Here is a 56,111-nt window from a genome sequence, read left to right as displayed (position 1 = left end):
CAATAGTTTCTTTAACTCCCTCTCTCGGCGGGTCTTCAAAGCTTATAAGTCCCGCAAAATCCATTTCCTTTTCGATGTCAGTAAAATCAAGGCTCATCTCCCGGGGTGTTAATTTCTTATAAGCAATAGCGATTACCCTTCTGCCTTTTTCCGCTTCTCTTGCTAATGCATTTTTTATATCATCGCTTATACCAGAACAACTTCCAAAAATTTCCTCTGGCGCACCGCTCAAAAACAATTCGTAATCCAGCTCATTTTTCCTTATAACTGCTTTTGTTTTCCTGCCCTCGCCAAGATTTCTTCCGCGAACCACCCGTGGCAGCATCGTACCTATCTCCAACTCACCCGCTTTATTTTTAATCTCCTGCTCCAGAGGGGATAAAGAATATTCTGTTAGAGAACCAAGGGCTTTTTCAAGAATTTCTTTCTCTTTATTCTCAGGATAAAATGAAACAATTTTCATCAGACTTTCAGTGATGGTCCCGGTTTTGTCGGTAACGATAACGGTGGCATTGCCTAAAGTCTCAGCGGCTTTTATTCTTTTAACTAAAAATTTATTTTTAGAGAGAGTATAAGCCCCCAGCCCCAAAACCATCGTAATAATAATCGGAAGTTCCTCGGGAATAGTAGCAAAAGAAAGAGACAGACCCGTTAAAATCATCGTTTTTATATCCTGCCCTTTTAAAATTCCTATAACGGGAATAATGACGGAAAAAAACAGAGCCACAAAAACCAGTTTGCCCGCTAAAGACTTCATCGCCAGTTGCAGCGGGGTTTTGGGCGGTTTAATTTCCTTGGAAGTGGCAGCAATTTTACCAAGTCTGGTATTCTTGCCCGTGGCAAAAACCCAAGCTAATCCTTCGCCTGAGAGGACTACTGTGCCGGCATAAATCCCATCCCCAATATTTTTGTCCTGAGGAAAAGACTCGCCTGTCAAGGCGGATTCATCAAGCTGCACGCCTGCAGAGCGTTCTATTTTTGCATCAGCGGCAATTTTAGTTCCTGGAGTTAAAATTAAAATGTCATCGGGTACGACATTCTCTGAGTCAATTTCAGTGACCTTTCCATCCCTTAACACTCTTGTTCTGGGCGCTGCTATTTTTTCTAAAGAAGCAATTGCTTTTTTGGCGCGGAATTCGTTATAAACTTCGGCTAAAACTAATAAAACAATTACAACAAAGATGGTAACCGCGTCTTCAAGTTTTCCCCATACGCTATAAAAAAAGCCTACGACCAGTAAAAGAAGAATCATGGGCTCTGTAACTTCATGCCTGGCAATCCCGAAGAAACTGACTCTGGCTGGTTTAAAAATCTGGTTGGGACCGAATTTTAAAAGTTTATCCTGAGCTTCGCCTGAACTCAGCCCTGTGCTTGCCTTTTCAATCGCCATCATCGGTCTGCGTGATATTCGCCCAGAGACTTGATCGTGATCTCGCCGTTCTTCATGGCTTCAATCGCATCGGCAGCAGCAAGCGCAGCCTGTATCGTGGTGATGTAGGGAACGCTGAAGTCAACTGCAGCCCTTCGTATGTGATAACCGTCCTTCACCGTCTGCTTGCTTATTGGGGTATTTATTATCAGGTCCACTTCCTTTTTATGGATAAGGTCTACCACGTTAGGTTTGCCCTCGCTCACCTTGTTTATTACCTCCATCCTGATCCCGTTTCGAGATAAAAACGCTGCAGTGCCCCGCGTACCCAGAAGGCGAAGACCGGCAGCAGCCATTTTTTTAGCCACCTTTACGATGAGCGCTTTGTCTTCATCGCGTATTGACATGAAAACCGTGCCGCAAAGAGGAAGCTTATTATCGCCAGCCCACTCTGCCTTGAAAAAGGCCCTTCCGAAATCGTAATCTATACCCATCACTTCGCCAGTGCTTTTCATCTCAGGTCCGAGCACGGGGTCGGCGCCCGGGAGTTTATCAAAAGGCAGCAGTACTTCCTTGACAGAAACATGCTTCGTTACAGGATCGCTCGTGTACCCGAGCTCCTTCAACGTATGCCCTGCCATAACCCTGGCAGCTATTTTGGCAAGCGGAAGCCCGACAGCTTTACTGACAAACGGAATGGTGCGGCTTGACCTTGGGTTAGCCTCAAGCACGTAAACCAACCCGTTCTTGGTTGCCATCTGTATGTTGATTACGCCGACCACGCGAAGAGCCAGGGCTATCTTTTTTACATAATCGCGAACCGCAGCAAGTATCTCCGGCTTCAGGGACTGCGGGGGAATGACGCAGGCTGAATCTCCTGAGTGTATTCCAGCCTCCTCTATGTGCTCCATTATTGCCCCGATGAACACATCCCTGCCGTCGCATATGGCATCCACATCGATCTCCACTGCATTATCCAGGAAATCATCGATGAGCACCGGATGCTCGTTGGAGACCTTCACAGCCTCTTTCAGGTATCGCTCAAGGTCCCTTTCATCGTACACGATCTCCATCGCCCTTCCCCCCAGCACATAGGAGGGACGGACAAGCACAGGGTATCCTATTCTTCTTGCCTCGTTGAACGCTTCGCTGTAATTGGTGGCGCACCCTGCCTCTGGCTGAAGTATGCCAAGCTTTTTCATCATGCTGTTAAAGCGTCCCCTGTCCTCGGCAATATCCATGTCGTCAGGCGTTGTTCCCAGGATAACGGTATTCAGGTCGGCTCTTCTATCAAGTTCCTTTTTGAGCGGAATTGCAAGGTTCACGGAGGTCTGCCCTCCGAACTGCACCATCACGCCATAAGGGCGTTCCCTGTCTATCACGTTCATGACATCCTCAAGCGTCAGGGGCTCAAAAAAGAGTTTGTCCGAGGTATCGTAGTCAGTGGAAACGGTCTCAGGGTTATTATTTATTATATGGGTCTCGATGCCTTCTTCACGAAGCGCTGTAACCGCATGGACGGTGCAGTAATCAAACTCGATGCCCTGCCCTATGCGGATAGGACCTGAGCCTATGATGAGCACTTTTTTCTTGTTGGTAGGTGAAGCCTCGCACTGGTCCTCGTACGTGGAATAATAGTAAGGTGTGGCAGCAGCAAATTCAGCCGCGCATGTATCCACCATCTTATAGGTGGGAATGATGCCGTGCAGTCTTCGCATGTCGTTTATCTCTTCCCTCGTTTTCCCGCACAAAAACGCTATTCTATCATCGCTCAACCCCATGCGTTTTGCCCTCCGCAGGTTCTCGATGGAAAGCTCTTCTTTTACCGTATCCTCGATATCGATGATATTCCTGATTTTCCTTATGAAGAAAGGGTCGATATCTGTGAGCCCTGAAATCTCATCGATCGTCATGCCGTTTTGCAGTGCCTGGTATATGACGAAGAGGCGCTCATGCGTTGGGTTGCGCAGGATGTCCAATATTTCCTCGCTGCTCCACTCCTTGTATCCGAAGTGCATGTCCACTTCAAGCGACCTGACCGCTTTCTGCAGGGCTTCCTCAATTGTCCTGCCGATGGCCATCACTTCGCCTGTGCTCTTCATCGCAGTGGTGAGATGCTTATCTGCGGTGACGAATTTATCAAAAGGCCAGCGCGGGATTTTGACGACCGTGTAATCGATGGTGGGTTCAAAAGAGGCAGGGGTTTTCTTGGTGATATCATTGGTGATCTCATCAAGCGTCATGCCGATTGCGATTTTTGCAGTGACTCTTGCTATGGGATAACCTGTGGCTTTTGACGCCAGTGCTGAGGAGCGGGAAACCCTGGGGTTAACCTCAACAATCCGGACTTCGTCTTCGAGAACGGCAAACTGGATATTGCACCCCCCTTCGATTCCGAGCGCCCTTATTATCTTTATGGATGTGCTGCGCAGCCTCTGGTGGTCTGCATCGGACAGGGTCTGTGAAGGCGTTATGACAATAGACTCGCCAGTGTGTATGCCCATTGGGTCGAAGTTCTCCATATTGCATATAACGATGCAGGTGTCGTTCTTGTCTCGCATCACCTCGTACTCGAATTCCTTCCACCCGATAATGCTCTCTTCTACGAGTACCTGGTGAATCCTTGAGCGTTCAAGCCCGAGCTCTGTGATTTCAAGGAGCTCTTCCCGCGTATGGGCTATGCCGCCGCCTGCGCCGCCGAGGGTGTATGCGGGGCGTATGATGAGCGGAAGCCCGAGCTCTTCGATCAGCGCCTCAGCTTCCTCAAGTGATTTCACAGCCTTTGAACGCGGCACCTTTTCTCCGATGCTTAACATTTTCTTCTTGAATAAATCCCGGTCTTCAGAATCCTTGATTGCCTGCAATGATGTGCCAAGAAGCTCAACCCCGAATTTGTCCAGCACCCCCATCTCTGCAAGTTCGGTTGTGATATTAAGACCGGTCTGACCTCCAAGCCCTGCAATAATGCCGTCTGGGCGCTCTTTTTCTATGATTTTAGCCACAATCTCAGGCTCAAGCGGCTCGATGTAGATGGCATCCGCCATGTCGGTGTCTGTCATTATAGTTGCTGGGTTGCTGTTGACAAGCACGACTTTGATGCCCTCCTCTCGCAGTGAGCGGCATGCCTGGCTGCCTGAAAAATCAAACTCTGCTGCCTGACCTATCATTATGGGACCAGAGCCTATCAGCAGCACTTTCTTGATGTCGGGTCTTTTTGGCATATTTTTAGGCTAAGATGGCATCGGGATGTTATAAATTCTATCCATTAAGAAGGAAATCATCGGAACTTTTTGGGCTGTAGAAAAAATACTCTCTTACAAGCTTTGGTCTTGCATTGGTTTTATTTGGCTTGCAAGAGTATATTTTTTTGTGCAATGGCATCTTATTTTGATGAAAAAGCATTTATATAAATATCACGAAACTCAAGCGGAACTTCCGTTGGTAATGTTTGGTGAATTGCATTCAAAATTTTCTCCGGTGGAGCTGAAAGGCTCACAATATTATCGTGTGAAATACTAATATAGTTCGGAACAAGTCTTTCAATACTTTGCACTAAGGATTTTAAGCTTTCAAAAGAATGTTTCATTAACTCTGGATTACTTTTTCTTAAAGCATAAAGATTTGATGGTTCTGTATCGGTTTTATTTGATTTAAATGCTTCTTCTAATAGCTCTTTAATAGGCCCTCTTGCTACTTCTTTCGTTCTCAGTTCTTGAATCCATTTTGTTGTTTCAATTACTGTATGACAATTTTCAAAAAAGTTTCTTAATTGTTTTGGTCCGATTTGCTTCGGACTGGATATTAATACAAGTACCATTAGATCTTTTGCTCTGATAAGATTTATCTTATGTTTTTTTGCTTCAGTATTAACTGCTGAATTAGGTTCGTCTGCTCCTTCATAATCAATTGCAACAACACACGCATAATTAGATTTGTAATTATCTCTGTGTCTATCAACTCCAGTTATATGAGTAGTAGTTGCCTTAATCTTATTTTTTAAAGTGCTTTTTGCATCAAATGTTATGGAGTAATTCTCCAGTGAGTTTAATGGTCCCAAATAAGCAACCGCTTTGCCATCAGGTTTACCAGGTCCGCCTATATGTGTAGTTTCATAGCCTAACGAGTTGAAAGCATAGGTAACTCCTTTTTCCAGTCCTGTTGAATCTCCTAATGATGCTTGTAATAGCGAAGCAACAAATGGTGCATTGGGTTTGTCGCTAAAAGTGAGTTCCCTTAAAATTGAATCCCGCTTAAACATTATCTCTCTTACTTCGTCTTGATTAATGCCACTATCAAGTAAAAGGCATTCCGTAAGAATTTCAGTTAGCGCAATCAATTCAAAAGGTAAAGTCGATTTCACCTCCTCTAAAAAGTTGGCGAAAAAAGGATGCATCAAATTAATTTTAGCAAAACCACTTACAAGTTCAAGTTTTGCAATTGGATCTTCCGGATTCAGATTCACCCATTGTACATTCTGTATTATACCTTTATCAGTTGTTAGATCTGCTTCAAGTTTTGTAATAAAATTTGTCTTTTCTTGTATTGATAAATTATTAGGAATTTCAGTTAAAACTAAATCTCCTATTTCACCGTCAAGAAATTTTTTAGCAACTACTATTAAAGGTCTTCTTGATAAACTTGCAGAAGCATAAGAAATTTTATATGCTGCTCTATTCTTTTTTTCTTCATCTTCCATTGAAGCAAAATACCAGTCTTTTGCTTGAGTGAATTTTCTTTGTATGTATTCTCTTAGGTTCTCAAGTGCTGCTGATGATTTTATTGATTCCCTTGTTGAAGTAATATAATCATCTAACTCATCAGCGTTAACTATTATTCTCGCACGATTAAATACACCATGAGAAAGCGCTGGCATTCCTATTAATGGGTCGTCAATATTTACAAGCCTTCCTCTAACATTGAGAAAAATTCCATTGCTCCGTCCTGTATCTGCTGATTTTCCTGTTAAAAGCGAATCTCTATATAAATCTATTTGTCCTGTTACATTATTTAAATTAGGTAAATGAACACATGGTTTTTCTTTATAACTGCCGACACTATATTGAAACTTAGTCGCCACTTCATCATCTTTTCCGAATACCCATGTTTTCCATGGCTCAATACCACCTTTGCTTGACTGAATTGCCGCACCATTAAAACTTAAATTAAAACCCGGATTGAGTGGTAACGCTGTGCTAAGAATCCATTTCAATCTTCCCTCTTTAATTTCTGTTGCTTTCGTTTTTAATTCTGATAGTATTGCGAAAGTCCATGTTGTTGCGGCATCGTCTCCCCAAAGTTTAAATTTAAGTAAATCTTGCTGTCCTTTTTTTATCAATGGAGATAAAATGCTTTTCACTTCTTCTAATGTTAATTGTTTTTCATCGAGAGAAATAGTTTCACTTGAATCTTTGTTAATGTTTGAATAATTCATTGTTGTCGCGTAATACTTGCCATCATTTGCTTTGCAAAGCAAAGTCAATTTGTGTGTAAGAACATATGTAGCAAGTTTTCCGATACCGAATTTTCCAATTGGCATTCTGTCTTGATTTTCATTTATTCTTTTATCTGATTCTCCAATTTTCCAAAATTGTTTTAATTCCGCTTTATTCATTGAAGAACCGTTATCAGCAACCCAAATAATTGATTCAGGTAAACTCTTGTCAAGCGGAACATAAACCGACACTTGTGAAGCTCCGGCATCATACGAGTTACTGACTAATTCTTCAAATGCTTTATTTGGACTGGAATAGAGTCCAGCAGAAAAAAGTTCTATTATTTTATAGCTTATTGTTACGGGTATGCTGTCTATTACAGTTCCTACATTATCTATGTTCATATTCTACCTTTTTTGCGATTAAAATATATTCTTCCGGATAAACCAATTTGCTGTTCTTGTTTTCAAGTTTTGAAAATTTTCCTGTCTGTTTGTCTCTGATGGTTGGAATCAACTTAGAGGGAATGCTTCTCTTAATTATGTCAACGAAATTGAAACCTAACGATTCTAAAATTTCGGCAAATACTTCCGCTGATTTTACTTTCACCCCTAAAAAAGTTGTGTTGCCGATTACTAAACAAACATGTCCGCCTACTTTTAAAACACGGTGCATTTCTCTTGCTACATCTTGCATATCATTAAAATAGTTGGCAACTTCTTTTGCCTTGCGTTTATCTTTTTTTAAAAGCTGATTAACGATTTTTTGTCCAACTTCAGAATCGACTTTTGTTTCTTGATTTAATGAATAAAATGTTCCAATGAAATTTTTTCTGAAACTTTGTAGGTCTGTGATATAATTATACCAATATGCTGTGAGTTGATGTATGTCTGCATACTCGTATGATGTTACATATGGTGGAGATGTAATAATTGCTCCAACAGAGTTAGATTGCAAAGAAGTTTTTCGTGCATCTTCCAGACGAATTTCACAAGATGTTTGCAAATATTTATCTTTTTCGAGTTGATTAAAAAAGTCATTATTCTTTTTTATCATCTTTTTTGTATGTGTTTTAAAAGCAATGAAAGGGTCTGTTGGATTTTTGTCTGGATCAATTTGTGGTTTGGTGCTCGACTGTAACCATTTAGAGCAATTCTTCATTATGTGTGATAGTGAAACCAAGAAAAATTCTTTTGCAGTTTTATCATGCACTGATAAAATTTTCTCGTAGAGAAAAGCAATTTTGTATTTGTGTTTTGGAGAAAACCAATAATCTATTCTGTTATGTAAGCTAATTTTAGAATAGTCATTCGGTTCAAAGTCATCAAACGTTTTAACGAGGTTTTCAAACTCAGTTTCAAGTTTCGTTGAGTCAATCGGATTTATTTTTGCTTTTGTAATTAACTCTGCAACAGGATTTATGTCAACTCCTATTGATTGTCTGCCGTGAACTTTCGCTTCAACTAAAGTCGTTCCGCAACCGGCAAAGAAGTCCACCACCAAATCAGTTGGCTGAGTGTAATCTTCAATAATTTTTTTTACAAGGTTTGGTAAAAACTTAGCAGGATACCTGTGATAACCGTGTGTCCATTGTTCTGTTGAACGGATATTTTTAAAACACCACTCCGGACTTACAGGAATTTTTTCAAACTCATATTTGCTCACCTTTTTGTAATGGGGCATATTTCGCCTAACTCGTTCATATCTGAACTTGGTTCGTATATCCTCCCAATTTGTCGATATATCCGAACAGGGTTCGCATATACATCCCTCTGGTCGAACATCTTCCCTCATTATCTCCTCCTTTTAACTAACTTCTATATTAATCTTACACTCTCTCTTTTGGGTTCTCTCTTTTTGCAGAAATACATAACTACCAAACTATCAATTTAAGCAGAGAGGTACGATAAGATGTTTTTAGTAGGCGAGGCTTTAATCGGCGAGGAACCGGAACTGGCTCATATTGATTTGATTATTGAAGAGAAAACAGGACCTGTCGGACAGGCATTTGCGAACGGTTTCACGCAGCTTTCCATGGGGCACACCCCTCTTCTCTCGGTCATAAGACCAAACCTGCTCACCAAACCCGCCACGCTCATCGTGCCAAAGGTAACGGTCAAAAACATGGCGCAGGCGGCGCAGATATTCGGACCTGCGCAAACAGCGGTGGCATGAGGCATCCGGGTTGAGACTGCCAAGGAAGCGCTAAATCAGGCGCTGGCGTAATCGTAGTGGGGAGGTTATCTTGCTTGTGGACTATCTTATTTTTGAACTTTCGATTACGTATAATTATCAAAAACGATAATTTTAAATAAACAAAAGTTTCATTAAAGCATATGAAACTCCTGGACTTTATCAGAACCCTTGAAGCATACGAAAAGCCTGTCTTCACAGTCAACGATGTATCAAAGGTTATCGATGCCGATAAAAAATACACCCGCGTTTACCTCAACAGGTTAAAGGCTAAGGGTGTGGTGGAGGCGGTGGAGCGTGACAAATACGTCCTCGCAGGTACCCATCCTTATGTTGCAGCCACCAATCTTGTGTTTCCATCGTACATGTCTTTTTTAACGGCTCTTTATTATTACGGAGCAACAACCCAGATACCTGGAATTATTTACATCGCTTCCACCAGGTCAAAAAAGAGCCTTACCCTGAAGGGATACTCGCTGGAGTTTATCAAATTAAAGAAGGAAAGATTTTTCGGATACACCAGAGAAAGATTTCAGGGCAAATTCATATTTGTGGCAGAAAAAGAAAAACTCATCGTAGATTCCTTATTTCTTCCCAGGTATTGTCCTGTTGATGAGATTTACAATGCCATGGAAGATGAAAAGCTAAGTACAGATATCCTCGTGGAGTATGGTCTTAGAATGGATTCGGTTGTGACAATTAAGAGGCTTGGCTATCTTCTTGAAAAAAGAGGGATAGATGTCTATGAGCAATTGAAACATCGACTTAACAGGAAATACGACCTTCTTAATCCCCTTCTTCCGAAAAAAGGAGAGAAAAACATTAAATGGAGACTTATCATAAACGAGGTGTTTTCCGATGCTCAGTAGAAAAAATCTTGAATCAATGAAATCAATTCTGGGCTATAACCTGGGTCAGGTAGAAAGCGACTACCTCCAGCACATTTTGCTTCTCTTCCTGTCAAGGCGCGCAGGCAACTGGCTGGTTCTTAAAGGGGGCACTGCCCTGCAAAAAGCATACGGGCTTAACAGGTTCAGCGACGACCTGGATTTTACATCCAAAAAAGAGGATATTGAAGATATAGCCTATGGGATCAGGACTGATTTAGCCACATTCGGACTTGAAAATGAATTGAAAATAAACAGGATGGAGAATGTAAGCGAAGTAATCGTTTACAGTATAAAAGGTCCTCTTTACGATGGAACTCCAAGAAGCATGGCTGTGCAAAGGGTGGAAGTGAGTCAGAGGGAGAAAGTTATCCTGAAAGAAGAAATCCATGAGGTGGTTCCTGTTTACCCGGATCTCCAGCCGTACCTTCTTACTATGATGAATCTTGAAGAGATTTTATCTGAAAAGGTCAGGGCTATCATGACAAGGAATAAAGCCAGAGATGTCTATGATACGTGGTTTTTGATTAAAAAGAAAATCCCTTTTAATCCCGAACTCATAAATAAAAAGCTTGAGTATTACGATATGGTTTTTGATTTGGTTGCGTTTACAACAAGTCTAATGGATAAAAATAGAATATGGGAGAGAGAGCTTAAACCTCTGGTCAGTTTTATTCCCGATTTTGAAAAGACTGCTAAGGAAATTTTGGAGGCGTTCTCTTAATTCGGAGGTAGTTGAGAGGCAAGGAGACGGAGAACCATCTTGCAGAAATACATAAATACCAAACTACCAATTTAAGCCCTGAGGTACGATAAGATGTTTTTAGTAGGCGAGGCTTTAATCGGCGAGGAACCGGAACTGGCTCATATTGATTTGATTATCGGAGAGAAAACAGGACCTGTCGGACTGGCATTTGCGAACGGTTTCACGCAGTTGTCAGTGGGGCACACCCCTCTTCTCTCCGTCATAAGACCAAACCTGCTCACCAAACCCGCCACGCTCATCGTGCCAAAGGTAACGGTCAAAAACATGGCTCAGGCAGCCCAGATATTCGGACCTGCGCAGACAGCGGTGGCAAGGGCGGTGGCGGATTCCGTGCAGGAAGGCGTCATCCCTGAAGAACAACTGGAAGACATCGCCATCGTGGTGAGCGTATTTATCCATCCCCAGGCAAAGGATTACAATAAGATATACCGATACAACTACGGCGCCACGAAACTTGCGATCGAGAGGGCGATGCAGGGCTTCCCCGACAGCAAGACCCTCATGTACGAGAAGGACAGAACCATGCACCCCATAATGGGATTCAAGGTTGTGAGGTTATGGAATCCGCCCTATCTGCAGGTTGCCATCGACATACCCGATATCGAGGCGGTCAAGAACATAATAAAACAGGTTCCGCAGAGCGACCACCTGATTTTCGAGGCTGGAACCCCGCTAATTAAAAGATACGGCGTGGATGTGGTTCACTCCATAAGAGAGGTACGCCCCAATGCCTTTGTGGTTGCGGATTTAAAGACGCTTGATACAGGCAACCTCGAGGCGCGCATGGTGGCAGATGCAACCGCAGACGCTATCGTGATATCAGGGCTTGCGCCTGTTTCCACTATCGAGAAAGCTATAAAGGAAGCCAAAAAGACCGGCATCTATGCTGTGATCGACATGCTCAATGTTGAAAAACCGATTTCGGTGCTGAAGGCTCTGACGGTGAAACCCGATGTGGTGGAGCTTCACAGGGCAATTGACGTGGAAAACAAAACAGAATATGCCTGGGGCGACATACCAGCCATGAAGAAGCTGTCGGAAAGAATGCTGGTGGCTGTCGCAGGCGGCATTCGCGTGGAGACGGTCAAGGAAGCGCTCAAATCGGGTGCCGACATCATAGTTGTAGGACGGGCAATCACCAAAGCCAAGGATGTGCGCTCCATGACAGAGCAATTCCTGGAAGAAATCAAGCAGCCTGAGATAGACCAGTACAGGATAATGACCGATTTCTAGGAAACCAGTTTTTCATGATTTGGAGTAAATTTGGATATAATTCTGGAAAAATACTATTATATAGTGAAACATGAAGACATTCTGTAGAGGATAAATAACAATTATCAAGATTCACTTCCTATCCTATCCACAAATCTATCCATGAAATCTTGAAAATCCTCTACCTTTTTTTATTAATTCTGAAAGTTTCACAGATATTACAAACCTTTACATATCTTTGCCAGAATAATACGAGCAAATGAAACCGCATGCAGTCCTTGAGGAAAAAGTAAAGAAATACGAAGAGCTTTTGCACAAAGCGCTCAAGGCCTTTGAGGTTGCGCCCCAGGAAAATTCTCATTTAAGAAAAGTTGCGGATGATTTTTCCAATATGGCAGGCTCATATTACGATGACGGCGTGCAATTCCTTGAAGAACGGGATATGGTGAACGCGCTTGTGTGCTTCAGCTACGGGCATGCGTGGCTGGATGCTGGCGTTAAACTGGGCGTATTTAAAGTGAGTGATGAAGACCTGTTTACGATTTGAAAGAGGAATAATAAATGGCAAATTATATTGTTACACTTGAAGCCGCATGGCTTGTGAAGAGTGTGGAAAGCGTAGAAGATGCGATGAATATAGCGATCTCAGAGGTCGGAAAACTGCTCAATCCTGATTTGAACTTCGTGGAAATCGAGGTGGGAACCACAAGCTGTCCCGCATGCGGCGAGGCTTTTGACAGCGTTTTCATGGCGGCAGGCACTGCGCTTGTTGGTATCCTGCTTGAAATGAAGGTGTATGACGCTGAAAGCGAGGAGCATGCGGCAAGGATTGCAAAATCAACCATAGGCAAGGCACTGAGAAACACCCCGCTCAATGTTGTTGAAGTTGAAGAGTTTGAGGGCGGGAAGGAAAAGAAAGAAAAGAAGAAACTACCGGCAGAAGAAAAATGAAGCTGGCAGCGCTTATTTCCGGCGGCAAGGATTCGACCTTTGCAATTTATAAGGCACTGCAGGAAGGTCATGAGGTTACAGACCTTGTCACGATAAAGCCGGAGTATGAGGATTCATACATGTTCCATTCTGCAAACATACATCTTACTGAAATGATTTCGCAGGCGTGCGGGATACCGCTGACTTCCATGTCCTCTTCAGGAGAGAAGGAAAAGGAACTCGATGACCTGAAAAAGGCTTTGCAGCAGGTAAAAGTTGAGGGCGTCGTTGCAGGTGCCATCGAGTCGGAATATCAGGCTTCCCGTGTTCGGCATATCTGCGAAGAGCTCGGGCTTGCGATGTATGCGCCATTATGGCATTGTGAGCCTGAGAGTTTGCTTCGCGAGATGATTACGTGTATGGATATCCGGATGGTCAAGGTAGCTGCGGCGGGCATGGACGGCTCATGGCTCGGGCGGCGCTTTAATGAAAGGCTGATAGAAGACCTGAAAGCCTTGCACAGGAAGTACAGGATTCATATCGCTGGCGAGGGCGGCGAGTATGAAACGCTGGTGCTTGATGCGCCGTATTACAGGAAGAGGATTAACCTGCTTGAGGTTGAGAAGCTATGGAGGGGGGATTTTGGTGTGATGAAGGTGATTAAGGCAGAGTTGGGGGAAAAATAAGAGTAAAATGAGAAGATCACTAAATTATTATCACAAATAGCCATGCTGGTATAATGTTCCCCTGTTTCTCAAGAGGTCTTTTGTTATGACCAGCCCCCGGGTTTTAAACTCTTCGCAGAATTTTAGTAAGCCCGTGATGTCCTTTTTCTCTTCTACGCTACTATAACCATAAAAAATAAAATCCATCCCGCAAACAACAAAAAAAGATTATGTTAAAATAAAAAGGGATACACAGCCAAACCATGTATCCCTTTTAGGGACGGCATAGCCGTACCCGATCTTAAAACCTATAGTTCATCCAAGTTAATAATTTACAGTGAACTACATAAAACCTTCCATCAAAAACCATATTAGCCTTGAAGGGCCCTCTGGATGTGTAGCGGGGATTACTTTCACGCCGCTCTTGGCTCGCACATATATCCCTTGAAGGATTCCCTTAAGTGTGCCGGGATGGCAGAGCGGCCTAATGCGCTGGTCTTAAGAACCGATGGTTCATCCGATCCACATGGGTTCGAATCCCATTCCCGGCGCTTTATCGGATGTGGTCAGGGGCACCATAACGCCCCGTCTCTTTGCTCTTTACCTTTTATGATAAGGCCAAAGCCAAATTTTACTAATTCCGGGTATCATTTCCATAATCTTTAATACACCACCCAACGATTGAAAAGCCCGTATGAGACTTGTGATGAAATTCGGAGGCACGTCGGTGGGGGACGGCGTCCGCATGAGGCATGTCGCAGAGCTTGCAAAGGAATATCGCAATGGAGGGAATGAAATTGTTCTTGTGACTTCCGCGTTCAGCGGCATCACAGATGCGCTCCTAAAAAATGCCAGGGATGCCTCAGAAACGGGAAAAACCTCTGCGGTAAAAGAATTCATCGCTGACCTCACAAAGCAGCACCACAAAGCAGTCCACGAAGCCATAGATAAGACCGTAATTTTAGAAAAAGTAACCGCAGAGCTTGACCTGCGCATAGAAGAACTTGAGAAAGCGCTCATCGGCATATGTTACCTCGGTGAACTCACAGCGAGATCAATCGATTATATTTCATCCTACGGCGAGCGATTGGCTGCACCCATACTCTGCGGTTCGCTGAACTCACTTGGAGTAAGCTCCCGCTCATTCACGGGAGGCGAAGCAGGAATAATAACCACGGATGAATACGGCAATGCCAAACCCCTTGAAGTAACGTATTCCCTTGTGAAGGAAAGGCTCGAGCCCCTTTTAAATGATTGTGTCCCTGTAGTGTGCGGTTTCATTGCAGAGAACGAAGCTGGGATTATCACCACTCTCGGGAGAGGTGGTTCTGATTTCACAGCATCCATAATCGGAGCCGCACTGAAAGCCAACGAGATATGGCTCTGGAAAGAGGTGGACGGCATCATGACAACAGACCCTGTCATCGTGCCTGAAGCCAGACCGATACCGATAATCTCTTATATCGAAGCCATGGAACTTTCGTATTTCGGCGCCAAGGTGCTCCACCCCAGAGCCATTGAGCCTGCCATAAGGCACGGCATACCTGTGCGCGTCAAGAACACATTCCATCCCGAGCTTCCGGGAACGTTGGTGGTGAAGGATGAGAAAAAGAGCAGGGATATAGTGAAAGCTGTGACCGTGATAAAAAAAGTCGCACTTATCAACATCTCGGGTGCAGGGATGGTCGGTACAATAGGCGTGGCAGCGCGCGTGTTCACCACGCTTGCAAATGCAGGTGTTAATATCGTGATGATCTCGCAGGGCTCCTCGGAGGCGAATATTTCCATCGTGGTTGATGAGGCTCATCTTGATAAGGCAGTGAAATCGATAAAGGCTGAATTCAAGAACGGTATAATCAAGGAAGTAACGCATGACAGGAATATATCTGTGGTGGCTGTCGTGGGGGCTGGCATGGCAAATACCCCGGGTGTAGCTGGACGTGTTTTCGGGGCGCTCGGGAAAGCCGCTGTCAATGTAATAATGATCTCGCAAGGCTCATCGCAGCACAATATCTCCTTCGCAGTAAGCGCCGAAAGTGCAAAAAAGGCAATCGCGGTGCTGCATAAGGAGTTCGATCTGGAACACCAGAAATGAGCTTTGCCTATGCTTGATATCCATAGCCTGCCTCTTGGCCCGAAAATAATCCTTCTCGCAGGTCTTGCAATCGGGATTACATCGTTTATATTGTTCCTGCGCTATCCTATATTGTTGATACTGATGAAATTTAAGCCTGAATACAGGGAATTCATAAAAAGGTCGCTAATGCAGAAGAAACTGAGAAAACAATATCATGAGAAAAATAGTCTTCGTGACAGGCAATGCCCATAAAGTAAAGGAAGCAGGCGATATTCTTTCGCCCCTCGGAATAACCGTGGAACAAAACAACTGCGGGTATCCTGAATTGCAGGAAGATAACCTTGAAGCCATAGCAAAATTCGGGGCGCAGTGGGCTGCAAAGAATTTGAATCAGGAGGTCATGGTGGATGATTCGGGGCTTTTCATAGAGGCACTTGGTGGGTTTCCAGGACCTTATTCTGCGTATGTTTTTGATACCCTCGGAAATGAGAGAATACTTAAACTCATGGAAGGAGAAAAAAACAGGAGCGCTGTTTTTAAATGCGTAATCGGATACTGCCGACCAGGGGAAGAGGCAATTGTTTTTTCAGGGGAAGTGAATGGGGAGATAGCAAAGGGTATCCGCGGAAGCGCGGGTTTTGGCTACGACCCGATATTCGAGGTAGGAGGTGTGACTTTTGGGGAGATGAAAGAAGAGGAGAAAAACAGGTTATCCCACAGGTATCGGGCGCTGGTGGAATTTGCGCGGTGGCTGAAAGAAGGGGCATAAGACCGATAATATTATATGTGATGCATTCGAAGGTTTGAATAAAAGAAATGACAACAACGACTATTGAATCGCAGGTGCAGAGAAAACTCATAGAGATCCTCAGGATACTCTATGAGAACAACGACCCGATAGGGGCGCGGTTGATAGCCGACAGAATGAACGAACGCGGATACCCAATCGGAGAGCGGGGGGTGCGGTATCACCTTCGCATCCTGGATGAACGGGGTCTCACCGAACGCCATGGATATGACGGCAGGGTAATCACGGAGCCTGGAATTAACGAGCTTAACGATGCACTGGTAGGGGACAGGGTGGGCTTCATCATAACAAGGATAGAAAAGCTCATCTATGATACATCTTTCGACCTTAAAACCGGAGAGGGCAAGGTAATAATCAATACGTCAATAATAGACAAGAATGATTTTGATAAAACCATGGAAGTGCTCAGGCATGTGATTTATGACGGTTATTCCATCAGTCCGTATATTAAGTCGCTGGAGGAGGGCACTTTCACTTCGGACATTAAAATCCCGGAAGGTAAAATGGGAATAGCTACCATGTGCAGCATAACGATCGACGGGATTCTGCTGAAAAACGGGATTCCGGTCAATCCTAAATACGGGGGACTGCTGGAAGTGAAGGACAGGAAACCCACGCATTTTGATGAACTCATTGTCTATAACGGTACTACCATTGACCCGATGCGGATTTTTATGTCCAAGAAGATGACGAGGGTTCTGGATGCTGTGGATACGGGTTCGGGCAGGCTTCTTGCCAACCTGCGTGAGATTCCGGGGTCGGCTATTCCGGAGGCTGAAAAGGTGCTGGAATCCGTGATGGATGCAAGGTTGGTGAGCATAGCCGAGATCGGGAAACCCGGGAAGTCCGTGCTCAATGCGCCTATCGATACAGGAAAAGTGGGCGTTGTGGTGTATGCCGGAACGAATGCGATGGCGGCAGTGGAAGAGAGCGGGATCAATGTCACAACTTATCCGATTTCTACGATTATGGATTTCAAAGAATTGAAGAAGGTGTAAGTTTTTTTTGAAATGCGAATTATTATGACATAACAGGGAATAATCCTGTATGTTCCTGATAACGCTAGATACTGGCATCGTGCATCGTACGGGGTTTGTGACTCTACCGAATTGGCAAGTTAATGTTCGGATAGCGAATATAGATTTTAGAGCATCCTTATTGGAATTCAAAAAAGGCGCACTCTTTACTCAATCCAATAAACCTGGTTGATAAGGTTCCAAATATTCCATTATTACTTTTTCGACTCTTCCATCTTTATCTGGCAGAACGACTCTTCCGCTCCAAAACGACCGATAATATATCAAAACCTGTCCATTCTTTACAGTGTAGCCCTTAAAAATGTTCCATGGGTAAAATCTCACCATTATTTTGATACCGTTCTCATAAATTTCATAGGTTCTTTTCATGAACCAGAGGATAATAAATCCAGGAATCCAGACCCAGCTAAAAAATAACCAGATTTCAATACTTTTCCCGCCGAGCCAATTGAGTATTGTTATTCCAATCGGTATCATGAAAAGGACAAATAATAAAAGCAAAGCAAGCCTGAAACTCTTATCCTCGCTCATGCTTGCTTTCACTTCCAAAAGTTTTTCACCTTTTTCGACCCTTTCAGTTTCTCCATTCATCACATCAGTCCTTTTTATACCAACATTTATACCCATTATCTTTGTCTATTTGTCTTATATTATTCGATTAATTATGAAATCATCTTATCTCTATTCTATGCTATGCCCAGCGCCTGGATGAATTTCAGAGATACATTAGAAAAACTAAAGCATTAGACTGAGCATCACATTTGATGCCCAGGAATTCTATTTCGGCCGGTTCGTGACCGCGAGAAACCCGGGTTCACCCTCGTAAAAACCATAGAGCAGATAGCTGTAATACCCGCCCATATCATCGCACTCTAAAAATCCGCTCCCACAACGAACTCCCCCAGCCTTTTTATCGCATTGTATTTCTCTTTCCTGTCAAGCTGGCGCTGTCCAGCGATTCCCGCAATACCTGAATGGAATTATCATAGACTTCCCTGTCCACAGGATACGGAAAACCATCCTTTCCACCATGTGTGAAACTGTACTTCACAGGATCGCGCCAGCTCGGTGCGCTCCCGTACACAAGGTCGGATATGAGCGCAAGCGCCCGAATCTTTTTCGGTCCCATGCCGCCAAGCGAAACCAGCTCCTCGTAGCTTGAAGGCTGAAGTTCATATGCTTTTTTCATCACATCCATTCCCCGCTCGTCTATATCGATATCCAGTACAGGGTGATGAGGAGGAAGCCGAACCCGGTTTCAAAATCAGCGAAAATTATAGATAAATCGATCCTCATTCCTGGCGTAACCTATGGCATATGGCAATACATAAATATGTGTAGACACATATAATGACATATGCCAACTATGACTCTATCCGTTCCAGACGACCTCTACGCAGTCATCAAACATCACAATGAAATAAAATGGAGCGTCATCGCTAGAAATGCGATGTGGGAGTATGCCCGAAAAATCCAGTTAGTAGATAGCATACTGGAAAAAAGTCAATTGACAGAAAAGGATGCTGCGGAGATCGGGAAACTTATAAAAAAGTCCATACGAGAACAGCATGACATCAAGTGAGTTGGAAAAATGAGACTGGTGATAGACACCAATATTATAATATCCTCTCTTATATCCAACTCCATACGGCGCTATATTCTGATGAATTCAAATATTGAGTTCATAGCACCGGAATTCACTTTTACTGAGATTTTAAAGCATGCCGATATAATCAAAAAGAAGTCAAAACTCGCATCTAAGGACCTGCAATATGTGATGGATATGCTATTTTCACGAATTGCCATCTATCCAAAAGATGAATATGCCGATTGCTATGTTCAGGCTAAACAAATCATGAAGGATATTGATCCTGATGATGCCCCTTTTTTGGCGCTTGCTATGAAAACCAAAGTTGATGGGATATGGAGCGAGGATAAAGGATTCCAACAGCAAAACCACGTTAAGATATATACTACCAAGGAACTTTTGGAGATTATTTAAAACGAATTTTTAACTCGTAATCCTGCGCCTGTATCAAAACGTAGAACACAAGAGAACTGATGGAAATGCCAGAGCCTTGAGCATAAGCGCTGATGCCCTGCAAATTTCATTGCGGGGTGGGTGATTGAAGGCGATATGGATTTAAATGCTCACTAAAGGTGATAGAATCAGATTTATTTTCAAAATCCATAATTAGGTGCACATTGTCATCATCATAAAAGCTTTAATATCATTAGTTATTAACAAATTAGAAAAATTATAGTTCAATACAACAATTCAGCATTCCATCTGACTGGAAATATATATATAGCAAATAAGCGGTTATATACTTTTGGCAGGTTAGAAAAACAATGTTAAAAACAAAAATTCATACACGAGTGTTCACTGTTTTCATCGCGGTATCGTTTATATTACAAGTACTTATTGCAGGAGTGCCAATTGTTACAGCGTCGGAAAGTCATTCAAAAGGAGATGCTGAAACCCCATGGATAGATGCGTTTCCACATAATTGGTCAGCGCAACCGCCAGTCCATGTTCGTGGTCTTGCCCCAGCAATCTCTTCACCTCTTTCTCCAGCGCAAATTAAAACTGTATATAATCTTCCTTCAACAGGTGGCAGCGGAACAATTGCAATTATTGATGCCTTTGATAATCCGAACGTTGAAAGTGACTTAGGTATCTTCAGTAGTCAATTCGGTCTGCTTCCATGCACGACTGCGAATGGCTGTTTTGAAAAACATATGATGTCGTCAAGCATCGCTACAGAAAGTGGTTGGGGACTTGAGATATCACTTGATACCCAATGGGCTCATGCAATTGCACCTAATGCAAAGATACTTCTGGTTGAGGCAAATAGCAACAGCGGAAATGATTTACTCGCTGCCGTTGATTATGCTCGAGGCCGCTCGGATGTTGAGGCAATATCAATGAGCTGGGGTGGGTCAGAGTTTTCCGGAGAGTCCAGTTTAGATTATCATTTTACCAGCACTTACGGAGCAATCTTCTTTGCCTCCTCTGGAGATGGTGGACATGGTGTTTCGTGGCCTTCAGTCTCATCAAACGTAGTCGGAGTTGGTGGAACCACTCTCACTTTCAGCGGTGGCTCGCTTGTTTCGGAGACTGCCTGGAGCGGAAGTGGAGGAGGCTTGAGCGTATATGAAACTGAGCCGCAATATCAAGTAAAATACAGTGTGTCAGGTGCAGGTCTCATGCGTGCTGTTCCTGATGTTTCGTACAATGCTGACTATCAGAATTCACCAGTGTGGGTGTATGATACATTTGGTTACCCAGGGTGGTTGGCGGTTGGTGGAACAAGCGCGGGCGCACCTCAATGGGCAGCAATCCAATCTCTAGGACTTTCTACATCAAATAATAACTTTTATCAAGATGCAAAATCAGTAAATTATCCATCTTACTTTAGAGATATTACAAGTGGCTCGAATGGAGTTTGCGGATTTTACTGCACTGCAGGGACAGGTTATGATTATGTAACAGGTTTAGGCAGTCCTCTCACAATCAATTATAATCCAACCCCAACAGCAACTCCAACCCCAGCGCCATCCTTGTCAGTATCAGCCAACCCATCCACTATAACTACAACCCAAAGATCAACAATAACTGCTTCAACATCGGATGGTCAATCTGGTGTTATAATCAACTTCGTTACATCTCTGGGCTCATTTAATTCTCCCAGTTGCACTTCAGACTCGACAGGAAAATGTTCTGTTATTTTTAGATCATCAGCAACTGGAACAGCAAGAATAACAGCATCAAAGTCAGGTTATACTTCAGGTTCAACCACTGTAACAGTAAGACGCAGATGGGGTTAACTCCGAAAATGAAGCGAGGATAACCCATCATAGTACACTGGAGTCCCCTTTGTAATTTTTTACAATAGCATTTCGATTATAGACATACACGACCTAAAAATCAAACGGTAAAAATATTGATTTTGAATGCGCTGGAATTCATTCCGGCGTCCGTTACACTCGTAAAAACCATAGAACAGATAGCTGTAATACCCGCCCAAATCATGGCAGTCTAACAATTTGATACCATAACGAACTCCCCCAATCTTTTTATCGCATTGTATTTCTCTTTCCTGTCAAATCTGGCGCTGTCCAGCGATTCCTGCAATACCTGAATGGAATTATCATAGACTTCCCTGTCCACAGGGTACGGAAAACCATCCTTTCCACCATGCGTGAAACTGTACTTCACAGGATCGCGCCAGCTCGGCGTGCTTCCGTATACTAAATCGGATATGAGCGCAAGCGCCCGAATTTTTTTAGGTCCCATGCCGCCAAGCGATACCAACTCCTCGTAGTTTGAAGGCTGCAGTTCATATGCCCTTTTCAGCACCTCCATCCCCCGCTCACTGATATCGATATCCAGAACAGGGTGGTGGGAAGGAAGCCCGAACCCGGTTTCAAAATCAGCCAGCATCCTCTGTTTCGAAGGTTTCAGGTATTTCCTGAGATGTTCGGGATTGTCCTTTACAAGGTCAAGACTTATCATGCGGGTGGATTCGCTCTCGTTTGCAGTCATGTCCAGAACCGTAGCTTCTTTCCTGTCGCAGCATATCCCATGAGGCTCGATGAAGCCCTTCACCGAATCGGAAAGCCAGTGATATCTTCGTGCATAGTCGCCGCCCATACCCTGCTGCACCACAGCCCAGTCACCCTTTTCGGTGAGGAAAAAGCAGTGATGGTATAACTGGTAGCCATCCTGGATGCAGGAGTTGTCCACCCTGGCAGACATCCTGCTTGAGTATTTCAACCTCTCTATCTTATCAGAGGAAAATGAAAAAATTTCACCGCTTTTCTCAATCTCCTCAGGTGCTTTTCGCGACGCTGCGCCCTTACCTCCGGCGACAGCAATGCCGTGTACCTCTGGCAATAGCGCCATTTTCAGCGCCCCGCATGTGGTCGTTGTGGTTCCGGAGGAATGCGAGTCAAAGCCCAGCACGCAGGAGAGCGCCTGGAACCAGTAAGGGTCTGACAGCCGCTTTAAAAATTCATCCTGACCGTATTCGTAAATGAGCGCCTCGGTAATACCGCCGGCTAACTTCACCATTCTCTTAAAGAGCCACGCTGGCGCTTTTCCGCCGTGGAGAGGAAGGCTTACGATGCCTGTACGCATGAATAATAGTTAGCTGCCGCAATATTAAAGCTGATGAGAGCATGGTGAAAGTGTTCCACAAGTATTTATGTGTTTAAAAAGTATTTTGATTTAAGAATATGAAAATGAATGCACAGATCAAAGCCGAACTGATTTCCATCGGTGCCATCGATATCGATACCTCCCTGCTTGGAAGGATAACAATTCCCACAGCAGGACCTGGCGCCGGCGGCAAGGCTTTTTTCTTCAGGTCTGGAAAACACAGGGTAAGGCTGGTGGTGGATGAAGGCTCTCCTCTGCGTGCTGTCAGGGATAACGGCGAGATTGTAATATTGAAAGGCGGGAAGGAGCTTGTGAGGGGAAGAATCGAGGAAGAGCTCATCCACTGTCCTGAGCAGGCATACATAACCATGAGCGAGCGCTGCATCTATGACTGCAAGTTCTGCCCTGTACCGAAACTTAAGGGCAGGGTAAAATCCACAGAAGAACTGCTGGCGCTTGTGGAAGAAGCGCACAGGCTCGGGAAGATGAAAGGAATCTCGATAACTTCAGGGGTAGAAGTGTCGCCTGAAAAAGAAGTGGAAAGGGCGGCAGAACTGGTCAGGGCTTTGGGGAAATATAAGGTTCCAATAGGCGTATCGGTGTATCCCACGAAAGACTCGTCACGCCTGTTGAAAGAGGCCGGGGCAAGTGAAATAAAATACAATGTGGAGACCATGGACAGGGAGATTTACGATAAATACTGCAAGAAGCCGCCGCTTGATTTCACGCTTGAGTGCCTGAAGGACGCAGTAAAGATATTCGGGAAAAACCGTGTATTCACGAACTTCATCGTGGGATTGGGAGAGACGGATGAAACCGTGGAAAAATACTACGAAGAACTGGCTGGAATGGGCGTTATCCCGATAATAAGAGCCGTGGGTGTTCATCCTCTGCGCTTCGGGGAACTTGAAGCTGAGCGTCCCACGAAGGAGAGGCTGCTTAAGCTTGCGAAGATGGCGCGAAGAATTCTTGACAAATACGGGCTTGACGCAAGTGTGGCAAAGACCATGTGCTTGCCTTGTACTGGGTGTGATTTGAATCCGCATGTCGATCTTTGAGCTAACTTACCGCAAAGGCGCAGAGAACGCAAAGGGGATTTATCTTTGCGCCCTTGGCGTCTCTGCGGTGAATAAATTTATATTATGATAGCTGAACTCAAAATCTTCCGCCGCGATATTGAGCTTATACAGGCTGAACTCGAATCCAACAAGCCCTACGAAGCCTGCGGTGTGCTCGTGGGTACCATCAACGGCAGCACTGCGCTTGTGGAGAAAGCGCTGCCTGTTACCAATGCAAAGCGCACAAGGACGAGCTTCGAGCTTGACCCGAAGCGGTTCTACGATGCATGGAACGAAGCTGAAAAAAGCGGCACGGAGATTGTCGGGGTTTATCACACGCATCCCGTTTCGTCAGCCGTCCCTTCGCTGTGGGACAGGGAAACTATGCAAAATGATACTTTAGTGTGGCTTATCGCAGGCGCCGATGGGATGAGGGCGTATGTGTGGGAGAACGGGATAAAAACAGTAAAATTTTCTGAAATCTGATGTGAATAGCCGTTCTAGCTTTTCTTTCCTGCTTCATGCATAGCTTTCAGGGCAATCGATACTGTTTTAATTTTACCCATTATTCCGCCTGAAAAACTCGCGTTAGCCATCGTCCTGTAATCTTCTGCTGACATAACCGGCGCAGCGATTCCATCCATCGTTTCTTTGCTTATGCAACCTCCCACTAATTCAGCTCCCGCCTTTTTAATAAGTTCATATTTTTTGTCAAATAATTTTGGCGCATGTGCAACTCCTGAAGCCGGGATGAGTATTTCTCCGGACCAGCTCCAACCGAATTCAGAACAAATTTTGTGAAAATATTGCTTGAGAAAATCGAAATTTTCGATCTCGGGAAATCCGCAGGAAGATATCAGTACGGTTTTCGGATGGCTGTCAAATCGTTTGGGATGTTCCGTGCCTCCTCTTGGAGATTCCACCTGAGCAGGTTCCAGAATAACAAAAAACCTGTCCAGGACATTTTTCACTGTAGCCGGGAAACTGAATAAATAAAGAGGCGCTGCCAGGAGAAAATAATCTGCCTGTTTATAAATTTCAAGGATTTCCTGGAAATCATCTTTCTGGGCGCACACTCCAGGATTTTTCTTCCCCCAACAAGACCAGCAGCTTGTGCATGGCCCGATTTTCATTTTGTGAGGGTAAAACTTTCTCACTTCAACATTTTCCCCCATCCCTTCTATACATAGATCCAGCATTTTTTCAGTAAAAGAAGGTTTTCTTAAAGAACCGGATATCGCCAGAACTATTTTTTTATCATTCATACCCCATCGCCCTCTCCAGCCCCTCCATCGCAACCCTGTTCAACCGCCGCGCCCTCTCCTCGTTCTTCCCTTCTGAAAATACCCTTACCTTTGGCTCTGTCCCGCTCGCCCTCACAAGGAACCAGCCGTCAGTGTAGTCCACGCGCACACCGTCCATGTCTGAGAACCGTTCATAATCCTGGGGAATCTCCTGCTTCAGCCTATCCAGAATCGCCTGGGTATCCGTATCTGCAGGAAGCGTCTTTGCATCCTTTATCTGGTAATATTTCGGATACGAGGTAACAAGCTCTGAAAGCGTCATCCCTTCCTTCGCAAGTATCCCTGCCATCACCCCTGCGAGCATCGGACCTTCACGGCTCCACTCAAGCAGCACCGAGCCATGCTCCTCAAGCCCGACCTGCGCGCCGCATAGGAGTTTTGCCTGCGCAAGATACGGCTCGCCAACAGGCGTATAGATAACCTCGGCGCCAAGCGTTGTTGCAACGTCTTTTATGATATTGGAGAAAGCAATCGTCACAGCGATGTACTTTTTTTTGTCCTTACCCTGCCTCAATACATGGTCTGCGATTATAGTAGCAGAAATGTCGCCCTGGATGAACTTCCCGTTCTCGTCCACGAATGCTGTCCTGTCGCCATCGCCGTCATGCGCCACACCAAAATCCGCATTTTCCGTATCTACAAGCTTTTTTAGTTTTTCAAGGTTGGCATCTGTAGGCTCAGGATTTCTTTCCCTGAACAATCCGTCATATTCGCAGTTGAACCTCACTGCTTTGTGCCCCAATCTTTCAAGGATTTCAGGAGTCACAGACGACGCTGAGCCTCCGCCGCCATCAACTGCGATTTTCATAGGCTTTGCAGGAAAAAACTTTTTGACATACTGCACTATGTGGGCGCGGTATCTTTCACTCGCCCCGCTGTCATCCAGTCTTTTCCCCTTTTTAGCTGTCTTCTTTAATTCACCGAAATATATTTTCTCAAGAGCAAGGTCTTCCTCCGGAGAAAAGCCCATGCCTCTTTTACTCAAACACTTTATGCCGTTATATTCTGGAGGGTTATGCGAAGCTGTGATCATCACGCCGGCATCCGCCTGTCTTGAAACTTCAAGCGAGAGTGTGTTCGGCGTGATTATCCCGAGTGTCAGAGCATTGCAACCATTCTCTATTATCCCCTTGATAATCGCTTCCTCAAGCATGGGTGAGGAGATTCTGGGGTCTTTTCCTATCGCTATTGTTTTTCCTCCCCCCAGATATGCCGCTATTGAGCCGCCCACCCTTTTTGCTTTTTCAGCCCCGATTCTCTCATTAGTCCCCCTAATCCCCGTATTTAAATACGGGGTCGAATACGGGGTCTCTACGACGCCCCGGAAACCGAATGTCCCGAATAGCTTTTTTTGTCTGCGGATGTTTTTATATTCATCAATTTTTTTGGTGAACTCTTCGCAGGGCATAGCATTCGGATAGGTTTTTGATGTATTAAAGGATAACTAAATAATCGATTATTCCCTTTATGGTAAATATAACCCTTTACTCCAAAAAAGACTGCCATTTATGCGATATCGCAAAGGAGACACTTCTAAAGCTCCAGAAAGAATTTCCTTTTTCGCTGACTGAAATAGATATCGAAAAGGATGAAAATGCGTTTGAAAAATACAAATATCTGATACCCGTGCTCGAAATAGACGGCGAAGAAATATTCACCTACAGGATAAATGAAATAGAATTAAAACGTCTGCTCACACTCAGGTCTTAACCTCAATAAATACAGGCACTATACTTATTATCCCGCCAAGACCAAAAAGGGCAAGGGCAATAAAATAATTGCCCTTTGTTACGTTATCCACACCTACTGCCAGCAATACCAATCCTGCGATCTTTGATACTGCATCTATTCTCTCGTATCCTGACTTGGACAGTTTCATTCGCCGTGTACAATGCCGTAGTATGTGAAAAACACTACACCCAGAAGGGCAATAATCCCGAGGGCAACCGCAACCTTTCTATTCCTTAATTCAGTTGACGGGTTCCTGTCAATAAACGGCACAAGTATCAGAAGACCATACCACAGCACCATGGGCGCGGTCACGCCGATAATCTTTGCAGGTATGGGCCCGATATCAAAAGTCCAGAATTTCAGGAAGCCGAAGACATACAGGAAATACCATTCAGGATATATCGGGGTTGGCGTAGTAAATGGATCAGCCGGCTTGAGCAGGCTTGCCGGGTATAGCGATGCCAGCAGTATCAGGCTTCCTGCAATAAGGCACATCACCACTACTTCTCGAAGTAGAAAATGCGGGAAGAAAGGAAGTCCGCGTACCCTTACAGGTTCCTGTTTCTGTTCCTCGACTTCATTTTTTTCAACTTCTATTATTGCCATATTAAAGCCTCCCTGAAATACCCTGTATCCTGACCATCAGGAAATGCAGTCCCAGAACAATTGCAATAGTTGCAGGAAGAATCAATACATGGATGGCAAAGAACCGCGTGAGGGTCTCGGCACCGATATCGTTCCCCCCCATCAGGATTAAGGAGATGTATCCACCTATAACTGGCATGGAGCCGGCTATACCTGTTCCTATCTTCGTAGCCCAGAATGAAAGCTGGTCCCACGGGAGCAGATACCCTGAGAAACCGAAGGTCGTGGTAATCAGAAGCAGGAGTATGCCCACGACCCAGTTCAACTCGCGCGGCTTCTTATAGGCACCCATGAAGTAAATTCGAATCATGTGAAGCATCACCGCCGCGATCATGGTGTTTGCAGCCCAGTGGTGCGTACTTCGGATCAGGCTTCCCAAAGGAACTGTTGTCATTATAGTCTGGACGCTCTTATATGCCGCATCTGGCGTGGGTTTGTAGTACATCGCAAGGAATATTCCTGTAAGAACAAGAATCAAGAAGCACATGAAAGCAGTCCCGCCAAGGCAATAAAGCGGATTGGATACCACATTTGTCGGTGCGGGATGTTTGACTATCGGCGACAGCAGTTCTTCAAGTTTGAACCTGTCATCAAGCCATTTGTATATCTTATCAATCAGGGACATGGACACCTCACGCCGCTCCTGCATAGAACGAAATGGATTTCACGTAATTAGGGTCCTTCCAATTGAGCGCATAGACTGCTCCCTCTCTTACTGCAATATCAATGGCTGGTAAAGGAGATGGGGGTGGTCCTGAAATCACTGCACCTGTATTCGGGTCGTATCTGCCAAGATGGCACGGGCAGAGGATATCATTCTCATCACTCTTCCATAGAGCTATACATCCAAGGTGCGTACATACAGCCCCGAATGCCCTCCAACCTGCCGGCATGTGTAAAAGCAGGGCAGCTTTGCCATTAAACACAAAATTTTTTGCACTTCCTGTCGGTACATCATCTACCGCAGCTATTCTTACCTCGCTCGCTTCACTAACAGGGGCTGTCTTCGGCCATAAATATTTCAATATCGCGGCAACCACACCCGACGTTAAAAATAATGCAACCAGACCAATTAAAATTTCAGTCAGCCTTCTTCTTGTGAGTGTAATAGTAATTTTATCATTCATGTTCTCACTCCAGTGTTGTAACGTATTCATCCTGCAGCAGTCCCTTCACATACAGATATATGATAGCTGCAAGGACAAACAGCAGATACGCAAATAACTTTCCGAGATATTCTATGAACTGCTGTGTAGAGGCAACTGAAGGGTCGCTGGATATGATTTTCCAGACGATCATGCCGCTTATCCCGGCGGCTAACAATGTCAATAGAACTATCAGGATAAAAGCAAGGTTTGACCACAGCCCTGCTTTTTCTGGTCCGTATTCGATTTTCTCTATGTGCATGATTCACCTCATAATCGTATAACGTAAACCACAGCAAGTATAAGCAAAATAGTAGCCATCGCCCGCAAACCCACATCCCATGTATTCATATGCACACCTATTTCTATTTGTTGGGTGGATTCAGGTGTGGGTGTTACTTTCGGCGGAGGGATATAACCTGCTAACGAATGATTATGCGTTCCATAATAAACACCTATCTCGTTTAGCTGCGGAGGTCCGTCCCTTGAGTGACATACCGGGCAATTTTTACCTTCTTTAACAGCATATTCTGGCCTTGCAGAAGTCAGAGAGGGGGCATATATCAGGAATACTATTACCAGCAGTAAAATGATTTGGTTTATATGTTTTTTATTCATGCTATTCGTACCTCACTTATCTTCTGCTCAACAGGTATACGGCAATAACTCCAGCCAGTGAAAATATTATCTCAAATCCAGGCGCAGATGGCGTGGGTTGGGGAGGGATTCCAGACTCCTGTTGTGCTTTCTGGGCAGAATTAATCCCGTTGGTTATTTCGTTCTGGAAGGTTGACAGATCAAACCTGTGCCACAGCACTGGAAGGCTGTTACGGATTGACACGGCAGTATCAAGATCCTTCTGCGCAGCCGAAACGCTCTTACCCTCCAGTTTTGCCTGTGCGATGTAATCATTAGCTGTGTTTATCTCGTATGTCAACTTTTCCGCATTTTTAAGCGCCGTAATCGCCCTGTCTGGCACATCGGGCGGAGCGACTTTCGTTTCAGGATTATGGCAGTTGCTGCATACATTATGGAATTCGCTGATGTTCAGAACCTGGAATACATGAGGCCGATGGCAGGTATCACACGTCGGAGCCTGCTGGTCTGCCTTTAATCTCTGGTAGTGCAGGGAATCCATGAACTGCTTTAGTTCATTGGTATGGCATTTTCCACAGGTTTCAGGGACGTTCCTGTAAAAGATAGTACTGTTGGGATCCGAACTTCGCAGGATTCCAGTATGCGCTTTCTCTTTTATATCCGAGCTTGGGTCGCCGCCATGGCAGAAATTACATGTAACATTGAACAGCGCATGTTTAGATGTAGTCCACTGGTCGTAGTTATTTATTGCGAGCTTATTAAGGACAGTGACATGGCATTGAAGAGAACAAGGTACATCCCTTGCTAAATGTTCAAGTCTTATTTTGTTAAATTGCTGCTCTGTTTCATTAAAAGCTGAAAGATTTTTATGACAATTTATGCATGAATTGTCTGCTGATACACCGGGTATAAAAAGAACAAATAATAACATCAAACCGCCTAATATAATCGTTTTTTTAGAGAACATTCCATCACCTGCTCCTTGCATAATCAATCCGGCATTTAAATTTTACCGTGAATTCCTCCGGATGCGCAGGTAATATGCCATTACGAGCCCGGATATAAGCAGGATTCCTTCAAAACCCGGTGCTTTTGTGGGAAGAGGGGTTGCTTGGCTTTCAGCCGTTATCTTTTCTGCATTCTTGGCATCATCAATGCCTTTCTGGACTTCGGTTTCAAAGTAAGTCAAATTAAATCTGTGCCATACCGAGGCAGTATTTTTCAGAATAGCTTTTGCTGTGTTCAGATCCTCCATGGCTCTGGTTACGTCCTTGCCTGATGCATTTGCAGATACGACTTCGCTTTGGGCTTTTGAAATTTCAACCTGTAAATCATTTACAGAGAATAATGCCGCTTCCGCTCTTTTGGGAACAGCAGGGTTGATTCCTGTTATATTATTATGGCAGTTGCTGCAAAAATCTTCTATCTCAGAAGCCGTCAGCACGTGAACGCTGTGTGCCTGATGACACGTTATACATGCAGGAGCAGGCAACATTTCACCAGTGGATTCTAATATCTCAAAATGCTTTGAGGTCTTGAATTCAGCAAGCTGGGAGCCATGGCATTTTCCGCACATTTCAGGAGTATTGGCACGTGCAATGCTCGCATTTGAAATACCGACGTGTGCTTCTTGCTTTGAAACCGCAGATGCGTTCCCGCCATGACATTTATCGCATGTTACACCAAAAAGGAAGTGTGTGGATATTGACCAGAGCGCATAGGTGCTGGATGTGGTCTTGTTGAGTTGATCCGCATGGCACTCAATGGAACAGGGAATGCCGCTTTCAAGATGCTTGATACGTATTTCTATGAATTGTCTTTGCGGCTCTGACGCAAAAAGCAATCTTCGGTGGCAGTCAGCACAGGTGTTGTTAGGAAAATTTGGTGCCTGTGCGATTGCAGGCTGAATCAATGTCAGCAGGAAAGATATTGCTACCAGCGCAAGAACTATACCAGCAATAATCGAAGCGTTTTTGAATCTCATATGAAATACTCCTATCATTAATGATGATATTACCCCCATATCAGCAGAATACTTAAATTTATCCTTTTATCTCACGTTTTCTTTCACTCCTGTACTCATCCACAAGCGATTCCAGCCACTTCTCTTTTGCAGCCATGCTGCGTTCTTGCGCTTTTTTATTCCAGTCTTCGATCGCATTCTTAATGTCCTCAGGATCGATTACTGCAAACTCGAAAGATGCGTCAAACTGGATGTTCACGTCCTTTACTTTTAGAACAGGTACGCCCAGGTCGAAAAGTTCCCCTTCTGCCGCATGGGACATATCATTGCAGATAATCACAGCTCCCACCCCAAGGTCGGCAAGCATTTTAGCAGTAATGCCGCCGCCTCCGCTTGCATCCCGCAATAGTATGATATCATCTTTTTTTATTCCAACCTGTTCTTCCGTCTTGAGGATGCTGTCCTTTGTAAAAGAAGAGATTATCTTTACAGGAAGGACTCTGCCGCTGATCTCAAGCCTGCGAATATGTTTTAGTCTATGTATCCTCTCGGAGAGCTCTGAAATTATTTTTTTGCTCTCTCTGATCCTGCCCTGCAAACCCATAATCTCTTTGTTGCGGATTTTTATTATTTTTTCTTTTTTAAGCTGCTTATATACCTCAGTCCGCTGTTTCTCAACAAGTTCTTCTAATTTCCTGATTTTATTATCCTTTAGAGCGAGTTCATTTTTCAATTCGTCCTGATATTCTTTCATTCCTTCGAGACTTTCTTCGTATTTTCGAATCTGCTCCTTGAAACGAAGAACCTCATAATCGGTTTTTTCAGAAACTGTTTCAACTTCGGGCTCTTTTATCTCTTTCTTAGTAAATCCAGAGATTACAGCATCTACAGACTTACCCCTCACAACCTGTGCAATCACTTCATCCGCATCCACACCAGGAGGTATTTTTTTCTTTATCTGTTCGAACTTATTCTTATTCTTGCGATACACAGATACTGCAGCGGCTATGGCATCGCGTTCATGGTTGTTTGAATATCCGTAAGGAGTCGCAAACTCAATTTTATCCTCGGCTGTGAGCACATCCTGAGGTGAGCCTGATACAGCGTTGAAGGCTCGGCGGATTTTTTCTACAGCGTTCGGCGTGGGGAACACATCGCTTGCTATGATAAGCGGTCTTCCCTGTTCTGCAACCATTTCAATAACATCGGGAATTGATATGGTTCTTGAACTGTGAAGCAGCCGCAGCTCTCCCTCTAATGTCAGCACGGCTACTGCCGTTGTTGTGCCCGGGTCTATACCCACGATTATATAATCCCTTTTCCTGGATTTGAGAGGCTTAAAAACGAGAGCATCGCGTTCTATATTTTTGACGCTCACCTGCACATCGCCATATTTTCCAGAACCGATATGAAGCAGGCTGCGTGGAGCATTAACGAGGAACTCGGATTTTGAGTAACCTCCGAACCTCTCGACTACATTCTGCGTGAATGTGAAGCCTTTGAGCTTTGATTGTTCATTCAGGTAATCCTCTATTTCCCTTGCCTTCTGCCTTACATGACCGTGCACTTTGCGCCTGTACCTGTTCTGGCTCCATCCTCCCCTCCCGAGGGAGCGCCCCCTGCTCACTTTAATTATGGTTTTATCCTCGAATGCAGAGACTTCATAGCCTATACCCATCTGGGCAAGTTGAGCGCAAGCCAGCGCCTCTGCATTGGGGTCGAACCTGTCGAATGAGAGCCCGTGCTCTTTTGCAAGTTTTGTAAGGGGCTCAAGTTTCTCGCCTCCTGTTACCTGAACCAGTTTCGTATCAGAGGGCAATTTCTGGAGGAAAGAAACAAGGTCGTGCTTATCAGAGGCGAGCTCAAAAATATTATCAACCGCGATTAACGCAGGTTTTTCTTTCCATGCCATCCTCAGGAATTTATGAATGCTCACCATGCGGTGATGCAGGGCTTCGCCGCCCTTGAGTATTACAACGGCATATCCAGGCTTTTCTTTTGCCCGGAGAGAGCCTTTTGCTATATCTATCCCGAAAATCACTTTTTCTGGCATAAATCAGGTCACTATGTTGTTCATTACCTCCAGCGCATCTCTTTTAATCCTGTATTTCCTGTTAAAAAAACTTAAGACGTTGTCTACGTCTCGCCTGAGCAACTCCCTGGCATTAATATGAGCAGGGGTTATGTACTGCGGCCAGTCTATAATCTCGGCGCCTTCGGGGCTTACAAATATATTGAATTCGCTCAGGTCTCCATGTATTATGCCGAGTTTGTATGCTTTTCTTACCTCGCCCAGTATCTCATCCAGATACCAGCCGGGTTCGTTTATTTTAGTGTGGGCAAGCTGCTGCCCTTTTGCAACCGACATTACGATGGCATGCCTGTTATAATCAATAGGCTCCGGAACGCTTACTTCGGGATAAAGGGTGCTAAGGGCATCGTGTTCCCTTTTCGCTGCAAGGCGCGAGGCATACAGCCATGAAAGATGTTTTCTCTCCCCCACATATTCCCTTTTTGTCCTGACCTGCTTGAAGCTCGTCTTCCCTTCCCTGTGGAACTTTATTATAACGTGCCTGTCAATTATGCCGCCTGTAGCCTCGTATACATGCGATTCCTTCCCTGCCCCGATTGCGTCGCCCATTGCATTTATGGTGCCGCGTTTCACAAACGCGTTCAGGGCTAAGAGGTCATAAGCCTCAAAATAGATCCGGTATCCTTCATAAGCACGGATGTTCCTGTGGATAAGTTTGTTTTTTGCAAGAGTGGAAAGGATGTATTCAACGTCTTTTATGTCGTAATTTGTAAAACAGACCAGTTCTTCCAGCGGAACCCATTCATAGAATTTCATTTTGTTCTCGATGGCAATAAGAACCCGAAATTCTTTGTTTGTGGTGGAAAGAAATGTATCTGAAATACTTTCAAGCATCAGTTACTATATATTACTGCTGACTATAAAAAGCGTTAATAAAAAAAAGAGGAAAAGAGGGTTTTACCTTCTTCCCCGCCCGCCTCTTTTGTCCCTTGAATCTCGCCCGCCTCCGCGTCCGCCTCCTCCTCCGCCTCCATATCCGCCGCGCCTGAATGAACCGAAATCGCGTTCTCCGCTGCCGTACATGCTGCCGTATCCGCCGCCTCCTCCGCCTCCCCCACCACGCCCGAATCCGCCGCTGCGTTTCCGTTCAGGCTGCTCCACATGCTTATCCGACATATTGATTTCGGTATTGACTTCTGTAATCGGCTCTTCGGACAATAGCATCTTCCCGTATTTTCCTATGTTCAGTCTCATAGAATTCCTGACTACCGAAATGTAGCCGTTCTGGATTGAAATCGTGTCCCCGGCTGCTATTTTTCCAATCTGGTCATCCCATAACGATAACAGGATACTTGCGGTTGCATCTGCAACTTTTACTTCACAGACCCGCTTGGCACCGAATTTTGATTGTATGTCCTTTACCTCTCCTATCTCGATCACTTTTAGAGTGGCATTAACATTTTTTGAGTTCTCTGTCATATCCTTTACATTGACATTTATAGGCGTTTCATTTGTAGGGGTTGTTTCCATTTTAATACCTTGCTTTGATTTTAACTTCCTGCCTCCCCAAGAGCTTAATTCGCATTCTTTGAGTTAGAAGAAGCATAAACCAGATAGTTGGTGGATATAATATAGTTTCTGCATAACAATCTTAAAACACAAATTCCATCCCGTCATACCCCAGAGGCCATTCTTTAACAGATTCATCATGGGGTGGAAAAAGATGGCTTAAATGGGTAAGCACAACTTTTTTCGCCTCCAATTCCGACGCCAGTTCCATCGCTTCTTTGGCATTCATATGTTTGGGTATTCTTGCCCTCGGCGGGATTATGGCGTCTGCAATAAGGAGGTCAGGTTTAAACATCAGTTCGATGCTTTTTTCCGGGATATCCCTGGCTGTATCCCCTGTTATCACAATCTTGCTTTTCCCATCAGTGAGAATAACACCGGCAGATTCGAGAAGCGGGGGGTGCCTGACTTCCACCAGCGTTATGTTAATACCGATCAGCTCAAAAGGAATATAGAATCGTACATCATGCCTTTTCGGCTTCATGAAAGACAGGTAGTTCAATATATAGTCAAGTGTATTTTTAAGACCGTACACATTCACGCCATTCTGTATCCGGTGAAAATCCCCAAAACCTGCATAATGGTCGTAATGAGGGTGCGTCCAGATCACACCATCAACGCGGCTTATGCCTTTTTTCAAAAGCTGCCATCGAAGGTCGGGGCTTGTATCGATCAGCACTCTTTTGCTTTCCGATTCAACCAGTATGGAAAAACGAAGCCTTCTACTCAATCCTCCAGCCAGTGCATCCAGGCATGCAGGACAGGAACACCCAAGCTTTGGCGTCCCCACGGCATCGCCTGTCCCGAGCAGCGTTATTTTCATAAAGCGACACCTCGCTTTATGCGGTGTTCAGGTATGCTTCGCATACCTGTCCCGAGACACGCCTCGGGAGGGCGTGTCCACGTAAACCGATACCCCGGTTTACGTGGTGTTCAGGTATGCGAAGCATACCTGTCGTTTGATAAACCTTTCTTAAAGGTTTACGTATGGCGAAGCCATACGTCAAGGGTCGCGCCCCTTGAGGGCGCACACACGTATTGCATAGCAATACGTGGATACGCAATCGACTGGCGTGACAGTCGTACGGCGTCAACTGACGTGACGGTTGCGCGGTGTAAACTGACGCAACAGTTTTTGATAAAACTTTCTTAAAGTTTTTCATTTAGTTTCATCCATCGTCTTTAGCGGAATCCTTTTATTGAACTCGGTTATTCCGCGAAGTAAATCTTCCTGTGTCAGGATTGTTCTCTCTGTAATAAGCCCGTTAAGCACTGCTTCCCTTACAATCATGCGCAGGTCGGAACCAGAGTATCCCTCTGTTTTCGAGGCAATCTCCTCTGTATTAAAGCTGCCCTCGATATCACGGATCACGATATCAAGTATCTTTTTCCTCATGTCCTTATCAGGCAGGGTGAACTCCACGATCTCATCAAACCGCCTCCATGCGGCATGGTCGAGTATTGTGGGATGGTTCGTTGCGCCGATAAGAAGAACGCCGTGCTCCACAAGGCTTATTTCGTCTATGGCTTTCAGCAGCGTATTCACAGCCCTCTTTAATGCAGCATGCTCATCCGTAGCACGGGCTTTTGCCACGAAATCGAACTCATCAATGAAAAGGATGCATGGGTTAAGCTTTTTTGCAAGCTCAAAAACCCTGTCGATGTTCTTGGCTGTTTCACCGAGGTACTGGTCTGCTATCTGTGAGAGCTTTACCTCGACCATAGGAATCCCAAGCCGCCCGCTAAGGGCTCGCGCAACCGAGGTTTTACCCGTACCCGGGGGACCTACGAATAAGAGTTTTCCAATCTCCCGAAGACCTATCCGCTTCAGGTAGTCGCGGTACTGGATTGCCTTGGCGATTTTCTCAATCTCATTTTCCTGTTCCTCTGTGAGGACAAGGTCTTTCAGGTTCTGCCTGATATCTTCGGGTGCCACGATATGAGCGAGCTTTAGCATCTCCTCTGAGCCCTTTTCGGATTCTATGCTCTTGATAAGGGACATTATCCACTCTCTTCCGCTTTCTTTCGGAGTATTGGTAGCTTTTGCTTTTTCATAGCTTACGGGAAGCGAGTCATAGCTCTCAAAAAAAGATGCCAGCACAGGGTTCTTATTGATGTCTTCAATCGCCTCAGGATGCTTTGCAAGCCATTTTGCAGCGAGGTCGAAAACAGTGAGTTTTATTTGCGAGCCGAACTCCTCGAACTCGAGGAAGGGCAGTGTTTTTGTGCTGCTCTTTACATTTTCAAGACCATAGATACTTCTTATATCGCCTTCGGTGACGTAGATCGGACGCTTTACAGTTTTCTCTTTCTCATCCCAGTAGTGCTTTCGTATTTTCTGCGGGAGGTCGTCCACGCCAAGCTTATCTGACTGGTTGTAAAGGTGCGCGGTAAGCACAAGTTCGGTGATTAAAAGTTTGTCATCTGTCATATTGAACTTCATTATTACGTTTCTAAATCACATATAGTTTATGAATAAACTTTAAAGCTCTCAGTAAAGATTAAATACCTTAGTGCAATTTTTGGATACATCCGTCACGATTGATTATTAAAATATTCCCCGTATTTAAATACGGGGTCTTTCTCGGAGAAAAAATGAAGGAAATACGAATACACGGCCGCGGCGGACAGGGTTCCGTAACAGCGGCTGAACTTTTAGCAGTGGCTGCCTTTGAGGATGGGAAATACAGCCAGGCTTTCCCCGCATTTGGCGTGGAAAGAAGAGGTGCTCCTGTGATGGCTTTTGTGCGCTTAAATGATAAGCCCATACGTTTAAGGAGCCAGATATACGAACCCGACTATGTGATAGTCCAGGATGCCACCCTCGTGGATGTAGTTAATGTTGCCGCAGGGGCAAAACCCGAAGGGATTATTCTCATAAACACCGAAAAAAGCCCGGAATCCTTCAACCTGAATACAAAAGCCAGAGTTAAAACACTTGATGCCACAAAGCTTGCGATGGATATAATAGGAAAACCCATCGTCAATACCACGCTGGTAGGAGCATTTGCAGGCGTGAGCGGTCTTATAAGACCTGAATCCATAAAAAATGCTGTTATGGAGCGTTTCCCTGGAAAAGTGGGAGAAAACAATGCGAAAGCTATCCAGGCAGCCTACGACCTGATGGAGGCGCAGCGATGAAACTGGTAATTAAAACAGTAGCCAAACCCGGAAGTACGAATGTCAATAAGACAGGAGCGTGGCGTTCATTCATGCCTGTTTTTGACCACAAGCTGTGCAGCAAATGCGGCATCTGTGCAATGTACTGCCCGGAAGGAATCGTGTATAAATTGGAGAACGGGTTTTATGAACCCGACTATGAATACTGTAAAGGCTGCGGTATCTGTGCGAATGAGTGTCCCAAGAAGGCAATAGTAATGGTGCTGGAGGGCAAATGAGGAAGAGAATGGTCGTTGTGGAAGGTTCCTATGCAGTAGCACACGCGGTCAAGGTCTGCAAGCCAAATGTGATATCAGCCTACCCTATAACCCCGCAGACGCATATCGTGGAGGATTTAGCACAGTTCGCAGCTGACGGCGAAATGAACTGCGCGTACATGAATGTAGAATCCGAGTTCTCTGCCATCTCAGCTCTGATAGGAGCAAGCGCAGCAGGGGCGAGAACGTATTCTTCGACAACATCTCAAGGACTTGCGCTGATGCATGAAGCCCTGTTCAATGCCTCAGGCATGAGGTTGCCCATTGTTATGACCGTGGTGAACAGGGCGTTGAGCGCTCCCATCAATATCTGGAACGACCAGCAGGACTCCATCTCTCAGCGTGATACGGGCTGGATACAATTGTATGCAGAGGATGTGCAGGAGTCTGCGGACATGGTTCCACAGCTTTATAAGATTGCTGAGGATGCTGAAGTTATGCTGCCTGCCATGTCATGCATGGACGGGTTCATTCTTTCCCATGTTTACGAGCCTGTCATTTTACTTGAGCAAAGCATAACAGACGAATTCCTGCCTGCTTATTCGCCGGAGAACATGCTCGATCCCAAGAACCCAATGTCCTTTGGTGCCTTTGCTGACCCGAGCACGTACACAGAGTTCCGGTACAAGCAGGAGAAAGCCATGGGTGTGGCTTTGAAGATGATAGAGGAAGTTGCTAACGAATTCAGGGATGTATATGGACGATATTACGGCGGTCTCATCGACGGCTATATGCTCGATGACGCCGATATCGTGATAATGGCAATGGGGTCTGTCATCGGCACGATAAAGGATACCATAGATGTTCTGCGCAGCGAAGGCGAAAGCGTGGGTCTTCTCAAGGTCAGGTCGTTCAGACCTTTCCCAGCCGATGCTATTCGAGCGGCGCTGAAGAAAGCAAAGGTAGTTATAACGCTTGATAAGAATATATCTGTCGGCAAGAACGAAGGCGCCCTGTGCACCGAGGTAAAGGCGTGCCTTCATAACACTGATATCCGGGTTCCTGTTATCGGCTTCATGCTCGGGCATGGAGGGCGTGATATTCCTATGAGTACGATTAAGAAAATAATCACCAAAGCAAAGTTAGTGGAAAAGGGGATATTCGTTGAGAGCGAATTCGCTGATTTGAGGGAGGAGCTGGTTTGATGAGCCTTCTTGCTCCTGGTCATAGAGGATGCGCGGGATGCTGCGATGCCCTTGCAGGAAAGTTCGTGCTCGATGCCATTGGCGAGGACTGCATCGTTGTTTCTCCTACAGGCTGCCTTGAGGTGTTTACCACGCCATATCCTGAGTCTGCATGGGGCGTGCCCTGGATACATTCGCTGTTTGAGAATGCAGCGGCAGTTGCTTCTGGCGTTGAGGCTGCGCTTAAATCCATGGGAAAAAAGAACAACACTAAGATAATTGCAATCGGAGGCGATGGCGCTACGCTGGATATTGGCTTGCAGGCAATCTCAGGTGCATTTGAGCGGGGACATGATTTTACGTATATCTGCGTGGATAACGAGGCGTACATGAACACAGGCATACAGAGAAGCGGCGCCACGCCTCTGTTCGCAAGCACCACCACAAGCCCGGCTGGGAAAGCCTCATTCGGGAATCCGCAGCATAAGAAGAACATGCCTGCAATTATAGCAGCCCACGGTTCTCCCTATGTTGCCACGGCGTCTATTGCTTATGCACCTGACATGATGAGAAAGATCAAAAAGGCAGCAGAAACCAAGGGTCCCACGTATATTCATGTGCATGCGCCCTGCTGCACGGGCTGGAAGTTTGAAAGCTCAAAGACCATCGAGGTCGGGAGGCTTGCGGTCGAGACTGCGATGTGGCCGCTCTATGAGATGGAGAACGGCACTGTTACGAACGTGAGGAAGCTGAAGAACAGGAAGCCAGTGGAAGAGTATCTTAAGGCGCAGGGCAGGTTCAAGCATCTCTTTACCCTGGAAGGCGGCGCAGCGGAAATCAAGAAGATCCAGGCGATTGCGGACTGGAATGTGAAGCATTTCGGGCTGGAGTGAATGCCATTTTTCATAGTCCCTCAATAACTTTTCTGGCGTCCTCATAAACATCTACACTGAGCCACATTACTCTTGCAAGTTTATCCAGAGCATCCAGTGCCTCACTTTTCGATATTTTCCCAATCTTAGCAGAACGTATGAGCACACCCAGAGAACCGACAACCTCAAGCCCTAATCCTAATGCGAACCTCCTTGCTGCGAGATCATCAATAAGTATCGGGAATTTTTTTCTCTTTGCAAGCATTATTGCAGAGGCTTCGCCGTTTTCTATGCCTGCGCTCTCTGCGATTTTCTTTGACGTATCGTTCTTGCTTTTTTCTATTACTATCCAGCCTTTTTCTATCTCGCTCTCTATCAAAAAAGCATCGGATGCACCTTCTTCTTTTCCCCTATCAACGACCTCTATTTTGACCTCCTGTGGAATCATCACTTTTCCAAACAGTTCCTTGAGTAGCTTCAGCCGGTCTATTCTTGCAAGATGGATAAGCGGTCCTGAGTTGCTGACAATCATATTATTTCATAGCCCACTTAATATCAGCATATAGGTCTTCTTTCTCATACCCGAAAGGAATTTTGCGCTTTTTTAATTCTTCGAGCGCTGCCCTGTATGTTATTCCAGCCTTACTTGCTGCTTTCCAGAGTGAGATTTTCCCCTCGCTGTAGGATTCAAAGGCTTTCTTTACCCGATATTCACGAAGCGCATCGCCTATGAGCTTGCGCAGCATCGTACCTTTGTCAAGAACTTCCTGTTTGCAGGCTTCTTCTATGTCCTGTATGTATTGCTCAGGAAGGCGGATGGAGATGGTTTTCATAATGATTACGTTTTATTATAACGTATACTTAAGGTTGTTGGTGGTTTGGATCTTTTTGGAGCAAGGGAAATTAACGATGCCGGGGCGATATGCGGACTGGAATGTGAAGCACTTCGGGCTGGAGTGAGCACGTAATCTAACCGCATATGAACACAGATAAACGCAGATGGGTTATTCAGTTAACGAACAGATTTTAAAAATATATAATTTATATATTAGTATTACTATTGGATTACAAGTGGAACTTGAATGAAACCCGATGAACTTGATAAAATTGTAAATGAGGCAGTGCAGAGACTAAAAAACATCGATGGATTTGAAAAAGTAAGGTTTATCATTCTGTATGGTTCTGCGGCGGAAGGTTCATTCGTCACGAAGCCTGGCTTCACTTGATGTTCACAACCATAAATCCTGCTAGAACAAAAAAATAAAAGAGGGGATTTGCGCCCTCTTATTTTGACTTAGGACAACTTTACTTAGGTCGTCTCATACTTTATGTATAACGATGCTTCCCCCGCTAATAGCCTGTGGACTTGCAGCCTCGATATCATCAGATCCTCCGAGAACGTTGTCGTAGACTAAATTGTCCGTGGTCTTATCCCAGATCTTAATACGGAATTTGTCAACGCTTCCGCCACCGTTGATTGCACCATCAGTAGCTGTCAGCAGGAACCCGTAGTTGCCTGCACCGTTAATCGTGCCTGTGCCACTGAACTGCGCGCGTGCACCGGATATTACAAGCCAGTCATAGCTCGTGGAGTGGAAGTTAAGATTTTCGATCTGGAATTCAGTTTGACCGGTCGGGACTGTAGCGCCTTGTTTGTACTTTGAGACGAAACCGAAGTTAGCTCGCCCAGCCAGCGAAGGATCTGCCTGGTAGGCTCCTGCGGGTGAGTCAATCCAGCCGCCTCCTGTTACGAACCCGCCGGTCGGGTCGTACACAACCATGAACTGATATGCCGACGACCCAACACTTTCCACAGTCAATGTAATTGTGTAAACCCCTGCTGCTCTATATATATGGCTGCCAGTGACCGATCCAGCACCGCCGCTCTCCATTACTGTTCCTAAACTCGTCCCGTCACCCCAATTCCATTCCGCAGAGTGAGTACCAGTAGTGCCGTGGTCTGCGAATGAGGCGCTTGCCTCAACCTGAGTGTCTACTCTGACCGGATCAATCGGTGCCATGATAGAACTAATCCATTTCTTTCGTACGGCAGCATTCCATCTGCTTGCTGTTGAAGTAAGTACAGTTATCTCGATATCACCGTTTGTCAGAACTGCTCTGCTGGAAACGCACGGGTCAGGTGATGCTTCACCGGGACTGCCAGTGCAGGGTGGTACAGGCACACCATTCTTAAATATTTCAATCGTATTCTGATCCTCTCGCGGAGGAATCGCTGAGGAGTTAATCTGGAACACGATGACAAGCGGCGCCTTGGTCATGGCGTTAGGTGCAGTAATATCTATCTGCAGGCCTATTAACTGGAAGGCAGAGGAAGAAGTTTGTGAGGCGGGCATTTCCTCAATGGTTATTGTGCCTGCATTGGGAGTAGTGACTGAAGTTTCTACAGGGTCAGATACTGTGGTTCCAGCGCCTGTAGCTACTGTATCGCCTGGGCTGACCGATTGCGTAACGCTCTCTGTCGTAAGAGGTAAATAGTCCCCTCCATTTATAATATTCCCGGAGCTATTGTAGGGAATCGACGTATTACCCAGACCATCTCCATCGGTATCGTTACCGGCATAATCTGACCAGTAATTACCGCCAAGATAAGGACCTCCAATGATGTTTGTACCTGCCTGTTTTGTTATATTCCAGATATTGTTTCCATCATCCCAGGCATTGATTGTCCATGCATATTCCGAGTTGTTGAAGTAGTTGTTGTATATGGTGTTAGTGTATGAATTGTCTATGCCTATGCCTAAATCAGTATTCAGGCTTACAACGTTGTTTGTCAGGGTGTTATTGCCGCTGGAAGATTGGAGAAATATTCCCACGCTGTTAGAGCTTGCATTGTTGTTTGTCAAGGTGTTATTGTTGCTGGAAGATTGGAGAAAGATTCCCTCCTGATAGATTCCCGCGCTGTTAGAGCTTGCATCGTTGTTGGTCAAAGTATTGTTACTGGAAGAGTCGAGATAGATTCCCGCGCTGTTAGAGCTTGCAATGTTGTTGTATATGCTGTTAGTGCTTGATTTGTATAGCTTTATACCAAACTCAGTATTCGAGCTTGCAATGTTTCCGCTTATTACGTTATTGTTATTGCCTGAAGTAGAAAAAGTTGAATTTGGATGCCAAAATAGATTAATGCCTCCTCGATTATTCGAAAAATTATTATTCATCAATTTGTTGTCGCTAGAAAATTCCAGAAGGATGCCATAGTACGTGTTCCAGTTAGCATTGTTGTAGCTCAGATTATTGTTGCTTGAAGCATCCAGAAAGATGCCATAATTGTTAGAGTTTGCATTGTTATTGGACAAGGTGTTGTTGGTGGAAGAGTTGAGGAGGATTCCTTCAAAATTCGAGCTTACATTGTTATTTTCTATGCTTCCATTTTCTGAGTCTTGATAAAAGATGCCGCCGAGCCAATCCGTGACTGTAAGATTTTTAACAGTTACATTTGTTAGTGTCATTGTTGAGTTATACACATGCACCCCGTAAGTGTTTGAGTCATATACAAGCCCCCCATAAGTGAGATAATTCGTGCCATCAATCGTAAGGCCGGCGCCATCGAAAATCACATGGCTTGAGGTGATATTGATGCAGCTTGGAGCGCTATTCAGTATGCTGGTATTGAGCACATATTCTCCTGGTTCGGAAATCGTCTGACAGGAATCTATTTCCGTTACCGCAACTGCGCTGCCAAGCAGCAATAATGCCAGCATCATTATTCCTGAAGCTATTCTGAGGGTATGCCCCATGCACATGTTTTTCATTACTGATTTTCTCATTTTTCAAACCTCCTATTATGAAATCCACTTTCTATATAGTAAAGCAATGAGCGACACCATAACCAAAAACCTCAAATGCTTCTTTTTGGGTTCTCCTTTTTTATTCGCTTTCCAATTTATTGCCCTTTGTAATTCTTCCATTTATATAACATCCTTAAATTTTTAATGATACTGTAATCCGCACGACTTATGTGTTTACGGCCACTGCGTATTTATTCCAAAAGCTATTCCGAGGGCACACCCTCCATAGTATCCTGCCTTCTTTTCCATTTTTCCACCATTTCCTGAATATATAAAATCAGTACCATATTTGTAAAGCCATGCACGTCTATAATAACCTTACCCACACAGCATGCGCATCTCATGCGTACGGAAAGCCTTATCTGCGCATCCCGCTTAAAACCCACATAAGGGATAGGTGTGAGAAAACATCGCCTGAGCACCACAATATCAGGAAAGCACTGGGAGCTCCTGAAAAAGCATGCGAACATGTTCGAGACCCAGCAGAAAGCGCTCGAGCGTGCCATAGAACTGTTGGAGAACAGGCAAGGCACGGCGCTATCTCCAGAAGCGAAGTTCTGGGTTCACATCGGTACTGAAGTCGGGATATGCGCTGTATCCAGGGATACCCTCAGGGCATTGCTTGAGAACTCTGACATCGAGCGTGTCTTTCAAATGACTCGCGGAGAGGTGATTTATGGCCTTGAGGATCAATGCAATAAGCCTCTGAAAAAAATCAATCTGAAAGAAATCCTGGAGGCAATCGTCTTTGCAGGCATGGCTTCGAACTGGTTTGATCTGGTAGGCTACAGGGATAAGGGCGAATATTACTGCCTCAAGTTTGCCCATTCACTTTCATTAAATGGTTCGAAACTAAACAAAGCATGGATTGAGGAACTTTTCAAGGCATACGGTGCAAGAACCGAGAGCCACGTCTCTGAGCACAGCGTTTTTGTGAAGGTTTATAAGGCACCAGCGCCACAAACGCAAAAACGCCAAGATAATAAGAAATCGCCACATACCCCTCAAGATTCGACAGACTATTGAGCGCCGGATTCGCCTTCTCAATCAACTTCAGCACACCCAGCCCATAATAATTCGCAATGCCATAAATCAGAATAAGAATCCATAGGTCAGGTGCCCTCCTGAATACTTCAATCACTCTCGCTGAATATGACTGCGCCGCAAGCTGCACCGCAACAAGACTCAGCGTTACCACAAGCGCCACGATGGCAGCAAAACTATTGGAAAAAAAGCGTCATCCCAAAATGATATATATCATTGTATCTATAATTCCAGTATGGGAGGTTTAAAATGAAAAAAACATTGATTATTGGACTATTAGCAATGGTGCTCCTCATAAGCGGCTGCACTTCTGCACCAACAACAACACCGCAGCCAACACAGACGCAACCGGCTCCGACAACCACGGCACAGCCGACAGAGACGCAAGGCGTGGGGGTCGGCGTGAATGTTTCTGTGGGAACTACAATACAGCCGACGTCAGTAGCGGTAACCGTAGAGATTAAAGGTTTCGCATTTAATCCGCCAACCGTAACAATCTCTACAGGAACAACCGTCACCTGGACCAACAGCGACCCCGCTCCGCATACTGTAACATCTGTATCGGGTGAATTTGATTCAGGCAATATTAATCAGGGAGGTACTTTTAGCTACACATTTAATCAAGCCGGAACATTTGAATACAGTTGTACAATCCATCCCACCATAGTACACGGAAAAGTAATCGTGACGTAAATTATTTTGCACCTACTAAATCGCTTTTGCGAGTATGAGCGATTAGTAGGTGAGATTTTTTAAATACTGCGGCAATTAATCTTCATTCAGGTTATTTGGCTTTCAACACTTCATACCGGCAGTCCAAGGGCTTTTCTCTTTTTGTTGATATGCGCCTCGATGCCATCTGCCCCTTCAACCATATCGGTCTGAACAGCAAGTTTTCCTCCGGTCAGCCCTTCAATATCCTCTGTGAGGAGTTTCACAAGCCGAGGCGCTCCACCCACTGGAGGCATGGGCGCCACATGGGTATACAGACCAAAAGCCAGGGCAAAGATGGCGTCTATGGTTGCTTTCTGCTCCATGTACTCCGGGGCTGTAACTGCAACTGGAAGCTGTGACGGGTCAACTCCGAGAGCGTCCGCAACAGCAGTGACAAGGAGCGTGATTCTTCCCGTGTCAGTGCATGTGCCAAAGCTCAGCACAGGCGGGATTTTGAGAAGCTCGCATACCGCCTTAAGACCTGGGCCCGCTTCCTGCTTAGCCTCAAGAGTGGTAAGACCTCCTACCTGTAGGGCTGCATTGCCGCATCCTGCGCTTATGACAAGAATGTCGCGCTTGATAAGTTCACGTGCCATTTTCAATGTATTGATATCCTGTCCGCCATCGCGCAGCGTTGTGCAGCTCACAAGAGCCACCACACCTTTAATAGTTCCTTTCTTGATGACATCGAGCAGGGGGTCAAGAGTGCCGCCAAGAGCGCCGAGGCATGCTTCTGTAGAGAATCCGATAACAGCGTTTTGTTTCCTTTTGGACTTGTTTGTGATTTTTCCTTTTCGCTTCTTGAAGTTCTCTATTGCAATATCTATAAGCCGCTGTGCCTGGGATGCCACCTCCTCAGGCTTATACACTATCTGGTCTTTCATTCCCGGAACGTTAACAAGTTTTGAGACTGAGACAAGGGTAGTGTTATATTTATCCTGGTACGCTCCCATTCCCGGGGGTGAACAGTTCATATCCATGGCAAAAACATCGATGCCGCCTGTTGCAAGCGCAGGTTCGATGGAGAGCCAGTTCCCGATCATGCCCACGAATACATTGTCTGTCTCAAATCTCTGGACAAGCTCCTGCCCGGTCTCGATCGAACCAATGATACGAAGCCCCCTGCCTCCTGCATTCTTTGCTTTTTCCTGGTTTTTTGGCTCATGAGCTGCCTTGATGAGGGCCGCGCCGATGAAGGGCTCATGACCGTTCACTGCTATATTCACATAGGCAGGATCTATTATTCCAATGTCCACCGCAACCTCATGAGGTTTTGGCGTTCCGAAAAGTACGTCCTGTACCATTTCAAGCGGAATCTGGGAACCGTAGATGCATGCAATACCCAGACGCAAAGCCTTCTTTGCAAGTGAAACATAATCACCATCGACATTGGTCTGTGTGCTTGAAACCGCATCCATAATTTCATGAAGAGGTCCTCCTGGCATGATGCCGAGTTTTCGCCACAGTTCTATCCTTGATTTCGGAGCAAAGAGGAGAACATTTGGAAGCTCTTCATCCGAATCTGCATTGATACCTGCCATAATGGCATCAGCCACTGCAGGAGCGAGAATACTGATGCTCTGCCCTGTTTTTATTCCCATCTTCTCTGCAAGACTTCGGAGTTTTGCCTCATCCTTTATCTGGAAAGGCGTTTTCCCCATGGCTGTAGCGCTGAGGGTTTTTGCTACCTCCTTGGCATGGAAGGTGTATGTAGACGTTCCCATGGTATTCAGGAATAGCATGTTTCTCATCGCCATGCCGTCTGCATCGATGCCGCATGCGCCGCGGTCTGCCCCGGCTTTTATCCTGCACGGACCGTTGCTGCATAGCTGACAGCTTATACCCAGGTCGCAGAACGTGCAGCGGTTTCCCTGAGCATCAAATCGATCAAAAGTATTGGTCATGCCGTCTTTATTCAATACACCGTACATTTCTACTACTGACTTATGTGCACTAATTGTTTCCATAAAATATCACTCCGTTTCTAATTGTTTTTATCTACTTTACTATAAGGCTTTCCACAAGTGATTTATCCCCCGAGACGTTCCCATTTCCATTCTCTTTTCATTTACGATTTTCTTTAACAAATCCATTTACTTTACCTCCGATCTGGGTATGATTCAAGTAACCTCCAATTATGTATAAATGTATTTACTATATGTTATAAGTAAAAACTAAATTACAACTATAATTAATCGGAAAAGCTATTTTTATGCTGGTTTTTGTCAGAGTAATTTTCTTGTGAGGCAGGAATCTATAATCTAAAAAACCTTGAACGTCTGAACTCTCTCAAGAAGCATGCCTTCCACGATTATCGGATAATCCTTTTCCGCGCTTTTTAAAGCATTGGTAAGCTTCCAGCTCTTATCAGCAAAAATTGTAATCAGGGGCTCGCCTTTCTTAACTATTTCACCTTTTTTCTTATGAATCCAGACCCCTGCCCCTGTATCGTTTGGCGCGCCAGCCATCCTTGCAATCTCGACTATGCGCTTATTATCGAATTCAATGACGTACCCGTCCGCAGGGGATGCAAGTTCTGCACTATGCTCCCCGGGTTTAATATCGGTATGCACTACTTTCGGATTTCCGCCCTGTGCTTCAATCATCTCCTTCAGTTTCGCAAGCGCTTTGCCAGAACGCAGCGTCTCCATTGCAAGCTCCTTGCCGTGACCTTTAGCAGCAGCCCCTCCCATCTCAAGCAAAATTCCGGCAAGACCCGTACTCTTTTCAATAAGGCTGTTTGGTCCCTGCATTGTTTCCAGTACCTTCAACGCCTCCCTCACCTCGATTGCCGGTCCAACAGTTCTTCCCACAGGCGATGCGCCGTAGGTCATGGCGCATTCCACATTCATCCCGAGCCGCTCCCCCAGTTCGATTAAGTCTCTTGCGAGTTTTTTCCCGTCATCCATGGTAGGAACCTTGGTCCCGCTGCCTATGGGTATGTCTATAACAACACAGTCAGCCCCGACAGCGCCCTTTTTTGCCATTATGGATGCCAGAAGCTGGTTGTGGGGGTCTATGGAGAGAGGATATTCGATATGTATCAGCTTATCATCGGCTGGGGCGATATTTGTAGCACCTCCCCATGCTATTATGCCGCCGACTTTCTCTGTAATTGACTTTATTTCTTCAGCCGAGAATTCTACGGGCGCAAGTACTTCCATCAGGTCTGCCGTACCTGCAGCGCCCGTGATCGCCCTTGAACTTGTCTTGGGTATGAGAAGACCGTTTGCAGCAATTATAGGAACCACAAGCAGCGATATTTTATTGCCGGGGACGCCTCCTATGCTGTGCTTATCCATAATCGGATGCGTGTCGAATTCGATTTTTTCGCCGCTGTCGATCATTGCTCTTGTCAGCCATTCTATCTCATCACTGCTCATCCCATGGATGTATGAGGTGGTAACGAAGGCCGACATCTCGATTTCTGTGAGGTTATCCTTTACAATATCCTGGACTATCTGGTAGATTTCCTCCTGTGTGAGCTTCTGTTTGTCCATAAATTTTTTAATAAAACCAACTGAACTCGGTCTTAAAGTCGGGATGATATCTATCGTAAGGGGACATACTTTTCCAAGCTTTTCACAGCATTCCTGGTATACTCCCACTGTACCTTTTTGAATCATATCGCCAATCTCAACGATTGCAGTCAAGTAGCTGTGGTCTTTTAACTGGACACGGTCTCCCCCCTGTACGCCGAGCTCCTTGGCATCCTGTGGATTAAGGACTACTTTATACTTGCCTGCTTTGATTTGAAGTGGTTGGACTTTAAGTTCCATTTTATCGTACCCTCTTTATTATACATTCAATTATAAAGGTTTTTACAATATTTAGCACTATGGATTTTTCATGAGAATGAGTGAAGGATATGTCAGAGTAGTTTCAGCACGTATTTTAATTCATCTACCTTAAACTGTCCCTGCCCTGTGGGAGCATCCACATATCCGTAGGTCATGACAGAACCATAAATCGGCGCAATAATGCGTGAATGCCTGCCGATGTTGCCCATAGCGATGGTGCATACTTTTCCCTTCGACTGCAGGGTAACCTCAAGCAGACGGAGAACGTCCTCGAACGAGTGCGGCATTACGGCAAGTTTGGCTATGTCTCCCCCTGCTTCAAAAGATTCGCGAATAACGCCAAGCATAACATCAATCCCGGGTGTTCTCTGGAAATCGTGTGTGGATATGATAACAGTCTTACCATTGCTTCTGGCTTTTTCTACAACAGCGTCTCTTTCTTGGGCGCATAACTCAATGTCAACAGCATCTGCGCCCGGCAGTAAAGATAATAATTTTTGAATGCGCTTGTCTTCGCTTCCCTCCCATGCACCTCCTTCCTGCTTCATCCGGTTAGTAATAATTACCGGCAAGCTGAGCTTCTTTAGCGCTTGAAGGATTTTAAGTGCGTCCGCATCCAGGAGGTCTATTCTAAGCTCCAGCATATCTGCCCCTAACTGTTTTGCCCTGATTGCAGATTCGATGGGATTTTTTCCTATGGATGCAACTATTGATTTATTAAGTTCCAGGCTTCCTATGCGCACCATATGCTAATAAACGTCATTATTTTATCATAAGGGTTATGAAGGAAATATATAAAATCAAAATATTTATATCATTTGAAGCAGGTTAAACAACGAATGAATGGTTTGACCGGGAAAATTAGGAGGGCAGCGACAAGTTTAATACTGCCAGTGGATGGGAAAAGAGCAGGGGAGTGCAAAAATTGTGGCTCTTGCTGCATGTTCCTGTATAAATGTCCGTTCCTCAGGTTTGAAAATTATAATTCTCGCAAGGCAATATGCACTATCCACGGCATCAGACCTCCTATGTGCAGGAAATACCCCAGGACAAAAAGCGAACAGGGGCACCAGCCATGCGGCTACTATTTTATTGATCAAGTTCCAGAGCCTGAAAGAGCACTGTAAAGAACAAACTATTTAGCGGTAGAAGGAAATTGGAATGATGAGGTAAGAATATGGGGCTTATAGAAAGAACAAGTACAATCATCAAATCAAAAATAAACAAGATCTTAGGGAAATTCGAAGACCCGAGAGAGACTCTGGATTATTCTTATGAGAAGCAGATTGAACTTTTGCAGAATGTCAAGCGCGGAGTGGCAGAGGTTACCACATCGAAGAAACGCCTCGAGCTTCAGAAAGTAAAGCTTGAGCAGAATGTTCAGAAACTGGACGAGCAATCAAGGGAAGCCGTAAAGGCAGGCAGGGAGGACCTTGCACGGATTGCGCTTGAGAGAAAGAGCACGTCTCAGACTGAAATCGCAAGCCTTACCCAGCAGATTGCAGATGTTGCCAATCAGCAGGGAAAACTCATAGAAACAGAAAAGCGCCTCTCAACCAAGATAGAAGCCTTCCGCACGACAAAGGAAACAATAAAAGCACAGTACAGCGCGGCTGAGGCGCAGGTCAAGGTCACGGAAGCCGTGAGCGGCATCGGGGAAGAGATGAGCGATATCGGCATGGCAGTCCAGCGGGCGCAGGATAAGACCGAGACCATGAAGGCGCGGGCTGAGGCGCTGGATGAGCTTGTGGAGGCAGGGACGCTAGAGGATGTTACAGGCGGTACGAAGGACGATATCGACCGGGAGCTTTCGAAGATAAAGTCAAAAGGCGATGTGGATGCGCAGCTTGAAGCGCTGAAGAAGGAGATGGGAAAATGATCGTTCGATTGATGGGCGAAGGGCAGTTCGAGATCGATAAAAAGCACATGGATGAGATAAATAAAATAGATAATAATATTGTGAAGATAGTTAATAAAGGGGACAAGAATAATTGTACCGCCTGCCGATATTTCGCTTGAGGAGGCGAGGAAGATATTCAAGGGGGAGGGACTGGTGCCGGATTAATGTTTTCCTCCTGATAAGTTAAATACAATTCGCCGCAAGAAATAGATTATGATTCTCCTCACCGGCGCCACAGGCTTCATAGGCGAACGAGTACTGCGGGCATTATCGGAAAAGAAGGTTCAGGTCAGATGTCTTGTCAGGAAACCCGTGCGCTCAGAAAAACCCAACATCTCTTATGTAATTAGCGACGTGCTTGACTATGATTCACTTGTCAAAGCCACAGAAGGGGTGGACACTGTATATTACTTCATTCACATGATGGGTACGCAGAAGGCACAGAAAAGGTTCGATATACTCGATCGGCTTGCAATTACCAACATGGTAAAAGCGTGTAAAATCAATGACGTCAAGAGGATTATTCACCTCACAGGCATAAGACCCCGGCAGGAGAAGCTCTCGACTCACCTTGAGAGCAGGAAGGAAGTGGAGGAGATGATCAAGAACAGCGGCATCGATTACACGATTTTCAGGGCTTCTGTCATAATCGGCAGGGGCGGCGCCGCTTTTGAGATTCTTGACACTGCTGTCAGAAAATTCCCGATAATCCCGGTTTTTAACTGGCAAAATACAAGGGTGCAGCCCATCTATATCGGCGATGTGATACGATATCTTGTTGAATGCATGGACAAAAAAGAGACTTTAAACAAATGCTATGACATAGGCTGCTCACAGGTTTTTACATATAGAGAACTTATGCAGCAGTATGCAAAGGAGCTGGGACTAAAAAGGGTTTTTTTGTCGATTCCAGGTTCATGGAACTGGCTCTCCTCGGTCATGCTGGGAAAACTCGCACCTGTGAATCCAAACGTGATTTACTGGCTTATAGAATCGCTGCACAATAACATGGTTTGCGAACCGAATGACCTTAAAACGATATTCTGGTTTGAACCTCTTTCATTTAAAGAAAGTATCAGGAAAATCGCGGAAACGAGCAACAGGTAGTGTTATTTCAAAATATTTTAAATCCCAGTACAATCAAAAGGAAGATAAGCACAGGCTGGTGGATTAAATAAATAGTCAGAGAGTTTTTACCCAAAAACATAAATGCGGCGGCAAATCTGCTTTCGAATTTTAGATCAGTTGTTCTCCTGACAAAATATTTTCCCGAATATATGCCGAGCATAAGAACCCCAAGCCAGGGTATTAAAGGGAAATAATCGAAGGTGGAGAAGTTTTTAGGCATAAATCCCAACCAGAATAGATAGGAGAAATCGAATTGTGTTATCTGCAGGTAAAAGCCGGATAAAATAATCAGTAAACCACCTATCAGGTTTAGCTTATTATATCTGATGAAAAATGGTACGAGGAAAGAGCTGACAGAAAAGAAATGCAGTATACCGAAAAATATTGTCCCCTCTGGTACAAATATGTAAGTAAACAGGGTTATAAACGCTGCAAAAATTAGAAGTTTTCCTCCTCTTTTTAAATATTTTTTGCTGAAATTTTCTTTATTTTTTTCAAAGCTGATATGGGCTGCAACCCCGGATATGAAAATAAAAATCAAGGCTATGGCTCTGGGAAAGACAAACAAGTAAAGAAAATTAGAGGGCATGTTGATCAGTCTAAAATAACTCAAAGTAACAGAATAGTTAAACAGGATCATAAGCACAATATCAACACCTCTAATGAGATCAACCGTCTGAATCCTTCTCTGCTCCAAAAGGCGTTGATGTTCCTTGAGTCGTGAATCAAATATGGTCATGAATAATAACTAACCTCAAGCTGGGAGGAGATATTTATAATATACTTCAGCTATTATAGGAAGAACAGTATGATTACCCTGCCGCAGGACGAAGAGATTCGCACAGCATTTAGAAATTGCTGCGAAAAATTAGCAATCGACGGCTCCAGAAAGAATATGGAAGGACTGGTCATCTACGATATGACCGATGGGACAAGAACCTCTACAAATCTTGAAGGGTCGGATGCATATTTCGATGGCGGGCTTTTTGTTATGAGATTTATTCATTTCCTGAAGGTGCTGGGTGCGAAAAACAGCTATATCAATGTCATCCACGAGGGACACAAGGAAAGAGTAAATTATAAGGATATATATGAAGGCATGCGCAGGCATGTGGAAATGTACAGGGAATATTCCAAAAAGAATAACGTAAGGTTAAGATTTGTAGGTAAATATGATACCCGCATCGATCCGAAGGATACCAATTACGATTTGAGAAAAGATCTGTTAAACCTCGAAGGTGCAACCGTAATAGACCCCGGGCACACTGTGCATTTCATGATCAACTTCTCTACCAGATGGGCAGCAGAAGAGGGGAAAGAATTTTTTAAAACCCTTCCTGAGGCAAATGTGATTCTCAGGCATGCCAAGGGCTATGTGAACGGCGATATGTGGCTTTTTGGAAAACTGGATAGCAATAGCTTTGTGTATGCCCAGAATGGTTCATCCAACATCAACTGGAGCGACAGGCAGATAATTATGCTTATTGCGGTATGTCTCCGGAGCATGGTGCTGAATAAAGGAACCCATATGTCCAAGAAATACGAAGGGGACGAAAAAGACACCGTGAGGCAAAAAAGAGAAATCGAGCTTTCGTTCATCCATAAATCCTTTTACGATAAGTCAACAGAAACAAAATTTCAAAAAAGAGCTGTTATTTTTAGCTCCTACGGACCTGAAATTTACGAGTTTTGATTCAGAGGCTCGAAGTTTGCATCTATCCCCTGGAAACACTTCCTACTATAAAAGCTACTATAGCAATTAGCATTGCAAATTTAAGCATCCTCCGTGCCAGCTTTGCATCTTTGAAAATTAAAGGCAATGAACCGATAAATAGCATATCGGCGAGCAAAACAACCACTAAATATTCCCACCCGAATTGATGAAGAGGATAGTAAGGCAGCGGGCTTATTAAAACCGCAAGAATGATAAGCACTGCAGCTACAATACCTGCGTTCCTTACTCCTATTTTCATGGGCAGGGTAATCCTGTCTTTATCCCCTTTAATATCCTCGATATCCTTTATTATCTCACGCCCCACAATGGATAAAAATACTGCAATCGCTATTATTCCCGTAATCAAGGTTCTACCCACAATAACCCCGCCAAATATGAATGCAAGTGCGGTCTGGGTACCTATTATCATGTTTCCTACGATTTTTTCATGCTTGAATTTTTTCTCATAGGCAATCTGGGATGCAAGTGCAATAACAACTATAACAACTACCAGCAGTGATTTCACGATGAAACTTAAGAAAAGAGCGAGCAGCAGGGAAATGGCGAAAAAGACCATTGAAAAAAAGAGAGCCTGCCCGGGTTTTAGTTTCCCGGACGGGATGGGTCTGTCGGGATGGTTTATTTTATCATTCTCCCGATCCAGATAATCGTTTATCGCATTTCCAGCGATGCCAAATAAAAATGCAACGGTAAAGCCAAGAAAAATGGGCAGGGCGTATTCTTTTACATCGCTGCCAGCCCCTATTAATGCCGCTGCAAATACAGCCAGCCCGATCATTAAGGAAGTCAGGGGTCTGCTTAAGGAAATATATGGGTGAATATTACGTTCCCTTCAATTCCTTTGATTTCATTCTAAGACCGGTATATCCGCATTTTCTGCATCGGGTTGCGCGTACTGAATTCCGTGCATTGCATTTCATGCATATTTTCATGTGCAGAAGTACCTTCTCCGCTTCTGGAAATCTTGCCATAATTCACCTCACTGGGTCTCCTTACTACAATGTTATCAGATTTAACACTTTGCTATCCGCTATTCGCTGTACATGAGCTCCTTTTCTTTTACCTCGCCTCCAGGTTCGATTTCCTGGAATATCTGGCCTTCAAAGGAATATACCTCGGCGCCGTTGAGCCATGCATCAGGCATGAGCCCTGCCTTCATGCAGGTCTGGCACAGGAATTCCGTGCTGTCAAAGCCATGCTCCACCGCCACCTGCGGCAGCAGGAGACCCGAACTCCTGCCCGTCGCAACTATCAGCCCGTCCCTCCCGATTACTATCTTGCCTGGAAGGTCTCTGGGTTTTGAATTAATGCGCCTCGGGATGGTAAGCACTGTAACCTCGATGGTCAGCCCTTCTATTTCTTCAGGTTTTACAGGGGAAAAGCGCGGGTCGTCCCGTGCGGCATTGATTGCTGATACTATTATCGCTTCACCGAGTGGCAGAATGGGATATGGTCTGCCTATGCATCCCCGGAGTTCCTTTCTCGTATTTAACGTAACAAAAACGCCGCGTTTTTCGCTAAAAACTTCGGGGAGGTTATCCGGCTTGATTTTTATTCCGTTGTTGAGGCATTCTTCAATGGCTCCGCGGGCAAGGTGGACTGCTAATTCTCCTTCTGGTTTTGTGAGCATGATTATGGATTATTATACGATAATGAGTATAACCTTTTTGGTTCAACAACAACAATTATATGAAAAATAACGCATTATAACTTTTCCTGAGCCTCTACTTACGAAGAACTCAACCACGTAAAAAAAGTTATTTTATCGCCGAGCCCGTCTTGAAACAACAAGATACGCAGCTGCAAATCCGATAGCGAACGCTTTGCTAAAGCTACCACCTGGGAGTATTGCCCTCGTAGCATTGAATAGCGAAAACATCTATGCGATTTTGAACCGACTTGGAATTCCGGTGGCGGAATCTGGCAAGTCTTGTGCTCTAGGAAACATGTGCGTGCCGTGCCTTGAC

60 protein-coding genes, 1 tRNA gene and 1 pseudogene (1 of these 62 running past the window's edge) are annotated in these 56,111 nt (G+C 44.9%); 30 read left to right on the top strand and 32 right to left on the bottom strand.

What is annotated here, in order from left to right; all coding sequences use genetic code 11:
- The 4 genes from O8C68_07295 to O8C68_07280 form a co-directional block, all read right to left on the bottom strand.
- Positions 1-1,393 carry the 5' portion of a cation-transporting P-type ATPase gene (locus O8C68_07295; GenBank protein MCZ7395606.1) on the bottom strand. It extends 1,049 nt beyond the left edge of the window, so the window shows 1,393 of its 2,442 coding nt (coding positions 1-1,393); the start codon lies at positions 1,391-1,393; its stop codon lies beyond the left edge, outside the window.
- Positions 1,390-4,590, bottom strand: a complete 3,201-nt coding sequence (carB, locus tag O8C68_07290; protein ID MCZ7395605.1) for a carbamoyl-phosphate synthase large subunit — start codon at positions 4,588-4,590, stop codon at positions 1,390-1,392. Before carB ends, O8C68_07295 begins: the two co-directional genes overlap by 4 nt.
- Before the next feature lie 161 nt (positions 4,591-4,751).
- A complete protein-coding gene (locus O8C68_07285; GenBank protein ID MCZ7395604.1) occupies positions 4,752-7,205 on the bottom strand; it encodes an ATP-binding protein in 2,454 nt (817 codons plus the stop codon).
- Positions 7,192-8,595 (bottom strand): DNA methyltransferase, encoded by a 1,404-nt coding sequence (locus tag O8C68_07280; GenBank protein ID MCZ7395603.1) that lies wholly within the window; start codon positions 8,593-8,595, stop codon positions 7,192-7,194. Before O8C68_07280 ends, O8C68_07285 begins: the two co-directional genes overlap by 14 nt.
- A 117-nt stretch (positions 8,596-8,712) precedes the next feature.
- Here O8C68_07280 and fae point away from each other — a divergent pair.
- From fae to O8C68_07220, 12 genes and pseudogenes are all read left to right on the top strand, one after another.
- Positions 8,713-8,973 (top strand): annotated as a pseudogene (gene fae, locus O8C68_07275) (formaldehyde-activating enzyme).
- 164 nt (positions 8,974-9,137) lie between these two features.
- Complete coding sequence (locus O8C68_07270) at positions 9,138-9,863, top strand: hypothetical protein (GenBank protein ID MCZ7395602.1); 726 nt, start codon at positions 9,138-9,140, stop codon at positions 9,861-9,863.
- Complete coding sequence (locus tag O8C68_07265) at positions 9,853-10,605, top strand: nucleotidyl transferase AbiEii/AbiGii toxin family protein (protein ID MCZ7395601.1); 753 nt, start codon at positions 9,853-9,855, stop codon at positions 10,603-10,605. Before O8C68_07270 ends, O8C68_07265 begins: the two co-directional genes overlap by 11 nt.
- A 93-nt stretch (positions 10,606-10,698) precedes the next feature.
- Positions 10,699-11,880 (top strand): bifunctional 5,6,7,8-tetrahydromethanopterin hydro-lyase/3-hexulose-6-phosphate synthase, encoded by a 1,182-nt coding sequence (locus O8C68_07260; protein MCZ7395600.1) that lies wholly within the window; start codon positions 10,699-10,701, stop codon positions 11,878-11,880.
- A 238-nt stretch (positions 11,881-12,118) separates the two neighbouring features.
- Positions 12,119-12,406 carry a DUF357 domain-containing protein gene (locus tag O8C68_07255; GenBank protein ID MCZ7395599.1) on the top strand — a complete coding sequence of 96 codons (288 nt, stop codon included), beginning with the start codon at positions 12,119-12,121 and terminating at the stop codon, positions 12,404-12,406.
- 14 nt (positions 12,407-12,420) lie between these two features.
- The gene (locus O8C68_07250; GenBank protein MCZ7395598.1) at positions 12,421-12,810 is read left to right on the top strand and encodes a DUF555 domain-containing protein; all 390 of its coding nucleotides are present in this window, start codon (positions 12,421-12,423) and stop codon (positions 12,808-12,810) included.
- Positions 12,807-13,475: a TIGR00289 family protein gene (locus O8C68_07245; GenBank protein ID MCZ7395597.1), complete on the top strand. Its 669-nt coding sequence runs from the start codon at positions 12,807-12,809 to the stop codon at positions 13,473-13,475. The genes O8C68_07250 and O8C68_07245 overlap by 4 nt, the downstream gene beginning before the upstream one ends.
- 444 nt (positions 13,476-13,919) lie before the next feature.
- Positions 13,920-14,005, top strand: a tRNA-Leu gene (locus O8C68_07240).
- 143 nt (positions 14,006-14,148) lie between these two features.
- Positions 14,149-15,549 (top strand): aspartate kinase, encoded by a 1,401-nt coding sequence (locus O8C68_07235; protein ID MCZ7395596.1) that lies wholly within the window; start codon positions 14,149-14,151, stop codon positions 15,547-15,549.
- A 9-nt stretch (positions 15,550-15,558) separates the two neighbouring features.
- Positions 15,559-15,783 (top strand): hypothetical protein, encoded by a 225-nt coding sequence (locus tag O8C68_07230; GenBank protein ID MCZ7395595.1) that lies wholly within the window; start codon positions 15,559-15,561, stop codon positions 15,781-15,783.
- Positions 15,746-16,300, top strand: coding sequence for an XTP/dITP diphosphatase (locus tag O8C68_07225; protein MCZ7395594.1), 555 nt, complete (start codon positions 15,746-15,748; stop codon positions 16,298-16,300). Before O8C68_07230 ends, O8C68_07225 begins: the two co-directional genes overlap by 38 nt.
- A 47-nt stretch (positions 16,301-16,347) precedes the next feature.
- Positions 16,348-17,337, top strand: a complete 990-nt coding sequence (locus O8C68_07220) for a DUF128 domain-containing protein (protein MCZ7395593.1) — start codon at positions 16,348-16,350, stop codon at positions 17,335-17,337.
- A 189-nt stretch (positions 17,338-17,526) separates the two neighbouring features.
- Here O8C68_07220 and O8C68_07215 read toward each other — a convergent pair whose 3' ends face one another.
- Positions 17,527-17,967 (bottom strand): hypothetical protein, encoded by a 441-nt coding sequence (locus O8C68_07215; protein ID MCZ7395592.1) that lies wholly within the window; start codon positions 17,965-17,967, stop codon positions 17,527-17,529.
- Between the two features lie 319 nt (positions 17,968-18,286).
- Positions 18,287-18,565: a DUF763 domain-containing protein gene (locus tag O8C68_07210; GenBank protein ID MCZ7395591.1), complete on the bottom strand. Its 279-nt coding sequence runs from the start codon at positions 18,563-18,565 to the stop codon at positions 18,287-18,289.
- Between the two features lie 168 nt (positions 18,566-18,733).
- On the opposite strand from O8C68_07210, the gene O8C68_07205 reads away from it, so the two are divergent.
- The 3 genes from O8C68_07205 to O8C68_07195 all read left to right on the top strand — a co-directional run bounded on the left by O8C68_07205 (position 18,734) and on the right by O8C68_07195 (position 21,207).
- Positions 18,734-18,958 carry a hypothetical protein gene (locus O8C68_07205; GenBank protein ID MCZ7395590.1) on the top strand — a complete coding sequence of 75 codons (225 nt, stop codon included), beginning with the start codon at positions 18,734-18,736 and terminating at the stop codon, positions 18,956-18,958.
- Between the two features lie 9 nt (positions 18,959-18,967).
- On the top strand, positions 18,968-19,378 hold the full coding sequence (locus O8C68_07200) for a putative toxin-antitoxin system toxin component, PIN family (protein ID MCZ7395589.1): 411 nt from the start codon (positions 18,968-18,970) through the stop codon (positions 19,376-19,378).
- Between the two features lie 350 nt (positions 19,379-19,728).
- Positions 19,729-21,207: a hypothetical protein gene (locus O8C68_07195; GenBank protein MCZ7395588.1), complete on the top strand. Its 1,479-nt coding sequence runs from the start codon at positions 19,729-19,731 to the stop codon at positions 21,205-21,207.
- A 211-nt stretch (positions 21,208-21,418) separates the two neighbouring features.
- Here the strand turns inward: O8C68_07195 and O8C68_07190 are convergent, their stop codons facing one another.
- On the bottom strand, positions 21,419-22,519 hold the full coding sequence (locus O8C68_07190) for a DUF763 domain-containing protein (protein ID MCZ7395587.1): 1,101 nt from the start codon (positions 22,517-22,519) through the stop codon (positions 21,419-21,421).
- A gap of 104 nt (positions 22,520-22,623) precedes the next feature.
- Between O8C68_07190 and O8C68_07185 the strand changes: the two genes are divergently transcribed.
- Positions 22,624-23,598: a radical SAM protein gene (locus O8C68_07185; protein ID MCZ7395586.1), complete on the top strand. Its 975-nt coding sequence runs from the start codon at positions 22,624-22,626 to the stop codon at positions 23,596-23,598.
- An 84-nt stretch (positions 23,599-23,682) separates the two neighbouring features.
- Complete coding sequence (locus tag O8C68_07180) at positions 23,683-24,084, top strand: M67 family metallopeptidase (protein ID MCZ7395585.1); 402 nt, start codon at positions 23,683-23,685, stop codon at positions 24,082-24,084.
- A gap of 14 nt (positions 24,085-24,098) precedes the next feature.
- On the opposite strand, the gene O8C68_07175 is transcribed toward O8C68_07180, so the two are convergent.
- Together O8C68_07175 and O8C68_07170 are read right to left on the bottom strand one after the other, a co-directional pair.
- Positions 24,099-24,863, bottom strand: a complete 765-nt coding sequence (locus O8C68_07175) for a flavodoxin family protein (GenBank protein MCZ7395584.1) — start codon at positions 24,861-24,863, stop codon at positions 24,099-24,101.
- Positions 24,856-26,310, bottom strand: coding sequence for a hypothetical protein (locus O8C68_07170; GenBank protein ID MCZ7395583.1), 1,455 nt, complete (start codon positions 26,308-26,310; stop codon positions 24,856-24,858). Before O8C68_07170 ends, O8C68_07175 begins: the two co-directional genes overlap by 8 nt.
- A 59-nt stretch (positions 26,311-26,369) precedes the next feature.
- Between O8C68_07170 and O8C68_07165 the strand changes: the two genes are divergently transcribed.
- On the top strand, positions 26,370-26,612 hold the full coding sequence (locus tag O8C68_07165) for a glutaredoxin family protein (GenBank protein MCZ7395582.1): 243 nt from the start codon (positions 26,370-26,372) through the stop codon (positions 26,610-26,612).
- Here O8C68_07165 and O8C68_07160 read toward each other — a convergent pair.
- The 13 genes from O8C68_07160 to O8C68_07100 all read right to left on the bottom strand — a co-directional run bounded on the left by O8C68_07160 (position 26,602) and on the right by O8C68_07100 (position 37,015).
- Positions 26,602-26,781: a hypothetical protein gene (locus tag O8C68_07160; protein ID MCZ7395581.1), complete on the bottom strand. Its 180-nt coding sequence runs from the start codon at positions 26,779-26,781 to the stop codon at positions 26,602-26,604. The genes O8C68_07165 and O8C68_07160 overlap by 11 nt on opposite strands.
- A complete protein-coding gene (locus O8C68_07155; protein MCZ7395580.1) occupies positions 26,778-27,239 on the bottom strand; it encodes a hypothetical protein in 462 nt (153 codons plus the stop codon). Before O8C68_07155 ends, O8C68_07160 begins: the two co-directional genes overlap by 4 nt.
- A gap of 1 nt (position 27,240) precedes the next feature.
- Complete coding sequence (locus O8C68_07150; protein MCZ7395579.1) at positions 27,241-27,903, bottom strand: cytochrome b N-terminal domain-containing protein; 663 nt, start codon at positions 27,901-27,903, stop codon at positions 27,241-27,243.
- A 7-nt stretch (positions 27,904-27,910) separates the two neighbouring features.
- Positions 27,911-28,405 (bottom strand): Rieske (2Fe-2S) protein, encoded by a 495-nt coding sequence (locus tag O8C68_07145; protein MCZ7395578.1) that lies wholly within the window; start codon positions 28,403-28,405, stop codon positions 27,911-27,913.
- A 4-nt stretch (positions 28,406-28,409) separates the two neighbouring features.
- The gene (locus tag O8C68_07140) at positions 28,410-28,685 is read right to left on the bottom strand and encodes a hypothetical protein (protein MCZ7395577.1); all 276 of its coding nucleotides are present in this window, start codon (positions 28,683-28,685) and stop codon (positions 28,410-28,412) included.
- An 8-nt stretch (positions 28,686-28,693) separates the two neighbouring features.
- Positions 28,694-29,041, bottom strand: a complete 348-nt coding sequence (locus tag O8C68_07135) for a hypothetical protein (protein MCZ7395576.1) — start codon at positions 29,039-29,041, stop codon at positions 28,694-28,696.
- Between the two features lie 16 nt (positions 29,042-29,057).
- The gene (locus O8C68_07130) at positions 29,058-29,987 is read right to left on the bottom strand and encodes a cytochrome c3 family protein (protein ID MCZ7395575.1); all 930 of its coding nucleotides are present in this window, start codon (positions 29,985-29,987) and stop codon (positions 29,058-29,060) included.
- Between the two features lie 42 nt (positions 29,988-30,029).
- A complete protein-coding gene (locus O8C68_07125; protein MCZ7395574.1) occupies positions 30,030-31,004 on the bottom strand; it encodes a cytochrome c3 family protein in 975 nt (324 codons plus the stop codon).
- Between the two features lie 58 nt (positions 31,005-31,062).
- Positions 31,063-33,036, bottom strand: coding sequence for a DUF460 domain-containing protein (locus tag O8C68_07120; protein ID MCZ7395573.1), 1,974 nt, complete (start codon positions 33,034-33,036; stop codon positions 31,063-31,065).
- 3 nt (positions 33,037-33,039) lie between these two features.
- A complete protein-coding gene (locus O8C68_07115; protein ID MCZ7395572.1) occupies positions 33,040-33,909 on the bottom strand; it encodes a serine/threonine protein kinase in 870 nt (289 codons plus the stop codon).
- Positions 33,910-33,972: 63 nt separating this feature from the next.
- Complete coding sequence (locus tag O8C68_07110) at positions 33,973-34,545, bottom strand: hypothetical protein (protein ID MCZ7395571.1); 573 nt, start codon at positions 34,543-34,545, stop codon at positions 33,973-33,975.
- A gap of 121 nt (positions 34,546-34,666) precedes the next feature.
- The gene (locus O8C68_07105; protein ID MCZ7395570.1) at positions 34,667-35,407 is read right to left on the bottom strand and encodes an MBL fold metallo-hydrolase; all 741 of its coding nucleotides are present in this window, start codon (positions 35,405-35,407) and stop codon (positions 34,667-34,669) included.
- 336 nt (positions 35,408-35,743) lie between these two features.
- Positions 35,744-37,015 (bottom strand): ATP-binding protein, encoded by a 1,272-nt coding sequence (locus O8C68_07100; GenBank protein MCZ7395569.1) that lies wholly within the window; start codon positions 37,013-37,015, stop codon positions 35,744-35,746.
- Between the two features lie 164 nt (positions 37,016-37,179).
- Here O8C68_07100 and O8C68_07095 point away from each other — a divergent pair, with 164 nt between their 5' ends.
- The 4 genes from O8C68_07095 to porB are packed head-to-tail and all read left to right on the top strand — an operon-like array spanning position 37,180 to position 40,038.
- On the top strand, positions 37,180-37,725 hold the full coding sequence (locus tag O8C68_07095; GenBank protein ID MCZ7395568.1) for a pyruvate ferredoxin oxidoreductase subunit gamma: 546 nt from the start codon (positions 37,180-37,182) through the stop codon (positions 37,723-37,725).
- Positions 37,722-37,982 (top strand): 4Fe-4S binding protein, encoded by a 261-nt coding sequence (locus tag O8C68_07090; GenBank protein ID MCZ7395567.1) that lies wholly within the window; start codon positions 37,722-37,724, stop codon positions 37,980-37,982. Before O8C68_07095 ends, O8C68_07090 begins: the two co-directional genes overlap by 4 nt.
- Positions 37,979-39,166, top strand: a complete 1,188-nt coding sequence (gene porA / locus O8C68_07085) for a pyruvate synthase subunit PorA (GenBank protein ID MCZ7395566.1) — start codon at positions 37,979-37,981, stop codon at positions 39,164-39,166. Before O8C68_07090 ends, porA begins: the two co-directional genes overlap by 4 nt.
- Entirely contained in the window at positions 39,166-40,038 is an 873-nt protein-coding gene (gene porB / locus O8C68_07080) for a pyruvate synthase subunit PorB (protein MCZ7395565.1), read from the top strand. The genes porA and porB overlap by 1 nt, the downstream gene beginning before the upstream one ends.
- Positions 40,039-40,048: 10 nt before the next feature.
- Here porB and O8C68_07075 read toward each other — a convergent pair whose 3' ends face one another.
- Together O8C68_07075 and O8C68_07070 are read right to left on the bottom strand one after the other, a co-directional pair.
- Entirely contained in the window at positions 40,049-40,549 is a 501-nt protein-coding gene (locus O8C68_07075) for a hypothetical protein (protein MCZ7395564.1), read from the bottom strand.
- Between the two features lies 1 nt (position 40,550).
- Entirely contained in the window at positions 40,551-40,850 is a 300-nt protein-coding gene (locus tag O8C68_07070; GenBank protein MCZ7395563.1) for a UPF0175 family protein, read from the bottom strand.
- A gap of 249 nt (positions 40,851-41,099) precedes the next feature.
- Between O8C68_07070 and O8C68_07065 the strand changes: the two genes are divergently transcribed.
- Positions 41,100-41,243 (top strand): hypothetical protein, encoded by a 144-nt coding sequence (locus O8C68_07065; protein ID MCZ7395562.1) that lies wholly within the window; start codon positions 41,100-41,102, stop codon positions 41,241-41,243.
- A gap of 93 nt (positions 41,244-41,336) precedes the next feature.
- On the opposite strand, the gene O8C68_07060 is transcribed toward O8C68_07065, so the two are convergent.
- Entirely contained in the window at positions 41,337-43,802 is a 2,466-nt protein-coding gene (locus O8C68_07060) for a right-handed parallel beta-helix repeat-containing protein (protein MCZ7395561.1), read from the bottom strand.
- Positions 43,803-44,222: 420 nt separating this feature from the next.
- Here O8C68_07060 and O8C68_07055 point away from each other — a divergent pair, with 420 nt between their 5' ends.
- Together O8C68_07055 and O8C68_07050 are read left to right on the top strand one after the other, a co-directional pair.
- Positions 44,223-44,849: a hypothetical protein gene (locus O8C68_07055; protein ID MCZ7395560.1), complete on the top strand. Its 627-nt coding sequence runs from the start codon at positions 44,223-44,225 to the stop codon at positions 44,847-44,849.
- Between the two features lie 267 nt (positions 44,850-45,116).
- Complete coding sequence (locus O8C68_07050) at positions 45,117-45,560, top strand: cupredoxin family copper-binding protein (protein ID MCZ7395559.1); 444 nt, start codon at positions 45,117-45,119, stop codon at positions 45,558-45,560.
- Between the two features lie 110 nt (positions 45,561-45,670).
- Here O8C68_07050 and cooS read toward each other — a convergent pair whose 3' ends face one another.
- The 3 genes from cooS to aroD form a co-directional block, all read right to left on the bottom strand.
- Positions 45,671-47,548 (bottom strand): anaerobic carbon-monoxide dehydrogenase catalytic subunit, encoded by a 1,878-nt coding sequence (gene cooS, locus O8C68_07045; protein ID MCZ7395558.1) that lies wholly within the window; start codon positions 47,546-47,548, stop codon positions 45,671-45,673.
- 294 nt (positions 47,549-47,842) lie between these two features.
- A complete protein-coding gene (locus O8C68_07040) occupies positions 47,843-49,360 on the bottom strand; it encodes an AMP phosphorylase (protein MCZ7395557.1) in 1,518 nt (505 codons plus the stop codon).
- Positions 49,361-49,452: 92 nt separating this feature from the next.
- The gene (gene aroD / locus O8C68_07035) at positions 49,453-50,127 is read right to left on the bottom strand and encodes a type I 3-dehydroquinate dehydratase (protein MCZ7395556.1); all 675 of its coding nucleotides are present in this window, start codon (positions 50,125-50,127) and stop codon (positions 49,453-49,455) included.
- Positions 50,128-50,220: 93 nt separating this feature from the next.
- On the opposite strand from aroD, the gene O8C68_07030 reads away from it, so the two are divergent.
- From O8C68_07030 to O8C68_07015, 4 genes are all read left to right on the top strand, one after another.
- The gene (locus O8C68_07030) at positions 50,221-50,508 is read left to right on the top strand and encodes a hypothetical protein (protein MCZ7395555.1); all 288 of its coding nucleotides are present in this window, start codon (positions 50,221-50,223) and stop codon (positions 50,506-50,508) included.
- 50 nt (positions 50,509-50,558) lie between these two features.
- Positions 50,559-51,260 (top strand): PspA/IM30 family protein, encoded by a 702-nt coding sequence (locus tag O8C68_07025; protein ID MCZ7395554.1) that lies wholly within the window; start codon positions 50,559-50,561, stop codon positions 51,258-51,260.
- Positions 51,257-51,400, top strand: a complete 144-nt coding sequence (locus tag O8C68_07020) for a hypothetical protein (protein MCZ7395553.1) — start codon at positions 51,257-51,259, stop codon at positions 51,398-51,400. Before O8C68_07025 ends, O8C68_07020 begins: the two co-directional genes overlap by 4 nt.
- 94 nt (positions 51,401-51,494) lie before the next feature.
- Positions 51,495-52,388: an NAD(P)H-binding protein gene (locus tag O8C68_07015; protein MCZ7395552.1), complete on the top strand. Its 894-nt coding sequence runs from the start codon at positions 51,495-51,497 to the stop codon at positions 52,386-52,388.
- A gap of 7 nt (positions 52,389-52,395) precedes the next feature.
- On the opposite strand, the gene O8C68_07010 is transcribed toward O8C68_07015, so the two are convergent.
- Positions 52,396-53,148, bottom strand: a complete 753-nt coding sequence (locus O8C68_07010; GenBank protein MCZ7395551.1) for a heparan-alpha-glucosaminide N-acetyltransferase — start codon at positions 53,146-53,148, stop codon at positions 52,396-52,398.
- A 69-nt stretch (positions 53,149-53,217) separates the two neighbouring features.
- On the opposite strand from O8C68_07010, the gene O8C68_07005 reads away from it, so the two are divergent.
- Positions 53,218-54,102, top strand: a complete 885-nt coding sequence (locus O8C68_07005) for a hypothetical protein (GenBank protein MCZ7395550.1) — start codon at positions 53,218-53,220, stop codon at positions 54,100-54,102.
- A gap of 22 nt (positions 54,103-54,124) precedes the next feature.
- Here the strand turns inward: O8C68_07005 and O8C68_07000 are convergent, their stop codons facing one another.
- The 3 genes from O8C68_07000 to O8C68_06990 are packed head-to-tail and all read right to left on the bottom strand — an operon-like array spanning position 54,125 to position 55,774.
- A complete protein-coding gene (locus O8C68_07000; protein ID MCZ7395549.1) occupies positions 54,125-54,922 on the bottom strand; it encodes a UbiA family prenyltransferase in 798 nt (265 codons plus the stop codon).
- A gap of 43 nt (positions 54,923-54,965) precedes the next feature.
- A complete protein-coding gene (locus tag O8C68_06995; protein ID MCZ7395548.1) occupies positions 54,966-55,115 on the bottom strand; it encodes a 50S ribosomal protein L40e in 150 nt (49 codons plus the stop codon).
- Positions 55,116-55,174: 59 nt separating this feature from the next.
- Positions 55,175-55,774, bottom strand: a complete 600-nt coding sequence (locus tag O8C68_06990) for a TIGR00296 family protein (protein ID MCZ7395547.1) — start codon at positions 55,772-55,774, stop codon at positions 55,175-55,177.
- Between the last annotated feature and the right edge of the window lie 337 nt (positions 55,775-56,111).

The sequence above is a fragment of the Candidatus Methanoperedens sp. genome (genome assembly GCA_027460525.1).
In the GTDB taxonomy this organism is placed as follows: domain Archaea; phylum Halobacteriota; class Methanosarcinia; order Methanosarcinales; family Methanoperedenaceae; genus Methanoperedens.
The sequence above is the reverse complement of the archived record's forward strand: the minus strand, read 5'-3'. Positions and strand labels throughout refer to the sequence as shown.

Excerpts from the sequence above, each read along its gene's own strand:
- carB (MCZ7395605.1), bottom strand. The coding sequence starts at position 4,590 with ATGCCAAAAAGACCCGACATCAAGAAAGTGCTGCTGATAGGCTCTGGT.
- O8C68_07285 (MCZ7395604.1), bottom strand. The coding sequence starts at position 7,205 with ATGAACATAGATAATGTAGGAACTGTAATAGACAGCATACCCGTAACA.
- O8C68_07280 (MCZ7395603.1), bottom strand. The coding sequence starts at position 8,595 with ATGAGGGAAGATGTTCGACCAGAGGGATGTATATGCGAACCCTGTTCG.
- O8C68_07270 (MCZ7395602.1), top strand. The coding sequence starts at position 9,138 with ATGAAACTCCTGGACTTTATCAGAACCCTTGAAGCATACGAAAAGCCT.
- O8C68_07265 (MCZ7395601.1), top strand. The coding sequence starts at position 9,853 with ATGCTCAGTAGAAAAAATCTTGAATCAATGAAATCAATTCTGGGCTAT.
- O8C68_07260 (MCZ7395600.1), top strand. The coding sequence starts at position 10,699 with ATGTTTTTAGTAGGCGAGGCTTTAATCGGCGAGGAACCGGAACTGGCT.
- O8C68_07255 (MCZ7395599.1), top strand. The coding sequence starts at position 12,119 with ATGAAACCGCATGCAGTCCTTGAGGAAAAAGTAAAGAAATACGAAGAG.
- O8C68_07250 (MCZ7395598.1), top strand. The coding sequence starts at position 12,421 with ATGGCAAATTATATTGTTACACTTGAAGCCGCATGGCTTGTGAAGAGT.
- O8C68_07245 (MCZ7395597.1), top strand. The coding sequence starts at position 12,807 with ATGAAGCTGGCAGCGCTTATTTCCGGCGGCAAGGATTCGACCTTTGCA.
- O8C68_07235 (MCZ7395596.1), top strand. The coding sequence starts at position 14,149 with ATGAGACTTGTGATGAAATTCGGAGGCACGTCGGTGGGGGACGGCGTC.
- O8C68_07230 (MCZ7395595.1), top strand. The coding sequence starts at position 15,559 with ATGCTTGATATCCATAGCCTGCCTCTTGGCCCGAAAATAATCCTTCTC.
- O8C68_07225 (MCZ7395594.1), top strand. The coding sequence starts at position 15,746 with ATGAGAAAAATAGTCTTCGTGACAGGCAATGCCCATAAAGTAAAGGAA.
- O8C68_07220 (MCZ7395593.1), top strand. The coding sequence starts at position 16,348 with ATGACAACAACGACTATTGAATCGCAGGTGCAGAGAAAACTCATAGAG.
- O8C68_07215 (MCZ7395592.1), bottom strand. The coding sequence starts at position 17,967 with ATGAATGGAGAAACTGAAAGGGTCGAAAAAGGTGAAAAACTTTTGGAA.
- O8C68_07210 (MCZ7395591.1), bottom strand. The coding sequence starts at position 18,565 with ATGAAAAAAGCATATGAACTTCAGCCTTCAAGCTACGAGGAGCTGGTT.
- O8C68_07205 (MCZ7395590.1), top strand. The coding sequence starts at position 18,734 with ATGCCAACTATGACTCTATCCGTTCCAGACGACCTCTACGCAGTCATC.
- O8C68_07200 (MCZ7395589.1), top strand. The coding sequence starts at position 18,968 with ATGAGACTGGTGATAGACACCAATATTATAATATCCTCTCTTATATCC.
- O8C68_07195 (MCZ7395588.1), top strand. The coding sequence starts at position 19,729 with ATGTTAAAAACAAAAATTCATACACGAGTGTTCACTGTTTTCATCGCG.
- O8C68_07190 (MCZ7395587.1), bottom strand. The coding sequence starts at position 22,519 with ATGCGTACAGGCATCGTAAGCCTTCCTCTCCACGGCGGAAAAGCGCCA.
- O8C68_07185 (MCZ7395586.1), top strand. The coding sequence starts at position 22,624 with ATGAATGCACAGATCAAAGCCGAACTGATTTCCATCGGTGCCATCGAT.
- O8C68_07180 (MCZ7395585.1), top strand. The coding sequence starts at position 23,683 with ATGATAGCTGAACTCAAAATCTTCCGCCGCGATATTGAGCTTATACAG.
- O8C68_07175 (MCZ7395584.1), bottom strand. The coding sequence starts at position 24,863 with ATGAATGATAAAAAAATAGTTCTGGCGATATCCGGTTCTTTAAGAAAA.
- O8C68_07170 (MCZ7395583.1), bottom strand. The coding sequence starts at position 26,310 with ATGCCCTGCGAAGAGTTCACCAAAAAAATTGATGAATATAAAAACATC.
- O8C68_07165 (MCZ7395582.1), top strand. The coding sequence starts at position 26,370 with ATGGTAAATATAACCCTTTACTCCAAAAAAGACTGCCATTTATGCGAT.
- O8C68_07160 (MCZ7395581.1), bottom strand. The coding sequence starts at position 26,781 with ATGAAACTGTCCAAGTCAGGATACGAGAGAATAGATGCAGTATCAAAG.
- O8C68_07155 (MCZ7395580.1), bottom strand. The coding sequence starts at position 27,239 with ATGGCAATAATAGAAGTTGAAAAAAATGAAGTCGAGGAACAGAAACAG.
- O8C68_07150 (MCZ7395579.1), bottom strand. The coding sequence starts at position 27,903 with ATGTCCCTGATTGATAAGATATACAAATGGCTTGATGACAGGTTCAAA.
- O8C68_07145 (MCZ7395578.1), bottom strand. The coding sequence starts at position 28,405 with ATGAATGATAAAATTACTATTACACTCACAAGAAGAAGGCTGACTGAA.
- O8C68_07140 (MCZ7395577.1), bottom strand. The coding sequence starts at position 28,685 with ATGCACATAGAGAAAATCGAATACGGACCAGAAAAAGCAGGGCTGTGG.
- O8C68_07135 (MCZ7395576.1), bottom strand. The coding sequence starts at position 29,041 with ATGAATAAAAAACATATAAACCAAATCATTTTACTGCTGGTAATAGTA.
- O8C68_07130 (MCZ7395575.1), bottom strand. The coding sequence starts at position 29,987 with ATGTTCTCTAAAAAAACGATTATATTAGGCGGTTTGATGTTATTATTT.
- O8C68_07125 (MCZ7395574.1), bottom strand. The coding sequence starts at position 31,004 with ATGAGATTCAAAAACGCTTCGATTATTGCTGGTATAGTTCTTGCGCTG.
- O8C68_07120 (MCZ7395573.1), bottom strand. The coding sequence starts at position 33,036 with ATGCCAGAAAAAGTGATTTTCGGGATAGATATAGCAAAAGGCTCTCTC.
- O8C68_07115 (MCZ7395572.1), bottom strand. The coding sequence starts at position 33,909 with ATGCTTGAAAGTATTTCAGATACATTTCTTTCCACCACAAACAAAGAA.
- O8C68_07110 (MCZ7395571.1), bottom strand. The coding sequence starts at position 34,545 with ATGGAAACAACCCCTACAAATGAAACGCCTATAAATGTCAATGTAAAG.
- O8C68_07105 (MCZ7395570.1), bottom strand. The coding sequence starts at position 35,407 with ATGAAAATAACGCTGCTCGGGACAGGCGATGCCGTGGGGACGCCAAAG.
- O8C68_07100 (MCZ7395569.1), bottom strand. The coding sequence starts at position 37,015 with ATGACAGATGACAAACTTTTAATCACCGAACTTGTGCTTACCGCGCAC.
- O8C68_07095 (MCZ7395568.1), top strand. The coding sequence starts at position 37,180 with ATGAAGGAAATACGAATACACGGCCGCGGCGGACAGGGTTCCGTAACA.
- O8C68_07090 (MCZ7395567.1), top strand. The coding sequence starts at position 37,722 with ATGAAACTGGTAATTAAAACAGTAGCCAAACCCGGAAGTACGAATGTC.
- porA (MCZ7395566.1), top strand. The coding sequence starts at position 37,979 with ATGAGGAAGAGAATGGTCGTTGTGGAAGGTTCCTATGCAGTAGCACAC.
- porB (MCZ7395565.1), top strand. The coding sequence starts at position 39,166 with ATGAGCCTTCTTGCTCCTGGTCATAGAGGATGCGCGGGATGCTGCGAT.
- O8C68_07075 (MCZ7395564.1), bottom strand. The coding sequence starts at position 40,549 with ATGATTGTCAGCAACTCAGGACCGCTTATCCATCTTGCAAGAATAGAC.
- O8C68_07070 (MCZ7395563.1), bottom strand. The coding sequence starts at position 40,850 with ATGAAAACCATCTCCATCCGCCTTCCTGAGCAATACATACAGGACATA.
- O8C68_07065 (MCZ7395562.1), top strand. The coding sequence starts at position 41,100 with ATGAAACCCGATGAACTTGATAAAATTGTAAATGAGGCAGTGCAGAGA.
- O8C68_07060 (MCZ7395561.1), bottom strand. The coding sequence starts at position 43,802 with ATGAGAAAATCAGTAATGAAAAACATGTGCATGGGGCATACCCTCAGA.
- O8C68_07050 (MCZ7395559.1), top strand. The coding sequence starts at position 45,117 with ATGAAAAAAACATTGATTATTGGACTATTAGCAATGGTGCTCCTCATA.
- cooS (MCZ7395558.1), bottom strand. The coding sequence starts at position 47,548 with ATGGAAACAATTAGTGCACATAAGTCAGTAGTAGAAATGTACGGTGTA.
- O8C68_07040 (MCZ7395557.1), bottom strand. The coding sequence starts at position 49,360 with ATGGAACTTAAAGTCCAACCACTTCAAATCAAAGCAGGCAAGTATAAA.
- aroD (MCZ7395556.1), bottom strand. The coding sequence starts at position 50,127 with ATGGTGCGCATAGGAAGCCTGGAACTTAATAAATCAATAGTTGCATCC.
- O8C68_07030 (MCZ7395555.1), top strand. The coding sequence starts at position 50,221 with ATGAATGGTTTGACCGGGAAAATTAGGAGGGCAGCGACAAGTTTAATA.
- O8C68_07025 (MCZ7395554.1), top strand. The coding sequence starts at position 50,559 with ATGGGGCTTATAGAAAGAACAAGTACAATCATCAAATCAAAAATAAAC.
- O8C68_07020 (MCZ7395553.1), top strand. The coding sequence starts at position 51,257 with ATGATCGTTCGATTGATGGGCGAAGGGCAGTTCGAGATCGATAAAAAG.
- O8C68_07015 (MCZ7395552.1), top strand. The coding sequence starts at position 51,495 with ATGATTCTCCTCACCGGCGCCACAGGCTTCATAGGCGAACGAGTACTG.
- O8C68_07010 (MCZ7395551.1), bottom strand. The coding sequence starts at position 53,148 with ATGACCATATTTGATTCACGACTCAAGGAACATCAACGCCTTTTGGAG.
- O8C68_07005 (MCZ7395550.1), top strand. The coding sequence starts at position 53,218 with ATGATTACCCTGCCGCAGGACGAAGAGATTCGCACAGCATTTAGAAAT.
- O8C68_07000 (MCZ7395549.1), bottom strand. The coding sequence starts at position 54,922 with ATGATCGGGCTGGCTGTATTTGCAGCGGCATTAATAGGGGCTGGCAGC.
- O8C68_06995 (MCZ7395548.1), bottom strand. The coding sequence starts at position 55,115 with ATGGCAAGATTTCCAGAAGCGGAGAAGGTACTTCTGCACATGAAAATA.
- O8C68_06990 (MCZ7395547.1), bottom strand. The coding sequence starts at position 55,774 with ATGCTCACAAAACCAGAAGGAGAATTAGCAGTCCACCTTGCCCGCGGA.